73 protein-coding genes and 1 pseudogene (1 of these 74 only partly in view) are annotated in these 56,058 nt (G+C 29.6%); 14 read left to right on the top strand and 60 right to left on the bottom strand.

Going from position 1 to position 56,058, the window contains the following annotated elements; all coding sequences use genetic code 11:
* Both BR66_RS0100375 and BR66_RS0100365 read right to left on the bottom strand, forming a co-directional pair.
* A protein-coding gene (locus BR66_RS0100375; protein WP_026881132.1) for a hypothetical protein crosses the window boundary here: on the bottom strand, nucleotides 1-212 show its 5' portion. It extends 34 nt beyond the left edge of the window; 212 of the gene's 246 nt are visible here — the first part of the coding sequence; the start codon lies at nucleotides 210-212; its stop codon lies beyond the left edge, outside the window.
* A 103-nt stretch (nucleotides 213-315) separates the two neighbouring features.
* Nucleotides 316-948: a flavodoxin family protein gene (locus BR66_RS0100365; protein WP_026881131.1), complete on the bottom strand. Its 633-nt coding sequence runs from the start codon at nucleotides 946-948 to the stop codon at nucleotides 316-318.
* Nucleotides 949-1,124: 176 nt separating this feature from the next.
* Here BR66_RS0100365 and BR66_RS0100360 point away from each other — a divergent pair, with 176 nt between their 5' ends.
* Nucleotides 1,125-1,460 (top strand): winged helix-turn-helix transcriptional regulator, encoded by a 336-nt coding sequence (locus BR66_RS0100360; RefSeq protein WP_026881130.1) that lies wholly within the window; start codon nucleotides 1,125-1,127, stop codon nucleotides 1,458-1,460.
* Nucleotides 1,461-1,634: 174 nt separating this feature from the next.
* A complete protein-coding gene (locus BR66_RS25035; RefSeq protein ID WP_084156229.1) occupies nucleotides 1,635-1,796 on the top strand; it encodes a DUF1540 domain-containing protein in 162 nt (53 codons plus the stop codon).
* A gap of 73 nt (nucleotides 1,797-1,869) precedes the next feature.
* Here the strand turns inward: BR66_RS25035 and BR66_RS0100350 are convergent, their stop codons facing one another.
* The 3 genes from BR66_RS0100350 to BR66_RS0100340 are packed head-to-tail and all read right to left on the bottom strand — an operon-like array spanning nucleotide 1,870 to nucleotide 4,158.
* Nucleotides 1,870-2,667 (bottom strand): ABC transporter permease subunit, encoded by a 798-nt coding sequence (locus BR66_RS0100350; RefSeq protein ID WP_026881129.1) that lies wholly within the window; start codon nucleotides 2,665-2,667, stop codon nucleotides 1,870-1,872.
* Nucleotides 2,660-3,550, bottom strand: coding sequence for an ABC transporter ATP-binding protein (locus BR66_RS0100345; protein ID WP_026881128.1), 891 nt, complete (start codon nucleotides 3,548-3,550; stop codon nucleotides 2,660-2,662). Before BR66_RS0100345 ends, BR66_RS0100350 begins: the two co-directional genes overlap by 8 nt.
* A gap of 32 nt (nucleotides 3,551-3,582) precedes the next feature.
* On the bottom strand, nucleotides 3,583-4,158 hold the full coding sequence (locus BR66_RS0100340; protein ID WP_207641209.1) for a TetR/AcrR family transcriptional regulator: 576 nt from the start codon (nucleotides 4,156-4,158) through the stop codon (nucleotides 3,583-3,585).
* Between the two features lie 332 nt (nucleotides 4,159-4,490).
* Here BR66_RS0100340 and BR66_RS0100335 point away from each other — a divergent pair, with 332 nt between their 5' ends.
* Nucleotides 4,491-5,042, top strand: a complete 552-nt coding sequence (locus BR66_RS0100335) for a DUF2238 domain-containing protein (RefSeq protein ID WP_026881126.1) — start codon at nucleotides 4,491-4,493, stop codon at nucleotides 5,040-5,042.
* Between the two features lie 3 nt (nucleotides 5,043-5,045).
* Here BR66_RS0100335 and BR66_RS0100330 read toward each other — a convergent pair whose 3' ends face one another.
* From BR66_RS0100330 to BR66_RS0100320, 3 genes are all read right to left on the bottom strand, one after another.
* The gene (locus BR66_RS0100330) at nucleotides 5,046-6,479 is read right to left on the bottom strand and encodes a glycoside hydrolase family 1 protein (RefSeq protein WP_026881125.1); all 1,434 of its coding nucleotides are present in this window, start codon (nucleotides 6,477-6,479) and stop codon (nucleotides 5,046-5,048) included.
* 228 nt (nucleotides 6,480-6,707) lie between these two features.
* Entirely contained in the window at nucleotides 6,708-7,535 is an 828-nt protein-coding gene (locus BR66_RS0100325) for an ABC transporter permease (protein WP_026881124.1), read from the bottom strand.
* A complete protein-coding gene (locus tag BR66_RS0100320) occupies nucleotides 7,535-8,449 on the bottom strand; it encodes a daunorubicin resistance protein DrrA family ABC transporter ATP-binding protein (protein ID WP_026881123.1) in 915 nt (304 codons plus the stop codon). The genes BR66_RS0100325 and BR66_RS0100320 overlap by 1 nt, the downstream gene beginning before the upstream one ends.
* Before the next feature lie 182 nt (nucleotides 8,450-8,631).
* Here BR66_RS0100320 and BR66_RS22725 point away from each other — a divergent pair, with 182 nt between their 5' ends.
* Complete coding sequence (locus BR66_RS22725) at nucleotides 8,632-9,807, top strand: sensor histidine kinase (protein WP_035795097.1); 1,176 nt, start codon at nucleotides 8,632-8,634, stop codon at nucleotides 9,805-9,807.
* 1 nt (nucleotide 9,808) lies between these two features.
* Nucleotides 9,809-10,510, top strand: coding sequence for a response regulator transcription factor (locus BR66_RS0100310; RefSeq protein ID WP_026881122.1), 702 nt, complete (start codon nucleotides 9,809-9,811; stop codon nucleotides 10,508-10,510).
* A gap of 23 nt (nucleotides 10,511-10,533) precedes the next feature.
* On the opposite strand, the gene BR66_RS24635 is transcribed toward BR66_RS0100310, so the two are convergent.
* The 4 genes from BR66_RS24635 to BR66_RS0100290 all read right to left on the bottom strand — a co-directional run bounded on the left by BR66_RS24635 (nucleotide 10,534) and on the right by BR66_RS0100290 (nucleotide 15,686).
* Nucleotides 10,534-11,037 (bottom strand): dUTP diphosphatase, encoded by a 504-nt coding sequence (locus BR66_RS24635; protein ID WP_051624032.1) that lies wholly within the window; start codon nucleotides 11,035-11,037, stop codon nucleotides 10,534-10,536.
* A gap of 227 nt (nucleotides 11,038-11,264) precedes the next feature.
* Entirely contained in the window at nucleotides 11,265-12,320 is a 1,056-nt protein-coding gene (locus tag BR66_RS0100300; protein WP_026881121.1) for an NADH:flavin oxidoreductase, read from the bottom strand.
* A gap of 128 nt (nucleotides 12,321-12,448) precedes the next feature.
* A complete protein-coding gene (locus BR66_RS0100295) occupies nucleotides 12,449-15,019 on the bottom strand; it encodes an FtsX-like permease family protein (protein ID WP_026881120.1) in 2,571 nt (856 codons plus the stop codon).
* Nucleotides 14,991-15,686, bottom strand: a complete 696-nt coding sequence (locus BR66_RS0100290) for an ABC transporter ATP-binding protein (protein WP_026881119.1) — start codon at nucleotides 15,684-15,686, stop codon at nucleotides 14,991-14,993. Before BR66_RS0100290 ends, BR66_RS0100295 begins: the two co-directional genes overlap by 29 nt.
* A gap of 191 nt (nucleotides 15,687-15,877) precedes the next feature.
* On the opposite strand from BR66_RS0100290, the gene BR66_RS0100285 reads away from it, so the two are divergent.
* Complete coding sequence (locus tag BR66_RS0100285; RefSeq protein WP_026881118.1) at nucleotides 15,878-16,384, top strand: flavin reductase family protein; 507 nt, start codon at nucleotides 15,878-15,880, stop codon at nucleotides 16,382-16,384.
* Between the two features lie 108 nt (nucleotides 16,385-16,492).
* Here the strand turns inward: BR66_RS0100285 and BR66_RS0100280 are convergent, their stop codons facing one another.
* The 20 genes and pseudogenes from BR66_RS0100280 to BR66_RS26195 form a co-directional block, all read right to left on the bottom strand.
* On the bottom strand, nucleotides 16,493-17,026 hold the full coding sequence (locus BR66_RS0100280) for a GNAT family N-acetyltransferase (protein WP_242841082.1): 534 nt from the start codon (nucleotides 17,024-17,026) through the stop codon (nucleotides 16,493-16,495).
* Between the two features lie 27 nt (nucleotides 17,027-17,053).
* Nucleotides 17,054-17,509 (bottom strand): GNAT family N-acetyltransferase, encoded by a 456-nt coding sequence (locus BR66_RS0100275; RefSeq protein ID WP_026881116.1) that lies wholly within the window; start codon nucleotides 17,507-17,509, stop codon nucleotides 17,054-17,056.
* Nucleotides 17,510-17,625: 116 nt separating this feature from the next.
* Nucleotides 17,626-18,231 carry a DJ-1/PfpI family protein gene (locus BR66_RS0100270; protein WP_035795095.1) on the bottom strand — a complete coding sequence of 202 codons (606 nt, stop codon included), beginning with the start codon at nucleotides 18,229-18,231 and terminating at the stop codon, nucleotides 17,626-17,628.
* Between the two features lie 154 nt (nucleotides 18,232-18,385).
* Entirely contained in the window at nucleotides 18,386-18,847 is a 462-nt protein-coding gene (locus BR66_RS0100265) for a GNAT family N-acetyltransferase (protein WP_026881114.1), read from the bottom strand.
* A 72-nt stretch (nucleotides 18,848-18,919) separates the two neighbouring features.
* The gene (locus BR66_RS24630) at nucleotides 18,920-19,399 is read right to left on the bottom strand and encodes a GNAT family N-acetyltransferase (RefSeq protein ID WP_051624031.1); all 480 of its coding nucleotides are present in this window, start codon (nucleotides 19,397-19,399) and stop codon (nucleotides 18,920-18,922) included.
* A 56-nt stretch (nucleotides 19,400-19,455) separates the two neighbouring features.
* The gene (locus tag BR66_RS0100255) at nucleotides 19,456-20,028 is read right to left on the bottom strand and encodes a class I SAM-dependent methyltransferase (protein WP_026881113.1); all 573 of its coding nucleotides are present in this window, start codon (nucleotides 20,026-20,028) and stop codon (nucleotides 19,456-19,458) included.
* 626 nt (nucleotides 20,029-20,654) lie between these two features.
* Nucleotides 20,655-21,200: a dTDP-4-dehydrorhamnose 3,5-epimerase family protein gene (locus BR66_RS0100245; protein ID WP_026881112.1), complete on the bottom strand. Its 546-nt coding sequence runs from the start codon at nucleotides 21,198-21,200 to the stop codon at nucleotides 20,655-20,657.
* Nucleotides 21,201-21,331: 131 nt separating this feature from the next.
* The gene (locus BR66_RS0100240) at nucleotides 21,332-21,799 is read right to left on the bottom strand and encodes an HIT family protein (protein ID WP_035795093.1); all 468 of its coding nucleotides are present in this window, start codon (nucleotides 21,797-21,799) and stop codon (nucleotides 21,332-21,334) included.
* A gap of 6 nt (nucleotides 21,800-21,805) precedes the next feature.
* Complete coding sequence (locus BR66_RS0100235; RefSeq protein WP_026881110.1) at nucleotides 21,806-22,132, bottom strand: nitroreductase family protein; 327 nt, start codon at nucleotides 22,130-22,132, stop codon at nucleotides 21,806-21,808.
* The gene (locus tag BR66_RS0100230) at nucleotides 22,129-22,443 is read right to left on the bottom strand and encodes a nitroreductase family protein (RefSeq protein WP_026881109.1); all 315 of its coding nucleotides are present in this window, start codon (nucleotides 22,441-22,443) and stop codon (nucleotides 22,129-22,131) included. Before BR66_RS0100230 ends, BR66_RS0100235 begins: the two co-directional genes overlap by 4 nt.
* A 61-nt stretch (nucleotides 22,444-22,504) precedes the next feature.
* Nucleotides 22,505-23,443 (bottom strand): 4Fe-4S double cluster binding domain-containing protein, encoded by a 939-nt coding sequence (locus BR66_RS0100225; protein ID WP_026881108.1) that lies wholly within the window; start codon nucleotides 23,441-23,443, stop codon nucleotides 22,505-22,507.
* 19 nt (nucleotides 23,444-23,462) lie between these two features.
* Entirely contained in the window at nucleotides 23,463-23,720 is a 258-nt protein-coding gene (locus tag BR66_RS26320) for a hypothetical protein (protein ID WP_026881107.1), read from the bottom strand.
* Nucleotides 23,721-23,820: 100 nt separating this feature from the next.
* Nucleotides 23,821-24,369 (bottom strand): GNAT family N-acetyltransferase, encoded by a 549-nt coding sequence (locus BR66_RS0100215; RefSeq protein WP_026881106.1) that lies wholly within the window; start codon nucleotides 24,367-24,369, stop codon nucleotides 23,821-23,823.
* 160 nt (nucleotides 24,370-24,529) lie between these two features.
* Nucleotides 24,530-24,850, bottom strand: coding sequence for an NUDIX hydrolase (locus tag BR66_RS0100210; protein ID WP_026881105.1), 321 nt, complete (start codon nucleotides 24,848-24,850; stop codon nucleotides 24,530-24,532).
* Nucleotides 24,851-24,926: 76 nt separating this feature from the next.
* Nucleotides 24,927-25,028 (bottom strand): annotated as a pseudogene (locus tag BR66_RS26310) (DJ-1/PfpI family protein); the annotation flags it as partial.
* A 74-nt stretch (nucleotides 25,029-25,102) separates the two neighbouring features.
* The gene (locus tag BR66_RS22710) at nucleotides 25,103-25,402 is read right to left on the bottom strand and encodes a class I SAM-dependent methyltransferase (protein ID WP_242841081.1); all 300 of its coding nucleotides are present in this window, start codon (nucleotides 25,400-25,402) and stop codon (nucleotides 25,103-25,105) included.
* Between the two features lie 35 nt (nucleotides 25,403-25,437).
* On the bottom strand, nucleotides 25,438-25,836 hold the full coding sequence (locus BR66_RS0100200) for a cytidine/deoxycytidylate deaminase family protein (RefSeq protein ID WP_026881104.1): 399 nt from the start codon (nucleotides 25,834-25,836) through the stop codon (nucleotides 25,438-25,440).
* A 33-nt stretch (nucleotides 25,837-25,869) separates the two neighbouring features.
* Nucleotides 25,870-26,571 carry a tyrosine-protein phosphatase gene (locus BR66_RS0100195; RefSeq protein ID WP_035795091.1) on the bottom strand — a complete coding sequence of 234 codons (702 nt, stop codon included), beginning with the start codon at nucleotides 26,569-26,571 and terminating at the stop codon, nucleotides 25,870-25,872.
* 197 nt (nucleotides 26,572-26,768) lie between these two features.
* Nucleotides 26,769-27,335 carry a DUF5680 domain-containing protein gene (locus BR66_RS26200; protein ID WP_051624030.1) on the bottom strand — a complete coding sequence of 189 codons (567 nt, stop codon included), beginning with the start codon at nucleotides 27,333-27,335 and terminating at the stop codon, nucleotides 26,769-26,771.
* A 41-nt stretch (nucleotides 27,336-27,376) separates the two neighbouring features.
* Nucleotides 27,377-28,183, bottom strand: a complete 807-nt coding sequence (locus BR66_RS26195) for an alpha/beta fold hydrolase (protein WP_026881102.1) — start codon at nucleotides 28,181-28,183, stop codon at nucleotides 27,377-27,379.
* Between the two features lie 411 nt (nucleotides 28,184-28,594).
* Here BR66_RS26195 and BR66_RS0100180 point away from each other — a divergent pair, with 411 nt between their 5' ends.
* Both BR66_RS0100180 and BR66_RS22700 read left to right on the top strand, forming a co-directional pair.
* Nucleotides 28,595-29,122: a ferritin family protein gene (locus BR66_RS0100180; protein WP_026881101.1), complete on the top strand. Its 528-nt coding sequence runs from the start codon at nucleotides 28,595-28,597 to the stop codon at nucleotides 29,120-29,122.
* Nucleotides 29,123-29,407: 285 nt separating this feature from the next.
* The gene (locus BR66_RS22700) at nucleotides 29,408-31,567 is read left to right on the top strand and encodes an HD domain-containing phosphohydrolase (RefSeq protein ID WP_051624029.1); all 2,160 of its coding nucleotides are present in this window, start codon (nucleotides 29,408-29,410) and stop codon (nucleotides 31,565-31,567) included.
* Between the two features lie 65 nt (nucleotides 31,568-31,632).
* On the opposite strand, the gene BR66_RS22695 is transcribed toward BR66_RS22700, so the two are convergent.
* From BR66_RS22695 to BR66_RS26305, 3 genes are all read right to left on the bottom strand, one after another.
* Entirely contained in the window at nucleotides 31,633-32,448 is an 816-nt protein-coding gene (locus tag BR66_RS22695) for a methyl-accepting chemotaxis protein (RefSeq protein WP_051624028.1), read from the bottom strand.
* Nucleotides 32,449-32,706: 258 nt separating this feature from the next.
* Nucleotides 32,707-32,868, bottom strand: a complete 162-nt coding sequence (locus BR66_RS25450; protein ID WP_156946196.1) for a hypothetical protein — start codon at nucleotides 32,866-32,868, stop codon at nucleotides 32,707-32,709.
* A gap of 469 nt (nucleotides 32,869-33,337) precedes the next feature.
* The gene (locus BR66_RS26305) at nucleotides 33,338-34,111 is read right to left on the bottom strand and encodes a hypothetical protein (protein WP_026881100.1); all 774 of its coding nucleotides are present in this window, start codon (nucleotides 34,109-34,111) and stop codon (nucleotides 33,338-33,340) included.
* A 402-nt stretch (nucleotides 34,112-34,513) separates the two neighbouring features.
* Between BR66_RS26305 and BR66_RS25445 the strand changes: the two genes are divergently transcribed.
* Nucleotides 34,514-34,657 (top strand): hypothetical protein, encoded by a 144-nt coding sequence (locus BR66_RS25445; RefSeq protein ID WP_156946195.1) that lies wholly within the window; start codon nucleotides 34,514-34,516, stop codon nucleotides 34,655-34,657.
* Between the two features lie 259 nt (nucleotides 34,658-34,916).
* Here the strand turns inward: BR66_RS25445 and BR66_RS0100150 are convergent, their stop codons facing one another.
* The 6 genes from BR66_RS0100150 to BR66_RS26570 form a co-directional block, all read right to left on the bottom strand.
* Nucleotides 34,917-36,134 (bottom strand): macrolide family glycosyltransferase, encoded by a 1,218-nt coding sequence (locus BR66_RS0100150; RefSeq protein WP_026881099.1) that lies wholly within the window; start codon nucleotides 36,132-36,134, stop codon nucleotides 34,917-34,919.
* 83 nt (nucleotides 36,135-36,217) lie between these two features.
* Nucleotides 36,218-36,571, bottom strand: a complete 354-nt coding sequence (locus BR66_RS24625) for a hypothetical protein (protein WP_026881098.1) — start codon at nucleotides 36,569-36,571, stop codon at nucleotides 36,218-36,220.
* Nucleotides 36,572-36,575: 4 nt separating this feature from the next.
* Complete coding sequence (locus BR66_RS26575; RefSeq protein ID WP_278246792.1) at nucleotides 36,576-36,707, bottom strand: hypothetical protein; 132 nt, start codon at nucleotides 36,705-36,707, stop codon at nucleotides 36,576-36,578.
* 15 nt (nucleotides 36,708-36,722) lie between these two features.
* Nucleotides 36,723-37,592, bottom strand: a complete 870-nt coding sequence (locus BR66_RS0100135; protein ID WP_026881097.1) for a methionyl aminopeptidase — start codon at nucleotides 37,590-37,592, stop codon at nucleotides 36,723-36,725.
* A gap of 56 nt (nucleotides 37,593-37,648) precedes the next feature.
* On the bottom strand, nucleotides 37,649-38,329 hold the full coding sequence (locus BR66_RS0100130) for a DUF5680 domain-containing protein (protein ID WP_026881096.1): 681 nt from the start codon (nucleotides 38,327-38,329) through the stop codon (nucleotides 37,649-37,651).
* A 393-nt stretch (nucleotides 38,330-38,722) separates the two neighbouring features.
* Nucleotides 38,723-38,851, bottom strand: coding sequence for a hypothetical protein (locus tag BR66_RS26570; protein WP_278246791.1), 129 nt, complete (start codon nucleotides 38,849-38,851; stop codon nucleotides 38,723-38,725).
* Nucleotides 38,852-39,820: 969 nt separating this feature from the next.
* On the opposite strand from BR66_RS26570, the gene BR66_RS25440 reads away from it, so the two are divergent.
* Nucleotides 39,821-40,009, top strand: a complete 189-nt coding sequence (locus tag BR66_RS25440; protein WP_156946194.1) for a hypothetical protein — start codon at nucleotides 39,821-39,823, stop codon at nucleotides 40,007-40,009.
* 255 nt (nucleotides 40,010-40,264) lie between these two features.
* Here BR66_RS25440 and BR66_RS0100120 read toward each other — a convergent pair whose 3' ends face one another.
* Nucleotides 40,265-40,732, bottom strand: a complete 468-nt coding sequence (locus tag BR66_RS0100120; protein WP_242841080.1) for a hypothetical protein — start codon at nucleotides 40,730-40,732, stop codon at nucleotides 40,265-40,267.
* A gap of 149 nt (nucleotides 40,733-40,881) precedes the next feature.
* Between BR66_RS0100120 and BR66_RS0100115 the strand changes: the two genes are divergently transcribed.
* Entirely contained in the window at nucleotides 40,882-41,643 is a 762-nt protein-coding gene (locus BR66_RS0100115) for a potassium channel family protein (protein WP_026881094.1), read from the top strand.
* Between the two features lie 156 nt (nucleotides 41,644-41,799).
* Here the strand turns inward: BR66_RS0100115 and BR66_RS0100110 are convergent, their stop codons facing one another.
* The 8 genes from BR66_RS0100110 to BR66_RS0100075 form a co-directional block, all read right to left on the bottom strand.
* Complete coding sequence (locus BR66_RS0100110) at nucleotides 41,800-42,030, bottom strand: hypothetical protein (RefSeq protein WP_026881093.1); 231 nt, start codon at nucleotides 42,028-42,030, stop codon at nucleotides 41,800-41,802.
* A gap of 163 nt (nucleotides 42,031-42,193) precedes the next feature.
* Nucleotides 42,194-42,577: a VOC family protein gene (locus tag BR66_RS0100105; protein ID WP_026881092.1), complete on the bottom strand. Its 384-nt coding sequence runs from the start codon at nucleotides 42,575-42,577 to the stop codon at nucleotides 42,194-42,196.
* Between the two features lie 277 nt (nucleotides 42,578-42,854).
* Nucleotides 42,855-43,109: a hypothetical protein gene (locus BR66_RS0100100; RefSeq protein ID WP_026881091.1), complete on the bottom strand. Its 255-nt coding sequence runs from the start codon at nucleotides 43,107-43,109 to the stop codon at nucleotides 42,855-42,857.
* 14 nt (nucleotides 43,110-43,123) lie between these two features.
* Complete coding sequence (locus tag BR66_RS0100095; RefSeq protein ID WP_026881090.1) at nucleotides 43,124-44,395, bottom strand: helix-turn-helix transcriptional regulator; 1,272 nt, start codon at nucleotides 44,393-44,395, stop codon at nucleotides 43,124-43,126.
* A 266-nt stretch (nucleotides 44,396-44,661) separates the two neighbouring features.
* The gene (locus BR66_RS0100090; protein WP_026881089.1) at nucleotides 44,662-44,880 is read right to left on the bottom strand and encodes a hypothetical protein; all 219 of its coding nucleotides are present in this window, start codon (nucleotides 44,878-44,880) and stop codon (nucleotides 44,662-44,664) included.
* Between the two features lie 346 nt (nucleotides 44,881-45,226).
* On the bottom strand, nucleotides 45,227-45,355 hold the full coding sequence (locus BR66_RS26565) for a hypothetical protein (protein ID WP_278246790.1): 129 nt from the start codon (nucleotides 45,353-45,355) through the stop codon (nucleotides 45,227-45,229).
* Nucleotides 45,356-45,740: 385 nt separating this feature from the next.
* Nucleotides 45,741-46,097: an MmcQ/YjbR family DNA-binding protein gene (locus BR66_RS0100080; RefSeq protein ID WP_026881088.1), complete on the bottom strand. Its 357-nt coding sequence runs from the start codon at nucleotides 46,095-46,097 to the stop codon at nucleotides 45,741-45,743.
* 299 nt (nucleotides 46,098-46,396) lie between these two features.
* Nucleotides 46,397-46,600 carry a hypothetical protein gene (locus tag BR66_RS0100075; protein WP_026881087.1) on the bottom strand — a complete coding sequence of 68 codons (204 nt, stop codon included), beginning with the start codon at nucleotides 46,598-46,600 and terminating at the stop codon, nucleotides 46,397-46,399.
* A 613-nt stretch (nucleotides 46,601-47,213) separates the two neighbouring features.
* Here BR66_RS0100075 and BR66_RS0100070 point away from each other — a divergent pair.
* Nucleotides 47,214-47,477, top strand: a complete 264-nt coding sequence (locus tag BR66_RS0100070; protein WP_026881086.1) for an aspartyl-phosphate phosphatase Spo0E family protein — start codon at nucleotides 47,214-47,216, stop codon at nucleotides 47,475-47,477.
* Here BR66_RS0100070 and BR66_RS0100065 read toward each other — a convergent pair.
* From BR66_RS0100065 to BR66_RS0100045, 5 genes are all read right to left on the bottom strand, one after another.
* Nucleotides 47,474-47,656: a hypothetical protein gene (locus tag BR66_RS0100065; RefSeq protein WP_026881085.1), complete on the bottom strand. Its 183-nt coding sequence runs from the start codon at nucleotides 47,654-47,656 to the stop codon at nucleotides 47,474-47,476. The two genes, BR66_RS0100070 and BR66_RS0100065, sit on opposite strands and share 4 nt — an antisense overlap.
* A gap of 265 nt (nucleotides 47,657-47,921) precedes the next feature.
* Complete coding sequence (locus BR66_RS22685) at nucleotides 47,922-48,287, bottom strand: nuclear transport factor 2 family protein (RefSeq protein ID WP_051624027.1); 366 nt, start codon at nucleotides 48,285-48,287, stop codon at nucleotides 47,922-47,924.
* A 93-nt stretch (nucleotides 48,288-48,380) separates the two neighbouring features.
* The gene (locus tag BR66_RS0100055; protein ID WP_026881084.1) at nucleotides 48,381-49,286 is read right to left on the bottom strand and encodes a helix-turn-helix transcriptional regulator; all 906 of its coding nucleotides are present in this window, start codon (nucleotides 49,284-49,286) and stop codon (nucleotides 48,381-48,383) included.
* Between the two features lie 138 nt (nucleotides 49,287-49,424).
* Complete coding sequence (locus BR66_RS0100050) at nucleotides 49,425-50,237, bottom strand: nitroreductase family protein (protein ID WP_026881083.1); 813 nt, start codon at nucleotides 50,235-50,237, stop codon at nucleotides 49,425-49,427.
* A 28-nt stretch (nucleotides 50,238-50,265) separates the two neighbouring features.
* The gene (locus tag BR66_RS0100045; RefSeq protein ID WP_242841079.1) at nucleotides 50,266-51,117 is read right to left on the bottom strand and encodes an SDR family oxidoreductase; all 852 of its coding nucleotides are present in this window, start codon (nucleotides 51,115-51,117) and stop codon (nucleotides 50,266-50,268) included.
* 570 nt (nucleotides 51,118-51,687) lie between these two features.
* On the opposite strand from BR66_RS0100045, the gene BR66_RS0100035 reads away from it, so the two are divergent.
* Nucleotides 51,688-52,014: a hypothetical protein gene (locus BR66_RS0100035; protein ID WP_026881081.1), complete on the top strand. Its 327-nt coding sequence runs from the start codon at nucleotides 51,688-51,690 to the stop codon at nucleotides 52,012-52,014.
* A 104-nt stretch (nucleotides 52,015-52,118) separates the two neighbouring features.
* Here BR66_RS0100035 and BR66_RS22680 read toward each other — a convergent pair whose 3' ends face one another.
* The 3 genes from BR66_RS22680 to BR66_RS0100025 all read right to left on the bottom strand — a co-directional run bounded on the left by BR66_RS22680 (nucleotide 52,119) and on the right by BR66_RS0100025 (nucleotide 53,787).
* Complete coding sequence (locus BR66_RS22680; RefSeq protein WP_278246795.1) at nucleotides 52,119-52,835, bottom strand: DNA cytosine methyltransferase; 717 nt, start codon at nucleotides 52,833-52,835, stop codon at nucleotides 52,119-52,121.
* Nucleotides 52,836-52,871: 36 nt separating this feature from the next.
* The gene (locus BR66_RS25980) at nucleotides 52,872-53,018 is read right to left on the bottom strand and encodes a DNA cytosine methyltransferase (protein WP_162174125.1); all 147 of its coding nucleotides are present in this window, start codon (nucleotides 53,016-53,018) and stop codon (nucleotides 52,872-52,874) included.
* A gap of 382 nt (nucleotides 53,019-53,400) precedes the next feature.
* Complete coding sequence (locus BR66_RS0100025) at nucleotides 53,401-53,787, bottom strand: winged helix-turn-helix transcriptional regulator (protein WP_026881080.1); 387 nt, start codon at nucleotides 53,785-53,787, stop codon at nucleotides 53,401-53,403.
* A 154-nt stretch (nucleotides 53,788-53,941) separates the two neighbouring features.
* On the opposite strand from BR66_RS0100025, the gene BR66_RS0100020 reads away from it, so the two are divergent.
* The gene (locus BR66_RS0100020; protein WP_026881079.1) at nucleotides 53,942-54,595 is read left to right on the top strand and encodes a flavodoxin family protein; all 654 of its coding nucleotides are present in this window, start codon (nucleotides 53,942-53,944) and stop codon (nucleotides 54,593-54,595) included.
* A 324-nt stretch (nucleotides 54,596-54,919) separates the two neighbouring features.
* On the opposite strand, the gene BR66_RS0100015 is transcribed toward BR66_RS0100020, so the two are convergent.
* Both BR66_RS0100015 and BR66_RS25975 read right to left on the bottom strand, forming a co-directional pair.
* A complete protein-coding gene (locus BR66_RS0100015) occupies nucleotides 54,920-55,315 on the bottom strand; it encodes a pyridoxamine 5'-phosphate oxidase family protein (RefSeq protein WP_026881078.1) in 396 nt (131 codons plus the stop codon).
* Nucleotides 55,316-55,669: 354 nt separating this feature from the next.
* Nucleotides 55,670-56,058, bottom strand: a 389-nt coding sequence (locus BR66_RS25975; RefSeq protein WP_026881077.1) for an NADPH-dependent F420 reductase, incomplete at its 5' end; no start/stop codon positions are given.

Below are 56,058 nucleotides of genomic sequence, written 5' to 3'. Positions count from 1 at the left end.
TTTTTTTGTATATACAAGGTTCTATTTTCATTTCTTGCATCTTGAAACTTATAATAGCTTTTGTCGTCACTATTAAGCCACTCTAAAATATCATTAATTTCTTTTACGTCAATAATTAAACTATCACCTTGATTAAAATGTATTCTTATTGGTTTTGCTGAAACCTCTTTAGAATTTGCATAATTATCAGGTAATCTATTCCCATATATCATATTAGCATCCCCCAATATTGTATTTTAAATACTTTATTCTACATTATTGGGAAATAATCCTTTTTCCATTGCTCTTTCAATTTCATTTTTCTTTTTTTGTATCTTATCTAATAAAGTTATAGAATATTTTATCTTCATTTTCAGGTTCTTCAACCTTACCTTTTCCGTTTTCAACTAATTTCATAAGCCATGCCATGTTTTTACCAAGGACTCTCATAATCTGTTTACCTTCTTCATCTTGCTTAACTTCACCTGGAGCTGTTCCATTTATTACATTCCAATAGTTTGAACTTGGCATAAGCATCTCTGAATAATTAATATAATTATTCAATTGATCAAAAGTCGGAACACCTCCAGCACGTCTAACAGCAACAACTGAAGCTCCAACCTTATGTCTTAGCATGGATTTGTTTACGCTTGTAACATAAAATGCTCTGTCTAAAAATGATTTCATTGTTCCACCTATTGATGCATAATGAACAGGTGAGGCTAATATTATACCATCTGCTTGTTTCATTTTTTGAATCCATTCATTTACTTCATCCTTAATCACACATTTTTCATTTTGATTTCTTACACAACCATTACAGGCAAGACATCCCCTTATTGCCTTATTACCCACATGAACAATTTCTACTTCTATACCTTCTTTTTGTAGTTCCTCGGCAACCATTTTTATGCCATGGAATGTGTTTCCTTCTTTATTTGGACTTCCGTTAAATGCAACTACTTTCATATATTTTACCTCACTTTATATTTTATTAATGCAGCATATTTGAATTAAATGCCTTTACCTCTGGGCACTAAATATAGTATACTCAACTTAATACTTCTGAGTAAGTAGGCACTTTAAAGTTAGATAACCTACTTTAAAGTAGGAAATGGGCTTATGCTAAGGTAGGTGATAATATTTTGATAGAATATAATGGCAAATCGTATATATGCCCTTTAGATTTGGGTTTTGAAACTATACGTGGTAAATGGAAAGCAGTAATGTTATGCCACTTGTCTGAAGGTCCAAAGCGATTCTTAGAATTACAAAGGATTACTTCTGGTGTAAGTCAAAAAGTATTAAGTGAATCCTTAAAGCAACTTGAAATTGATGAAATAATAACTAAACATATATTCCCAGAAGTCCCACCAAAGGTTGAATATTCATTAACGCAAAAAGGACAGGAATTGGTTCCCGCCTTAAAAATAATCGAAGCATGGTCCAAAAAGAATTTTTCTGATATTATAAATAAATAATTTTAAGATGAATATTCCAATTATGGCTTGTCAATAATTATAATATATCCTATATCAAGATATCCACTTCGTTTAAGAACGTACCCAAAGTACGTTCTTTTTATTTGTATAATATTTATTTTTTATGACATACTAAGTGATGTGAAAAATATAAATGAAAGAAGGTAACCTATTATGAATTCACCTAAATTGGAAGTTAAATGCAGTGTTGATTGTTGCGACTATTGGAAGGATAGCTGCTGTAATGCCAGTGCTCTAGAAGTTAACCCAATGACAGGTAAAACTCCACATACTAGTGATGATACTGCCTGTACAACTTTCAAACCAAACAAATAAAATATGCATAATATATCACTGAAAGGACGTATCAAATCCTGCGTCCTTTTCTAAGTTATACTCTATATTCACTTTACAATGGTAAATCTCTTCTAGAAAATATAAGTATAGCCAAACCATACAAAACGATTGCCACTGCTACTAATATTAATATAGGAAAAACTACATTCTTTCCAGCAATAATATCATTTGCATTAAACAGAGTGAATATTGTGAAATATTTCAGATTTTTTAGATTTCCACCCATATTTGATAGCATCTGTATTAGGAAAAAAGCAACAGGTATACCCGCACCTATAGTAAATGAACGCTTAGTGTCATTACTTATACATGATGCAAAAAAGCATATCCCACTTATGGCTATATGAAGAAAATATACAACCACATTTATCAGTATTAACTTACCAATGTCAAGCAATCCTGGATGCATTATTGCACTGGCAATTATTATTGCAACTGTTACATAAATAATTAGAATACCAATACTTACCCACAAACATAAGGCCTGTGTTAATGCAATCTTTACCCTTTTATTTGGAGTAGCTAAAAGGCATGCCATTGATCCACGATCCACATACCCTGCTACTAGTTTATTTCCAAGAATAATAGAAAATGCCATTGGGAACATTAAAACTATCATGCCATATAACCCCGTTGCTATAGATCCAATAAGGGTACCTCCACCAGAAACAAAACCAGCAGCCTTCATTAAACCTGGCATTAATTTAATTATTGCATCAAAAGATTTGCTGCTATCAGGGTTAAACATGTATACAATCATCACAGTATATAGGGTTAATATATAAATAAATATTATGAGTAGCTTATTATTAGATTTCATTTCACGCTTAAATAGAGTCAAACTAAACATTTTTTTCACCTCCGTAATAATGCATAAATAACTCTTCAAGAGTCTGGGTCTTCACATCAAGATTGCTAACTTCATATTTATTCAGAGCTCGTATTAGCGGCATTATATTACCCTTAATATATACTGTTACCTGATTTTCCTTAATTTTTTTTACTTCAAATCCCTCTTTAGCAAAGCTTGAAACCATTTTTTCTGTTAAAAAAGTGATAATATAAAATTTACTTTTTGATTGGGACAGTGTTTCCATATCTTCAACAGCAACTAAATGACCTTCTTTGATAATGGCTGTGCGGTCACAGCTTCGTTCAATCTCTTCAAAATTATGAGATGACATAAATATTGTTTTACCTTTTTCTTTTTCTAATAATATAAGTTCGAGAAATTTATTTTGCATCAATGGGTCAAGCCCACTTGTAGGTTCATCAAGAATTAGAATATCCGGATTATGCATAAAGGCACATACGATTCCAATCTTTTGCTTCATGCCCTTAGACATTTTTTTAATTTTACCATTTGGGTCTAATTTAAACATATCAATTATTTCCTCAGCCCGGCTGAAATCTTTGATACCTTTCATTTGTGCAATAAATTTTATAAATTCAAGACCACCCATATCATCCATAAACGCAATTTCCCCTGGAAGGTATCCAAGACTTTTCTGAATTATATGGCTTTGCGTGCTACAGTCCAAGCCATTAATATAACATTCACCTTTTTCAGGATGAGTAAACCCCATAAGATGTCTTATTGTGGTAGTCTTTCCGGCCCCATTGGGTCCTAAAAATCCAAATACCTCACCCTTTTTTATTGAAAGATCTAAGTCAAATACCCCCCTTTTATTTCCGTAATCTTTGGTCAATTGTTTAATTTCAATAGTATTCACGACAAAGATTCCTCCTTCAAGGTAATTTAAAGTTATTTATAGAAACTTTTTTTCAACATTTCTAGATAAGTATTCATTTGTTCTAACAATTCATTAAGATTTATTTTCTCAAATGGGATATTCTTTATTTTTTCCATTTGTTTATTTGTAAAACCATCAATAGTCCATGTTATAATGTCAATTGCACTATTAATATCTATATCTTCCTTGAATTTTGAAGTGTCAATTCCTTCATTTAAAAACCCTTTACCAATTGCAATTATCTCCCTATTTCTAATCTCCAGTTCACTTTTCACCTCAGCAGAGTCTTCCATATATGCAACTGTTGTGAATTGGTATATTTCAGGATACTTATTCAATATTTCAATTTTAAGCATACTTGCCTGGAGTCTTCTGGCAAAAATATCTTTTTCATCATCATTAAATTTCATTAAGATTTCATTTTTAATAATATTTATAGCGTAATCATACAAGAATAAAAATAATTCCTTTTTATTCTTGAAATAGTAAAATAAAGCTCCTTTAGAAATAGAAGCATTATTCACAATCACATCCGTTGATGCGTTCTTAAAACCTTTTTGTGAAAATTCCTTCATAGCTGAATTCAAAATACGTAACCGTTTTTCAGGTATTAATTTAAAAAATTTAGAAAATATAAAACTTACCACCCTTCGTTAAAAATGCTAACATAAAATCATTGACTATCTTGGTCAATGATTTTATGTTAGCATTTTTGACTATATTGGTCAAGTTTTTTTATTTACCTTTAATAATTCAACAATTCTAATTATTGTTGAATTAACAGTTAACATTTTATATTAAAAAACATAGCCTAAGGGTTTTTATACCTTAGGCTATGTTTTTTAATTACTTTTAAATAGAATAGATTCCGTTTAATAAGCAAATAATAGTTATAAACAAATTTCTAGTGAGGTATTTTATGACATATAACGAACTAATAACACTTATGACTATTATATTTTCCATTATTACTTTATTTATCTGCACTGGTGTATTGCTCAAGAGAAAATACGCATTTTTTATTGAAGACATGATAATTTATATTTTTTATATAATTTTTTTAGTAATGCAAAATAAATTTAAGTTTTATGTTAATCCTCTAGTAATACTTTTAGTTATAATCACCTTTATTGGTCATAGCCTTATTGGTGAATATTTAAATGTTTATACTAGTTCTAAATACTTCGATCGCTTTTTACATGCTTTTGGTTCATTGGCTCTCTCACTTTTCTTTTATTCTATATTAGATAAACTAACTATACATTCAATGAATTCACAATTTTACGTATCCACTTTTGTGACAACCATAGGCATATCCTTAGGCTGTATATTTGAAGTATTTGAATTTATTTTAGATACGACTAGTAATTCAAAAAATCAACATGGTCTTAAAGACACAAACTTTGATATGATATCCGATATAATTGGTGCAACAATTGCGGGGCTTATATCAAACTTAATCTTATTTTGATTATCATTTTTCATCTATGCTGAGTGCCACCTCTCCATTACTCCCAATAACCTTTTTATACCACTCAAAACTATCTTTTTTAATTCGTTTTAAAGTTCCTTTTCCTTCATTGTCTTTGTCCACATAAATAAACCCATATCTTTTACGCATCTCACCAGTTCCCGCACTTACTATATCAATTGGTCCCCACCAAGTGTATCCTAGTATATTACAGCCATCATGTAAGGCTTCGTTTATTTGAACAATATGTTTATTCAAATAATCAATTCTAGCATTATCATGAATTTTACCATCTCCTGATATTTCATCTGTTCCACCATAACCGTTTTCAACTATAAATAATGGTTTTTGATATCTATCATAAAGCTCATTACATACATATCTTAATCCCTTTGCATCTATTGGCCAGCCCCATTGTGTTTTGACTAGATAAGGATTATCTTGTCCTATTATACCACCAGTATTGCCTAAAATAGGACTTCCTGCCTTATGAAGAGAACTTCTATAATAGCTAAATGCCAAATATTCAGAAGTATATTTTTTTATTAATTCTAAATCGCCTTCATGGATATTTATATTTATATTTATGTTATGTTCATCCCAGATTCTTTTAACATAAGCAGGGTATTCTCCTCTTATCATTACATCTGAGTAAAAAAGCGATCTACGTCTAAGTTCATAAGCTTCAAATACATCATCCGGGTTACAAGTTGCCGGATATACTACGCTTAAAGACAACATACATCCCATTATTGCATCCGGTATTATTTCTTTGCAAAGTTTCACTGCATGTGCATTTGCAACAAACATATTATGACTTGCAGAATAAATTTGTTGCAGTTTAGTTGCCTCACTTTTTATTTTAATTGCTCCAGCTGCATATGGAATGGTATGTAAATTATTTATTTCATTAAATGTCATCCAATATTTAACCTTATTTTTATATCTTTTTAGTATTATCTCACAATATTTACTGAAAAATTTAATTAATTTTCTATTTTCCCATCCACCATACTCATCTATTAAATAAAGTGGGGTTTCATAGTGGGATATTGTTACCATTGGCTCCATACCATTTTTTATCAACTCATCAAATAAGTTATCGTAGTATTTTAATCCTGCTTCATTTGGCTCTGATTCATCGCCCTTTGGAAAAATTCTAGCCCAAGCTATAGACGTTCTAAAAATCTTAAAACCCATCTCACCAAATAACTTAGTATCTTCTTTGTATTTATGGTAAAAATCTATTGCCTGGTGATATGGATAGTATCTTCCCTCAATTATCTTATCATCAGAAACGCCTTTAGAAAGTCCCCCTCTTGTAACATCACTTAAAGTTATTCCTTTGCCATCTTCATTAAAAGCACCTTCAGCTTGGTTAGCAGCTATTGCTCCTCCCCACAAAAAATTCTTTGGAAAATAATTTTTTGTCTCCATATTACACCTCCTGAATTTATCTATTAGCTTGGGTAAACAGTAAAATTCTCTAGAAGTTTTTTATTTGTCCAACCGAACTATTCATAAAGTTGCTTTATTGTAAACCCACTCTTAATTATTATAATATTTTGAATTTTTTATTACAATGGACAATTACATTATGATGCCATATTTAGTGAAAATAAAAAAGTCTTATTTCTAAGACTTTAGTTACTTACTACTCCAAATTTATTTATCATTAGGATTAAACACTTTTACATTTGAAAAATCTGCGGTGTTAAACCTTCTTACACAAAGGATAAAAAATAATAACCCCATTGTTAATATTATTATTAACCCCATATATGGCATTATGATGAATCCATCCACATTAAATGCTACACCAGCTTTTACTAATGCACCCGAGGACATATTTCCCATTTTTAAAGTTATATATCTGAAAATTGCTGTGGTGTATGTCAATGGATTTATATATACAAATGGAAGCAGTATTTTGGGCATTGTGGTTGTTGGAATATAGGCACCCGATAAAAAGGTAAAAGGCAAAATTACAACATTAATCATGATTTGAAATGTGGTAGAGCTTTTAGCAAGTGTGGCTACGTATAACCCAAGAGAACTGAATGTTGCTCCTACTGCCACCATTACACCTAGCATTTGTAAAAACTGAATAACATTTATACTAAGTCCCATAAATAGTCCAATAACAATCATAATAAGGCTCTGCGCTACAGCTATTATAGTTGAAGAAAGTACTTGTCCTATGGATATTTGCCACCTTGCTATTGGTGAAACAAGTACTTCCTTCATCACACCCATAGAAATATCTTCTAGAATATTTGAAGAATTACTTAAGGCTGTTTGGAACACTGTCATAATTATTATTCCTGAAATAAGATAGTTTAGAGGGTTCTCTATTCCTTTAGCTGCACCCTTCATAACAAAAGAAAATATGAACAGAAGAAAAACCGACATAAAAATTGAAAATATTAGCCTTAGTTTATCCCTTGTAAAATTAGTTAAATTTCGTTTTAATATAGCAACAATTGCTCTCATTATGATCTTATCTCCTTTCCTGTTATCGATAAAAATACATCATTCAAAGTACCATTATTAGTCTGAAAATCTTTAATTGTGTCCTTAAACTTTGATACTAAATCAAAAATCATATTAAGTTCATTAGAATAAATGGTAAACATACTTTCTGATAATTCATATTTAATGGAATTTTCTTTAAGATATTTTCCTAGCACTTCCTCGTCCTCTACCATTAATTTTGTCATCCTAGAGGTATACTTATTTTTTAAATTATAAGGTGTATCACAAGCAACTATTTTTCCATGATCCATAATAACCACTTTATCGCAGGCCTCTGCTTCATCCATATAATGTGTAGTAAGAAATATAGTAATATTCTTTTGTTTTTGAAGCTTATAAATATAATCCCATATTTTAGCCCTTGTCTGTGGATCAAGACCTGTGGTAGGCTCATCTAGAAATAAAACCTTAGGATAGTGAATAAGTCCTTTTGCTATTTCAACTCTTCTTTTCATTCCACCAGAAAGACTGTTAACTGCAGCTTTTCTCCAATCTTCTAAGTCTACCAGTTCAAGCACAAAATCCAATCTCTCCTTAATTTCATCTTTAGGTACCTTGTAAATTTCGCAGTGAAATTTTAGATTTTCCTCTATAGTTAACTTACCATCCAAAGTAGAGTCTTGAAAAACTATTCCAATATCCCGTCTTACTTTATCTTTATTGTCAGAAACATCATAACCATTAATCTTTAACTCTCCACTTGTTTTATTAATAATGGTACAAAGAGTGTTTATAGTAGTACTTTTACCTGCTCCATTGGGCCCAAGAAAAGCAAAAACGCCTCCTTGTTCTACATCAAATGAAATATTATCTACTGCAACAAAATCTCCATATTTTTGGGTGAAATTTTTAACTTCAATTATATTTGGCATTTTTGTGTCCTCCTTATTTGTTTATGTACTTAGTATAAATCAGCATTTTAAAATAACTTTAACGTAATTATAAAGATTTTATAAAGAAATTAAATAAGTTTTATAAATACTTTAAGCAAATTTTAAAATTATAATATAAAATAGATATATAATGAACATAAAGACGTGATAGGAGTTGAAATATGCAAAAAAAATTTAGATCTAAATTTACAGAGTTTTTAAAAAATAGGGAAAAGAAGCATGCTGAAAATACGAAATTTCACATAGCCTTTAACGAAAAAATGAAAGAATTTTTTGAAGAAAACAATGAGTTCAAAAGATATACCAGACATTTAAAGTATTCCCGTGTTTTTTTTATTATCTTCAATGTCCTAATCTGGTATTTAATCTTTGGATACTTTGGTGTAAAGTCTATGAGTATAATTTTTGCAGTGATAATCAGTGCTGCAGGTATTATTGAGTTACTGTACCTTGGGACTTTGGAAAAGAGGGTATTAACCCCTATCACTGAATTAATAAAAGGTGTAGATGAAATTGCAAAAGGCAACTATGAGATAAAGGTAGACTACACTGCAAGAAATGAAGTTAGCATTCTAGTAAATTCCTTCAATGATATGGCAGAAAAACTACATAAGGCAGAAATTTTAAAGATAGAGTATGAGGCGAATAGAAAAGCATTAGTAGCTAATATTTCTCATGATCTTAAGACTCCAATAACTTCCATTCAAGGATATGTAGAATTTATAATGAAAGCTGAAAATATGCCTCAAGATACATTAAATAAATATCATAAAACCATTTACAATAATGCAGCTTACGTTAATAAGCTTATTGATGATTTGTTTTTGTTTTCAAAGCTTGATATGGAAAAATTGGACTTTAATTATGAAAAACTTAATTTAAAAGCCTTTATGGATGACGTAATGCAGGAATTTGAATTAGAACTGGATAGTAGAAATGTTGTGTTCCATTATGAAAATAGCCTTAGGGATACTTACTATTTTAATATAGACAGAAAAAGGATATATCAAGTATTAAAAAATATTATAGGAAATGCTGTAAAGTATGGTGACAAAACAGACTTGAAGATAATTGTGAATTTATATGTTGAAGAAAATAATGCCTGTGTATCTATAGAAGATAATGGTCCAGGTATTCCACCAGATAAGCTTCCACACATTTTTAATAGGTTTTACAGAGTTGATTACGCAAGAACCAAAGACTTAATTAGTACAGGACTAGGATTAGCTATAGCAAAGGAGCTAATTGAAGCCCAAGGCGGAAGTATAAATGCTTCCAGTGAAGAAAATAAAGGCACATGTTTCACCATATTGATTCCCATAGAGAGGAGCTTATAAAATGGACCACATTTTAATAATAGAAGATGATATAAATATTGCAGAACTAGAAAGAGATTTTCTCCAATTAAACGGTTATAAATCAGATATTGCAGAGGATGGTGAAGAGGGACTAAAAAAGGCACTTACAGGAATTTACGATGTGATTATTGTAGACTTAATGCTACCAAAAAAAAATGGCAATGAAATTATTAAAGAGGTTAGAAAAAAATTTGAAATTCCTATTATTATAGTTTCTGCTAGAACTGAAGATATAGATAAAATTAGAGGACTTGACTTTGGTGCAGATGATTACTTAACAAAACCTTTTAGCCCAGCAGAACTTGCTGCAAGGATTAAATCCCACATTAACAGATATAAAAGACTAAAAGGCACTAGCAATAATACCCAAGAAATAATAACTCGAGGCGGCCTTGAAATAAGTACTTCCTCCCATAGAGTCCAAGTAAATGGAGAAGAAGTACAACTGACCTCCAAAGAATATTCTATACTAGTGTTCTTAGCTGAAAATCCTAATATTGTTTTTACTAAAGATCAAATATTTGAAAAAATTTGGGGTGGTGAAGCTTATTCCGATACAGCAACAGTTCCTGTTCATATTCAAAAGATAAGGAAGAAGATTGAAAAAGACCCTTCAAATCCAGAATATATAGAGACTCTTTGGGGCACAGGCTATAGATTTAAAGCGTTTACACTAAGATGATTTTTTATGATCCAGCCTTGAAATTATTCAAGGCCTTCATTTTTAATATTTTTCTTATTTCCCAGATATTTAGCTAAATAGGCTTGTTCCATTTCGTCTAAGGTAATATCTAGGCATCTTCCCAAATCTATTATACTAATCAAAATCACAGTGTGACTAAATCTATTTAATGCACTTTCAAATGCATTTTTAAAACATTTCAATACATTTTTATGGCACTCATCATCATCAATTTCTTTCATGAATTTATTTATATGTCCTACTATTGGTGGTTTTACTTGCTGCAAATAATTTTCTAAACTCAGTGCAAAATATAGGCAATCCACAAATTCATCTACTAATTTCACTCTATCTTCAACTTTATTCTTAGACCAATACTTGAAGCCTTTCCACTCTTTTGCCAGTTCTCCAAGTTCAACTAAAAGTGCAATTTTATTCTTTTCTAGAGGGTATCCATTTTCTCCAGAGCTAGCAAATATTATAGTGTCTAGTTGATGCTGTTTTTTTAACAAATTATTTAAGTCCATTTAGTCCTCCCACAACTTATCATTAAGTTTTTCATTTATTCATACATCTCTATAATATGCAAATAAAATTCTTAATGTTACTGAAAGTTAGAAATGGAATAAAAAAAACACCTGGAATTAACCAGATGCTTATATATATATATTTAAGAGGGGGTAATCTCTATAGTTATATACTAACTCTTAATTATGACAACACTATGTCATAATTAAATACTAATTGTAAATGGTTAATTATTTCTTTCAAATAAAACCTTCCCTGCACAAACTTTAGACTGACCAAACCACATACATTTGGCACAATCTAAACATTTGCCAGTGTCTTTGCCATTTTTAGCATCATTTGCCCAATTATTATTTATAAGAAATCCTTTAGCAATATCTACAATGTCAACATTTGTTTCATCTAATATTTCTTCCGCAATCTCTGCGGACTTTATACCATTAACTGCAAATACTGGAATTAAAACTTCTTTTTTAATTTTTCCAGCTGCATAAACTGCATTAGTGAATTTATAATCTTCATTTACATGCATTTCCTGTTCACTCATAAATCCATAAGAAATATCAAGAAAATCTATTCCGTTTTTTTCTAATACTTTTGCATAATGAATTCCATATTCTATTGTGGGTTCAAATCCTCCCAAACGAATTCCAACAACAAATTCTTTTGGTGTTACTTTCCTAATCCCCTCTAATATTTCTATTACAAATTTTTCAGGATTTTCCCCATATTCATCAGTTCTCTTATTTACTTTTTTATTTAAAAACTGGCTTATTAAATAGGCATGACATCCATGAAGTTCAACCCCGTCATATCCTGCACTATAAGCTCTTCTTGCCGCATCTATAAAATCATTTTGCAAAGATTTTATATCTTCAATAGTCATTTTCTTACCAACAACAACCCTTCCATCATAATTTTTATATTCATAGGCACTTGGACATATTGGCTCTTTTGAAATTCCAACAACTCCTGCATGATGGATTTGAATAAATATTGGACAGCCTTCTTGGTGAACTGCATTAACTATATTTTTTAGTCCTTCAATTTGACCATCTTCCCATATCCCGAGTTGGTTTCCCAACAATTTTCCACCACTATTAACACAGGTAGCCTCTTGAATTATAAGTCCTGGTCCACCTTGCGCTAATTTTTTATAACGTTCTATATTTTCATTTGCAACGTATCCATCATCTGTAAATCCAACAACCATTGGAGGAACACAAATACGATTCTTCATTTTTACATTTTTAATACTAAACTCTGTAAATAATTTTTTCAAAAATTCCACACTCCTATTTCACTGTTTCATAATAGCATAACATCTTAATGCCTACTTGTAATTATATTTATAAAAAAATATAATTACAAGTAGGCACCTTTGGGTTAGTATATTTTGATTTAATGGTTTCAATCATTCCTTAATAGCTCAGTATATTTTTCAATTTTTAAATTGTTTATTACAATAAGAGATGTTATTATTGTAAGCATTACAGCTACCACAGTCATAATAGCATCGATTTTTAAGTTCACTGTGTATTTTCCTGAAAATTCACCTGTGACTACAATGTATCCTAGCAATTCACATATTAAACTACCTGCAATGCCAGAAATTCCACCAATAATAATTCCTTCAATAATTGAAATCCTCCTAATGTCTCTATTTTTTGCACCTACTACGCTTAGGATTACAAACTCATTAAGCCTTTCATAATTTATTATCATTAAAACATTACCAACTAAACAAAGAGCTGAAAATATGCTTATAAATCCAATATATATAAAAACATAGGTAAGCTGATCTAAATATTTATTTAACTCATTAAAAACTTCTCTTTCATCCGTTACTAGTGAATTTTTTAATTCTTTAGTTAAACCTAAATATAATTGTTTTTCATTTCCAGAACCATTTTCAATTAAATAATTAATCTTACTATTACTTTCACCTATAGATGTGTTATTCTTAATGGCATTTATATCTATATAGATACCTGAATTATCTCTAAAATTACTTGTTGTACATATTCCAATAACCTTGAACTTATAGATTGTTCCCTGCAAATTCAGTTCAATTTCATCATTAATATTAATGCCCCAATGCTGAAACTTTTCACCTAATACAACATAATTTTTATTAACATCCTTGCTACTAAACCATCTCCCTTCTGCAGTTTTATAGCTTAACATATCTTTGCTTATATCAATGGCCTCTAATTTTATATCATTATTCAATAAATTTTTTACATAGGTTTCATTATCTGGAGTAAAATTTTGATCCTTAATAAAATCCTTCAAGTTTTTCCCCTGTATTATTTTAAATCTTCCAGGAGTATTTATAGTTTTTATATACTTTTTTACTAATTTGTTATTACCTAATACCTTCTCTGTGTTTTTTATATTTTCCTCATTAAAATTTGTATTTACAGATAATGTATATCCTAAATCTCCTCCTATTTGATCAATTATGCTGGGAAGTATACTTTGCCCAATATTAATCATAAGTCCACAAAAAATTATGGTCATAGTTAAAGCAACGATACAAACAGTAAATCTATTTTGTTGTCGCCTAATATTTCTAACTGCTAACAGAACATATTTACCTCTTTTAGTTTTTATCTTTACAACTAAATAAATAGTGCCAAGAGCAATTCCATATAAAACCATTATCAAAATAATCATTATACTAATGTACATTGCTCCAGTTTTTATGGAACCAATATAAATTGAGAACCAAACAATCATTAGTAAAATCATCTTGAATATAGGATCACCGTAATCCTTAGTGTAAAAAGTCTTTTGAACTTCCTGACGTAAAATGGAATTAGGTTTAATTTGCTTGCTTATGGTAATTGGTAATATAGTGAATATCATTGTTTGTCCAATAATAAATATTATTGTCATTATCACTGGAAGAATAGAAGCTTTTATTATTGTAAGTATATCCATTTCCATTAAAATATTTTTTTCTATGGCCCCTGTAATTATAATGCTTAAAAAAATTCCTATACTTATGCCATAAACACAAATTTTAAAGGTTTCATATAAAATCAAATCTCGAAGCATGTCTTCTTTCATCCCATATATGGATAATAACACATAATCTTTCTTTCTCTTTAATATGAGTAGCAAAGTCGTAAAACAGATTCCTATTCCAGTTATAATAATAACTAACATTTGAATAAACCCTGCAGCATTAGTTTCTTTATCTTCAATACCCCTATTTGCTTCAATAACATCCTCATAGGTAGTCATATGAACTCCTGAACCAAATATTTTTCCCAATTTATTTTTTATATCTGCTAAGTTACTGGTTTTATCAACAACCACATTAACATTTGTTGCTAAATTTTCTTTTACTATTCCATCTGATTGAAAATCAGATTTATCCAAAATAATTACACCCAATACACTTTCATCAAGTACATCTGTGCTCTCTACAACATCCGCAACAGTAAACTTACTATTACTATTAGAAAAGCCACTAAGTTCTAGAGAAATAATATCCCCTTTCTTTAGCTGAAATTTATCTGCTGCTGCCCTGTTAAGTAGAACTTTACGGTTCCCTAGCTTTTTCAAATAGCTACTGATTTTTTTATTTATATAACTGTAATTAGAGTCTATTGCTTTTACTTGTACTAGACTTGTAATTTGGTCATTTGTAAATTTATCCTCCATTTTATAGGTTGTATCATATTTAATCTTACCATCACTAGTTAGCTTATTTAAATCATTTAGCTGTTTATCGCTAATACTGAAATTTGTAGTTCCTATATTAATGTCACCATCATTGATACTTTTAGAATTAACCAGGGACCATGAATCATTTAATGAAAATATAAGTTTAAGTGAAACCAGTATTGCTACTGCAATTGCAATAGACGTTATACTTAAAAAAATCTGAAACTTTGATTGCTTCCATGTCTTCAGATTGTATTTTTTAAACAGTTCCTTTCTATTTATCATTTTCAAAATTCCTTTCATAAAGCTCCCCATCTTTTATGTATACTATTCTATCAGCTCTTTCAGCAACTTTCGTATCATGAGTTATAGTTATTATAGTCATGTTATATTTTTTTTTGAATTTATCAAAAATTTTTAAAACCATTTCCGTATTTTCACTGTCTAAAGCCCCCGTTGGTTCATCAGTGAATAATATTTTAGGCTCTCCTGCAAAGGCTCGTGCTATGGCTATCCTCTGCTGTTCTCCTCCTGATAATTGCCTTGGAAATGATTTTTTCTTATCTCTTAGGCCTACAATGTTTATTAATTCATCAACTTTACTTTCCCAGTCAATTTGTTTTTTTGAAAAGAATAAAGGTACTTCAATATTTTCCCCTGCATTTAATACTGAAATTAGGTTAAATGATTGAAATACAATGCCTATGTTGTTATTTCTAAACTCTGTTAATTCATCCTTATTTAGATTACCAACATCTACATTATTAATCATAACCTTACCTGAAGTTTGTTTGTCTATACATGACAATATTCCCAGAAGCGTACTTTTACCGCTACCGCTGGGCCCCATTATAGCAACGTACTCTCCTTCTTTCACAAAAAAATTAACGTTCTTTATAATATCAAGTTTGTTTTTATCTAATTCTACAGATTTACAAACATTCTCAGCTGTTAATGCATATTTAACCATGCCTTTTTACCTCCTAAAATATTATTATAACCAATACTTACATCATTCACTTCTAGTCCCAATTTTACTGATACCGCTACTTTACTACTTTCAAAATATTTAGTATAATTATACACACATAAATTGGTGAAAATCTTATTGGATTACATCAGAAATTTTGCATATCTATTTATGACAAGGGAGTGATTTTTGTGAGTTTTGAGGAAATAACTTTAAAACAGTTCGATTTTAACCCATTTACTAAAATTGATGATTGGGCGCTATTAACTGCCGGAACGGAAGAAAAATTTAACATGATGACTATTACTGGTGTTATGTGTGGAAAATTTTTCCTTAAGCCAATGATTCAGGTATATGTTCATCCAGACAGGTATTCCTATGAATTTTTAGAGGATAATGACTACTTTACGGTGTCTTTTTTTGACGTTCCTCACCATCCCGCCTTGCAAATCTGTGGAAGAATGCATGGCAATGAATGTGATAAAGTTGCTGAGTCTGGGCTACACCCCCTCCCGTTTGAAAACACGGTTATTTTTGAAGAGGCAAAAACAATTTTTGTATGCAAAAAAGTTTATCATACGGATGTGAAAAAGGACAATTTTGATTCACAGCAGCTGTTTAAAGAATATTATAAAGAATCGTCAACATTTCATAGGATTTATCTCGGCCAGGTTGAAAAAGTATTGAGTAACAAGTAAGTTAAGCATAAAAAAGCAAACATTTTTTTGTTAGCCTAATTCAAATAGCACCATTCTATTCTGTTGATTTTTTACCATCTTTTGCTATATGATCAGGTTCTATACTACCTAATAAATCCAATATCTTTTAAAAAATTGATTGCTACTCTTATCTAATATTTCAGAATCAAAAACCCCTCCATTTTTTTCAATTATCTTAGCTGAGGCATAGTTATCTGTTTTACAAGTAACTAATATAGGGCTTAATTTCATTAATCTGGCTTCCTTTAGCCCCAATTTTAAAATAAGTTTACCATATCCTTTTCTTCTCTCAGATGGAGTTATATCATATCCAATATGTCCTCCTATATTTTTTAGAAATTCTGAGTTTAATTCTTTCCTAACCCTAATAGTTCCCAATATTTTATGATTATTAACTAACCAATATGTACAGCATGGAACCCAGCCTTCTGGTAATTCAATCCCCTTTGAATTCTCTATAAGAACTTTAGTGTAACTCTCAAAATTCCTCAAAGCTACTTTTAAAATATCGAATTTTTCTATTTCTCCATGATTGTGGTAGTCTTGTACCATTTGTGAGAATTCATTCTTGTATTTTTTTGAAGGTTCTGTCAAAAATACTTCTTCCATTCTAAACTCCATGATATTTCCTCCTAAACAAAATATAAATTATTGTAACTCTTTCTTCATACATACACTATTGTTATTTCCCATGTATGGTTCAAAATTTTCTATTATCTCATATCCAATATTTTTGTATAAGTTAATTGCTTCATATTGTTTTATTCCCGTTTCTAATAGAGAATATTTATACTCTTTCATTATTCCTAATCCTTCCAATTCGTTGATTATTAATTTAGATAATCCTTGGCGTCTATTCTCTTTTTTCACAAATATTCGTTTCAATTCTATGGAATCAGCGTTGTGTTCCTTAAATGCGCCACAAGCAACTGGTACTCCATCTATATAAATAATTACCACCTCTTTTATATAATCGACTTTATTATGCTTAAAATATTGTTTTTGTATTTCCCCATATCGCTTATTAAGGTCATCATCTAATAGTTTTATAAGTTTCATAAAATCAATATTCATACTATCAGTGTTTAATATTTTTAGACTCATTTTATATACCTCCATTATTAAATCTTAAGGAACACATAAATCATGCCGTTTTTGATATTTTTTACTAAGCAATTTGCCACTGAGGTTTTTCCAATACCAAATGCACCATGAATTAATTATTTATACATTTTAGAAAATGGGTCATAGGTACTATTTTCATTCCAGATGTATTCAATACTTTTACTAATATCAATTGCTTTTTCTTTTCCCATTAGGTCTGCTATAAAACCTAATGTCATATCTATTCCAGCGGATACACCAGAAGAAGTATATATATTACCATCCTTTACCCATCTTGCTTCTCTTACCCACAGTACATCTTTCCCTTGCCCTATAACCCAATTAAATGCTCTTTTATTTGTTGTTGCTCTTTTTCCATCTAATATTTCTGTTTTAGCAAGTAAAGCCGAACCTGTACATACACTAATTATGTATTTTGATTGATTAGAAATATTTTTTATAAAATCCACAAAATTATTGTCATTAACTTTTTCTCTTGTTCCGTTACCGCCTGGCACAAATAAAATCTTTTCTATATCATTTTCGCTTTTATATAAATTAGTATCTACTCTTACATTTTGAGAACTTTCAACAATTCCTCCATTAAAGGATATGAAATTTAATTTAAAAACGTCTGGCAACCTCCCAAATATTTCAACTGGACCAAATACATCTAATGTTTCAAATTTATCAAATAAAAGTATATCTACCCTGTACATCATTATTTTATTCTCCTCACAATGTAATCAACGAAACCTTGTCTGATTTTTTTACCTTCATATATTCTTTCTAACCTCTGCTTTCTTTATATAATATTTTCATATTCTCAAAATATTTGTCTGGTTCATATTCTTCAAAATACTTTGATAATAACGATTATATTTCCTTCATCATTAAGCACTCGTTTACTCCCCTTTTATACAAGTTTTTAATGATTCCAATCTCTGTATAGCCAATACTTTGATACAATTGTTTAGCATCTGGATTAAACTCTGCAACTACAAGAAATAATTTTGAAGAGGTTTTACAAGTTACTTCTTCAAAGTATTTTAATAGTTTCTTCCCTATTCCTAGATTACGAAACTCTTCTTTTACAGCTATAATATGTAAATAAGGAAAGCTGTGGAAAGCACCATTAGTAATAAACCAAAGGAACCCTAAGCATATACCCCTTTTATTTATGGCAATAAAAATCTCGCCTTTAGAAATTCCTTCACTTAAAGCTTTAATTGGTTTACCTTCTTCTGCAAAATATACTCTTCCTAATTCAGATTTCTGCAAGGCTTCTTTGCAGTCATTCAGGTGTTTGTTTTCTGCTTTGATAATATTTATATCCATAAACTACAGCCCCCATAAATTCTTCTACATTAAATTTTTTATAAGAAGATTCCGAAACATTTCATAGAAATATTACGCAAATCTAAAAACACTAACCACGTAATCTTCTTCTGGAAAATCTCCACAAAAATCAAATCCTGATCTAGAATAAAAATCTTTTAATTTTACATTTCCAGCATAGCAGTCCAAATATAGTATCTTTCCTCGATTTTTTGAAATCTTAAAAACATAATTAATAATTTCAAGTCCTATATTTTTCCCTTGATATTCTGGCAATATGGCTATTCTATAAAGATACAAATTATTAGGTTCACTAATATGAAGCACTGCATTAATATCCATGTCTTTTATGGAAAATGTTCCAACTATCAGTTTGGCTATTGTTATCACATATATATTTTTATTTTCTATATCCATATTTATTTCTTTAAAATTCCAAGGATATGTCCACTGATTTATATTTTTTTGATGTAAGCTTAATGTTACTTTATTTAATAACTCAACTATTGTATTTACATCATCCCTCACAGCTAATCTAGGCTCATATAACAATCTAATATCTCCTTTATTATTAAATACTGCTATTATTAAGATAAGAAAATAGTATCTTAACTTTTTCTCTTACGAAAAATATAAGTAACAAAAAATCCTCTATCATCTAGATTTTCAGCATCATTAATTAACTCAAAGGAATTTTCAATATCTTCAAAATCAGTTGCCTGAATTAAATCTTCCTCTCTAATTTTAGAATCAACTTTATGCTTATATCCAAAACCACAGATAAATAAAATGCCTTCATCAGTTATATGGCTTTCAATATGTTTAAGTTGTTGTTTATTCAATCTATAATGATTAATTAAAACATTATCAAAAATTCCAATGGCATTTAAAGGATTTGGTGTACTTAAATCAATTTGCAGTGTATTTACTGAATACCTATACCTTTTAGCAAACATCTCCAAGCGTTCAAGTGCTCTACTGCTAAAATCCACCCCTGTGACTTTAAAACCTTTCTCGGCTAAAAACAAAGCATTTCTACCATCTCCACAGGCTATATCAAGAATAGTTCCATTCTTAAAGTATTCTATATTTTCAACTATTGATTTTTCTGGATTTAAAGGATTATCACTTCTGCTAACAAATTTTTCGTCCCAGTATTCTTTATTTCCCATGTATTCCATTTTATATCACAACCTTCTATTTATTTTGTCTTTTCTTCCCATCATGAGGCAATGAAAGAAAAAAGCTAATTATTAAATCAATTGTACATTATATACTTTTACCAATCCAACCCATTCCAGCTAAAACGGCAATTGTTTTATGTGGGAGCGGCGTAGTTTTCGTAGTTTCATTAAAAAATCCATGTGAAATTAGATTTCTTTCCGATTGAGCAAAGGCTTGGTATCCTTTTTCAAGGATACAATCAGCTGTCCATTCCGCAAGTTCATCAACACAATGTTCCTTTTCCGAAAATTCAGAGTAATCTAATATATTTTCTTTTGATAGACGGAAAATATAATTTGGGCTTAGAACTAGTCCTATTAAAATAGCAACGCTGTATCACCTATTTTCATTTTCCGAGAGCATTGATATATTAGCTACCTTGATAAAATTAGTACCACGGATATTTAACTCAGAAATCAAATCATTTATCATATGTAGCACCTCCTATTTTCTCTGAGTTATAAAATAGTATGTAGTTCGTATCTTTTCATCATTGCGACACGACATAAATCAATCTAAAATTATAGTACCTAAACTCTACAAATTGAGATTTAACAAGTGCACATTATGCTTATAATCCTATTTATAAATTTAAATCGCTATTTTCTAATGTAGGTGCATCAATGTCGTGGGGTGCCAGTATTGGACCATCAATTGGGTATATAATTCCTATTTTAGAATCATTGTATGCAATTTGCCTTGAATAGCGAGAATCAAAAGACTCATCAAAACGCATAACGTTTCTTGTATCATGTTCCAGTGAAATAAACGCATGACCGAACCCTTTAGGAATATATATTTGTTTTCGATTATCCTCACTCAATTCCACACTAATCCATTTTAAATATGTAGAAGAGTCTTTTCGTAAATCAATAGCATAATCAATTCCCCTACCCTTAATGCAAAATAATAGTTTAGCCTGTGCTTTTGGGTTATTTTGAAAATATATGCCATAAAGTGTACCTGCCTTCACCGAACAATATATACGTTCCTCTATGTAATTAAAGTAAATTTTTTCTTTTTCCAATTCACTTTTGCAATATAGCGGATAGGAAAGTCCTCTATTATCAGTATTAAACTCATATTCAAGAATTTTTACTTCTTCTAAAAATGTGCTTATAACTTTCAAAAAATCACTCCTGTTCTATCAATTATAATTATAATTACTATTTTTATATTTCATATGTTACATTATTTTGCTATTCTTCATTATCTGAAATAGAGATTAAATATAGAATATATAAAGATTGTGGACTAGCATTACTTGTAATTTTTTTTCATTAATTCTTGAAGTTTCATAATTAGTTGTATTTTTAGTTCACCATGTTTTTCATCGCTAAACTGGTATTTTCCAATACTCCAATTTTCTTTTGGATATAGCCATACTGGGTATTTTATTCGTTCTTCATCTTCCCATTCATAACGAGGGAAAATATGTGCATGTAGGAAAGCATCTGTATTACCCAATATATCATAATTTACTCTTAACGGATTACATACAGCGGTAATAGCATCTCCTATTAAACTCATGTCAATTAGGAAATCCTCTCTATTAGCAACCTTTAAGTCATTCAAACTATTTACTTTTGGATAACCAAGTAAAATGCAATATCCAGTAAGGAACTGTGGGTCTCCAATTACTGCAAATCCACTCTTCATTTTTGCTAATACTGTTGGATTATTTCCTCTTACTGCTGAGCCAATTCTGTCTTTTTTCCAATCATCCATGCAATTTTACCTCCATTTATTCATATGTAATCTTGATTTTAATTGTACTTCATTTTGAAGAATGATTTTAGAATTAGAATCCTTATATCCAAATGGTATAATTGTTGCCACTTCAAGTTCCTGTGGAATATTTAGAATTTTCTTTATTGCTGATGTGTTTTTGGGAATAAACGTAACTCCAAAAACCCCATTTTCAGATAAACTGAGCAAAATATTCTCTATACAGCACCACACCGAGGCTAAACAATTTAAGTCATACACTCTTTGACTTTCACTTACTTGTGTTTTGGGTTTATATACCACAACTAATAACTCAGGTGCAGTTAATATCATTTTTTCTGTTTTGGTATTGCGTCCAAATACATGGTTTTAGCAAGCATATCCTGATTCTCAAAATTTTGCTTTAATTCATCAGTTAATTTTTCTATCATTTCTTCTGTTTGAGTTAAATCAAGTCGTATACTTTGTTCTTTTACTAAAATAAAGTCCCATTGTCTGAGGTGATTGTAACTTGGAGCTTTAAGTCCTGCTTCTAAGGCTTTTTCAATAATTTCATCAGGAACTTTTTCTTTAGAAAAATCCCTAACTGTCCTTCTCTGTTTTATAGCTTCCATCAATTCCATTCCCCATAACTCCTCTAACATTATTATGACCACCATCTTTAAGAAGTTCTTCATTAACTAAAATAGAAATTCAATGTACAATTTAACTTATTAAAACACTTAAATTACGAGCAAGTAACTCATAATATTCTATAAAATTAATTAGTTCCAATTTTCTATATGTTATAGCTGGTAATTTGTGTAACGGTGTCTTTGATAATATCATTTTTGTTTCCTGCTCATTGAATTCAGCCAAATCTTCTAAATCCTTAATGCTATTTCTATTTACAGGACAAATAATTTGACATCTCATACATCCTATTATAGAATTATTCCATTTTTGGTTTAACCATTTAGGAAAATCTTTTTCACTTTCATTCTGCAATGTAATGCACTTACTTGCATGAATAACAAATCTATCCTTTGTTATAGATCCAGTGGGACAATTTGCCATACATAAATCACAGTCTCTGCATGCATCCATAATATTAGATTTCTGCCAAGAATCATTTTCACATGGAATATCTGATATATATACACCCATCCAATAAAAGCTACTTTCGTTATTTATATAACATATATTGTTTTTTCCATATTGACCAATACCACTTCTTGATGCTATAAGTTTACATGGAAGATTAATCTTTTTTGCTTTTAAGTTATTATATAAAAGAATACTCTCAATAATTGAAGTTACTTCACTTATTTTTTTATGTTTTTCTTCCAGTTCTATGCTAGAATTAAGCAAATACATAGGAGGCATAATTACAGCTCTCCTTTTCCCTCCAACTGTAAAATATATTCTATTCATAGGTTGGGGAACTGCTATAACAATAATTGACTTTGCTTCTGGAAAGTTTTCCATAGGATTATAATCAAATTCATTTAAATATTTGCCTATATAAGTATTAACATCGTTATATTTTTTTTGGGTAGCATCCATATCTGATTTTATTTCTTCTAGGTGCTTAATAGAAATTATTCCAACTTTAAACCCATGTGATTCAATTTGATTTATAAATTCGTCTTTAATACTAGCCATACATTAAAACACCCCATTTTTATATTGTCTTCACAATATAATCAACGAACCCCTGTCTGATTTTTTCACCGTCATATATTCTTTCTAAAACTCTAATTTCTTTATATAATATTTTCATGTTCTCAAAATATTTGTCTGTTTCACATTCTTCATTAAATCTTTCATTTGTATTGTTCCAGTTTATTACAGCATCATTATCAAAATATCTATGTATATCATTCCAATTTTGTTTATCAATATCACTCCATAACCCTATTACTTGTTCATTATAATTCATTATCTATCATACCTCCTGCTATATAAATACTCATAACTACCTAATTATCAACCGTTGTTACATAATCTAATAAAAATGTTCAATATAATATCGTTTATAATTATATTTGTTCAGATTGCTTTAATCTATAATGTTGCTTTGTCATCAAGTAAGAAGGATGATATAGCCCTGTTGGCATATAGAATTCATCATGAGTATATTTAAACCCAAGTTTTTCAATTAATTGAGCAGATGCCATATTTTTAGGATTGTGTCCTGCAAAAAGTGCATTAACTCTAAGAGTTTTAAAGGCATATTCTATGACTGCAGAACACGATTCTTGAGCAAATCCTCTTCCCCAATATTTCTTTTTTAAATGTATTCCTATTTCAAAAATATTGTTTAGAGAATCATATTGTCTCAAACCACAACATCCTACATTCTCATTAGTTTCCATAAAATAAATTGGCCAATATTGAATATCCTCGTTATTATAAGTTTCTATTTCACTCTTTAATCGTTGATGTACCTGTTCTGTTGACATTTTACCATCTTTTGCAATAAACTTTGTTACTTCTGGATTGCCCCAAAGTTCTAAAGCATCAGCTATATCTTTTTCGCTCCATACTGAAAATCCTAATCTTGGTGTATTCAAAAAAAATTCTCTCATGTTATCTTCTCCTATAGTTTACAACATATGGCATATTCATTTTACTTCCAAAGTTCTACATACTCAACAATAGTTCCATCTAAGTGTTTTATAGTCATATTTCTTCCAGTTGGAACTTCTTTTAATCTCTAATAATTGTAGAACCATTAGCTGATTTTCCTTATACAACATCTTTAAATTTACTTAAAAGTAAAGGTTGTATTTCAGGATATGTCCATGTATTAGGTAATTCATCATATCCTAATATTGAATAAGCACATAAAGGCTTTAAATTATATTCAATCGCTCCAGTTTCTTCAAAAAGCTCTCTTTTAGCTGTTGTTACGATATCTTCTCCCGCTTCTCTATGTCCTCCTGGACATTCATAACTATATCTGTTCTTATGTTTACAGAACACCCATTTTCCATTGGATTTTGACAATATTACTGCAAACTTCAATAAATTATCATTAACTTTATCATAAAATTTAACTTGTATCATATTTGCCTCCTTATATGCAAAATGAACGATTCCCCCATGGCTGTGTTGTAAGTGGTTTTACTATATCTACAGTAAATTGCTCTATAACCCAATTAAAGGCTCTTTTATTTGTTGTTGATCTTTTTCTAACTAATATTCCTGTTTTAGCAAGTAAAGCAGAACCTGTACATAACCTTATATTTTCTTCACAATATAATCGACGAACCCCTGTCTGATTTTTTTACCTTCATATATTCTTTCTAAAACTCTGCTTTATTTATATAATATTTTCATATTCTCAAAATATTTGTCAGGTTCACATTCTTCAAAATATGAATGTATTACAGGGGTTTCATCATCCATTTGTTCATATTGGTTTTCGCCAACAACTACACCTTTACCACAACGGAAATCTTTTGTTGTAAGAAAGTTTACAAACATTAGCCCATTTAGCTTTAATACACGTCTCATTTCATTTATAGATATTGCAACATCTTCTTTTGTCATATGGAATACTGAATTGTAAGAATACACAAAATTAAATGAATCACTTTCAAATTTTAATTTTCTCATATCTCCTTTCTTACTCTTTCATCAATTTAATTTTTTTAATCTGCAACGGAATAGGCAAATGGTACTAGCTCTCTCACACCAATCTTCTTTAATTGATTTTTTGTATTAATAATCACTTCACAGTCAGGCATATAGTCCAAAAGTATTTGTCTACAATTCCCGCAAGGTGGCAGTATTTCTTTACCACTTTCCCCTCTAACCGCAACTATACATTCAAAGTCCCTTTCACCGTGAGTTATGGCTGAACCAATGGCTATCACTTCAGCGCAAGCACCATGAAGGGAATGTACATTAACTCCTGTATAAATTTTTCCGTTTTTACATCTAACTGCCACCGCCACTGTATGATTGTATTTTATGCTATCATAATTCTTTTTTATTGTTTCAGATGCTCTTTCGATTAGTTCAAAGTCTTTTTCTGTAACATCTTGCATTTTATTTTACCTCCTATAAATTCAAGTTAATTACTAACATTCGTTACTGTTTATTAATTTGGTTTTTAATTGTAATATTTCACTATCACTTAAACCAATTTGAGAAAGATATTCTTCTACTGTGTTATATTTTTGCTCAAACATATACAGAAATTTATCCATATACTCTGTTTTTGGAGTTATGATATTCACATCAACGTCCCTGTTTTTTTTACAAAATTTTTGTATAATAGAACCTAAATATGCTTGTGAAATCTGATAATCATCTAAAATATCTGTTTTACAAACACCAGATAATAAGAGTAGCAATGCTGAAATTACCCCCGTCCTATCTTTCCCAGCGGTACAATGATAGAAAACACCGCCTTTAGCTTTTACAAATACTCTCATGATATTAAGTACAGTTTTTTGCTCATCTACCATCTCAAAGTACGAATCTGAAACAGCTTCAACACTTGCAGGTAAACATCCATCCCCATGCATTTTGCAATGATAGTATTCAAAATTTTTATCATTTTCTAACGCACATGGTTTGCTTTGAACTTCATCATCACTTCTGAGGTCAACTATTGTTGTTATATTGCTAGATAATAATAATTCTATATCACCATCCGATACTTGAATTGGCACATCACTACGAAGAAATACATTATATGTTGTTACTCCTGCGCAATCTATTGGATAGCCACCTAAATCGCGTGTGTTTAGAGTATTTCTTAATAAAATTCGACGCATATATTCACTTCCTACCCTATAAATAATTTAAATAAATGTTTTGATTATTATATCATTTTTTCCAAATAGTCGCCATATTTACAAATAACATTATATTTGACTGTAAATAATTCATACCACAACAGTAGGGAAATTTTGCATTTGTTAACAACAAAATAATGACTTGTAAAGTCAACTATCATATTCTTACCTTTATATTATTTAATACAACCACCATGAAAAATACATTCATAGACTTTAATATCATTATAGAATATTTCTTCATAACCATTAAACCACTCAAATTCTCCATTTACTTTACAATGATACTTATAATCACCCTTTTGGTATACTAATGGACCACGATAAGGGTACTCTTTTGGCACTAATAATAAGCACTCTTTTAGGAAATCTCCTGAAAAACCGTCCTCAATAATACGTCCCCTGTAATTCATTGACCAATACGGTGAATTATCACGCCACACTGCTTCTTCTCCAGTAAATTTTTCTCCACCTAAGTAGGTGTCAATATACAATAAATTATTTTCTGCATATTGTATATCATGTGAATTGGGTCTGGAAGAAATAGCTTCTGCACCTTTACCTGCATAAGTAGATTTTTTTGCACGACACAAAAAATCTATTTCTTTTCCATTTATATAATCCAATTGCTTTGTAACCTCATATGCGCACTTTTCATCATCATAATTTTTAATCAGTTTATCAATACTTATTCCAAATAAATTGCTTAGACTAATTATCTTATCAAAGTCAGGATATGACAACTTCCAGTTGCTTTACAATAAAAGTATGAAGCATTTATACCCTATTTTTCTTCTCTACTATTCATTAAAAATTCCAACACAATTTCATTAAATTTATCTGGTTTATCCAAATTAGGTAAATGTCCAGTGCCATTTATTTCAACTTTTCTCACCATATTTATATCAGTTTCCAATAATCTTACAATTTCTTTGATAGGCTGGCAATCATCTGAACCTATAATTAGCAATGTTCTTTTAGTTATTTCCCTAAGTCTTTCTGAAGCAGGTGGATTTAGTGTTTTCTCTATATCCTCTAATGCCCATTCTAATGATGTATCTATAAACATATTTTTTAAACATTTACGAGCCTTTGGATTACGTTGTCTCCACATAGGATTATCAAGCATAAACTCAACTGATTGATTAAACTTTTCATCTCTCTTTGCTATAGATATCCCTGCTAAATACCTTTGTTTACTTGCCTCATCATAAGTTGGATTATACCCATTTAGAGATGAACCACTTAATACTAAGCATTTAACTAGCTCAGAGTATTGAAGAGTAAAGTCAATAGCAATACCTCCCCCCATGGACACCCCAACTAAATGTGCCTTTTTTATCTCAAGATAATCAAATAATCCTTTTAAGTCCTCAAAATGTGAAAATGGTTCACTTGGTCTATCAGATTTACCAAATCCCCTTATATCATATCGAATAACTTTAAAATACTTTCCAAAAAAATTAAATTGGTCATCCCACTGTCTTAAATCAGTAAATCCACTATGAAGCAAAACTAAAACTTCTCCTTCACCTATCATTTCATAATACAGACGTGTTCCATTTACTTTAGCAAAACCATTTGTGTACATTAATTTCCCTCACTCCCTTGACACTAAGCCAACTATTACCTAAAACATAACCTTTATTTCCTGGAATTTGTAAGGATTTTATGAATTAAATTGCCATTTGGATTTAAATAAATATTTTCATCATTATATCATTTTCTCCAATTAATCACCATATTTACAAATAGCATTATATTTTACTGTATATAATTTATGAATATTTACTTGTTTTGTACTTCTTTAGGAACTTATACCACCTGTAAATCCCCTATTTATAATAGTTTTATTATAAAAGTATTATTATAAAAGTGTTAATCTTAATTAAAACAAACCAATTTGCTTTACAAAGTAAACTACTTACCTAACTGCTGTAACATCTTTTGTTATTACTTAATAAACTACATTGTAGCTAATTAAATTTTGGAGGCTGAATTAATGGAACACTATCCTGTATGTCCTTTTTGTTTTAATTCACCGTATACCCCTAATATGTATAGATTAGAAAATACAGTAAACATTGATCCTTATACCTATCCCCAAAACCTTACAAACGCAATACAACTTATTGAAGGAGCAGTAGCAGGTGAAAGAGAAGACGAACTTTTTTATGATTATTTAATAAATGTTGCCACCAGTGAAGAAGCAAAAAATATAATTGGAAGCATTAGAGATGATGAAATGAAACATAATAAAATGTTTAGAAAGATTTATACTGATATTACAAGAAAAACATTACCTGCTAATCAAAATATTAACTTTGAAAAACCCAAATCATACTGTGATGGCATTAAAAAGGCTTTAAATGGAGAACTAGGAGCTGTACAAAGATACAGAATGATTCTATTTGCTCTCCAAAATAGAGTCCATATTAATATGCTTACAGAAATTATAACTGATGAACTTAGGCATGCAAACCTATATAATTTTTTATTCACATTAGGTAAATGTGCTGAGCAAAACTAAAAATCCTATAAATATTAATAATATGTTCCCTTTTCTCCCTAATGCTGCAACAGAGTAGTTTTGTCGTTTTACTATATTAATTGTCAAAAATTTCTGATACAATTAAGTAGTTTGTGGGAAATTTGAGAATAAAAATCAATATACAAAAAAACAGAACTATTCTTTACACTTATTTTGTTTGATAGTAATTAATAAGATAAAATACAATTAACATCTTATTAAATTACTTCCTACATACAATAAATAAGCTTTAATCAATAATGTACAAGGAAGAGGGATTCATGGATGTGTAACGAAAGAGAAAAAAAACATTTTAAATTATTTATGATAGTCATTACCACTATTATAGCTTATGCAGTTAGTTATATTTGCCAATCTAATGGGGTTTATACTATATTTCAAAATATATTTTATATACCAATTTTATTGTCATGCTTTTGGTTTGGCAAGAAAGGTTTTAAATATTCTGTATTCATAACTACGACACATTTTCTGCTTTTCATTAAATATAACTCTGGACACCATTTGGAAGAGCTTGTGAGATTATTTGTATTTATTATTATCTCACTAATAACATATAAAATTATCACTAGAATAAAAGATCAGCAAGCTAAAATTAATCATATGAATAAATTACTGATAAATGATGTAGAAAGGTTTAATAAGGTTCAAAGTCTCTCTCATTTAGGAAACTATGAAATAAATTTGCAAACAGGTAAGACTATATGGTCTGATGAGCTTTTTAGAATATTTGGGTACGAGCCTAAAAGTTTTGAGCCTACAAGTGAAAAAAGAATAGAGTTAACCCATCCTGATGATAAAGAATTTTTAAGAAATAATATAAAAAAGGCTATTGATGAAAAAAGTAGTTTCAGAATTGAAAACCGTATAGTAAGACCTGATGGAAGTATACATTGGATACTATCAACGGGTTGTGTAGAATTTAGCGAAGACAAAAAAACACAAAGTTTTATAGGAGCACTTATTGATATAACTGAAAGGAAATTATTAGAGAAATCCCTGGAAGAAGAAAAAGAACAATTAAATGTAACCATATCTTCAATCGGTGATGGTGTAATCTCTTCGGGGGTAAACGGTAAAATAAAAATATTAAATAAAGTAGCTGAAAATTTAACAGGATGGACTCAAGAAGAAGCTCTAGGAAAACCTACAGAGGACGTTTTTAATATAATAAGTCATGGTAGCAGATTAAAATACGAAGATCCAATACGAAAAGTGATAGAAAACAGACGAACTATAGATCCTAAACATACGCTGTTAATATCAAAAGATGGAACAGAAAGAGCTATATCCAACAGTGCTTCACCTATTAAGGATAATGATGGTAATATTCAAGGTACGATACTGGTATTTAGAGATCTTACTGAAGAAAAAACAAGGCAAAATGAACTTTACTACATGAGTTATTACGATTTGCTCACAGGACTTTATAATAGAAAATTTTTTGAAAAAGAAATGGAAAAGCTAGATACAGAAAATAATCTTCCTATTGCCATTATTATGGGGAATGTAAATGGATTAAAACTTACTAATGATGCCTTTGGGCATAGTGAAGGTGACAAACTTTTAAAAAAAGCAGCATTAACAATTAAAAATACTTGTAGAAAAAATGATATTTCAGCCAGGTGGGGTGGAGATGAATTTACTATTTTGCTTCCTAAAACTGAAAAATGTGAAGCAGAATCAATTGTACAAAGGATTAAGAATATATGTTCTAACATACAGATTGATTCTATTGATGTTTCAATTTCTTTCGGATGTGATGCAAAGGAAAATATTAATGACGATATATTAAAAGTATTAAAGAATGCAGAAGATTATATGTATAAAAATAAAGTTATTGAAAGTGACAGCATGAGAGGGAATATAATAAATACAATTTTAAATACTCTCTATGAAAAAAATCCCAGGGAAGGACGACATTCAAAGCGAGTTAGTGAACTTTGCCAGCAGATAGGTTTAGCAATGGAATTACCTAAAATAGAAATTAATAAATTGAAAGTTGTTGGTCTCCTCCATGATATTGGTAAAATCGCTATTGAAGAAAGTATTCTTAATAAGCCAGGAAAACTTACAGATAAAGAATGGGACGAGATAAGAAGACATCCCGACATAGGTTACAGAATATTAAGTTCATCAAATGAAATGTTAGAAATAGCAGATTATGTCCTGGCACACCATGAGAGATTTGATGGATTGGGTTATCCTCAAAAATTGAAAGGAGAAAAGATCCCCCTACTGTCAAGAATTATCGCTATTGCGGATTCATATGATGCTATGACCAGCGAAAGATCATATAGGAAGCCTTTGGATAAAAATACAGTTGTTAACGAACTTATTAAAAACAAAGGCACCCAATTTGACCCACAAATCGTGAATATATTTATAAAAAAAGTGTTAAATAACCATCAACGTACATATTGAACATAGCTTGGTAAAAAATAATATGATGGCTAAATTGTGGTAATTTTACTAAACCTAGAACTACTCTATATTATTTTAGCTATACTATCCAAGTTTACTGCCGATGTTGCAAGATCTTCGATAGCTTTCGCTATATCATTTATAGCTGTTGATTGACTATTTCCAAGGCTAGCTGCCTCAAGAATAGTCTTGTCCATAATTAATGATTTTTCCTGGATGTTTTCAAGTATTCCCTTTATGCTTTTTACAGAATCAGAACTATTAGTTGACATTTTCCTTATTTCTGATGCTACTACTGAGAATCCTCTTCCTGCTTCTCCTGCCCTAGCTGCTTCAATTGCAGCATTGATACCTAATAGATTAGAATTTGAAGCTATGCTGTTTATAAATTTCAATACCTCATCTGTTTTATTAATCTCATCCATTACATCTTTAACCTTTGATTTTAGGCTTTCTAAATCTTTTGCTAACATTGTTGAAGATGCAGCAACTTCTTCTGTAGTTGCTGTAATTTCCTCAGATGTTGCCGCAATGTTTTGAATAACATTCAGTAAAGTTTCTTGAGATTTCAGACTTGTGGCATTACCAATTGCTCCTATAATTTTATTATCTTCATAAATTGGTGTGCCAATTGCTTTTACAGGAACACCATAAACCTCATTAGTAAGAGTTTTATGAATTACCTTACCAGTGGATAAACATTCGGCTACCGCACTTCCTTGTGGTAATTTAGTACCTATCTTAGCATTTAACTTAAAACTCTCTGCATCAATAAAGTTCACTATTATACCTTCATTGTCTACTATCATAACAACAGAATCCAGTGGATTTAAATCCTTAAAATTATTTAAATATGAATTCAATACTTCCAAATTATTCATACCAGTCATCTCCATTTTGTATTTTTTGTCATATTATATCTAATTTTCGTATATTTTATTATAATTATAACATTATTATTGTATTAATTACTATATTTTATAGTAAAATAATGCCTTTGGAGTTTAGGTAAATCAAATTTAATCCCAAATTATAATTTTCTTAATGTAATATATTGCATAATTGTATATCATTGTATAAATATTGTTTCTATGATGATAACCTTAATTATATTAACAATTGATTTTATTTTATCATTTTTATTTATTAAATCTACTATCCAAAAATCTTTTCTTTTGATACGTAAGGCTATCGTATTCTTTGTCATCTATTAAGCCTCTTTGCTTAAATTTATCTAATAAATAAATCATACGCTCACAAAGTTCTTTTATATCCTTCTCATATTTTTTATTATTTTCCACGATAAACATCTCCAAATATGCAATCTTTATATTACAATAATATCATATTTTTACAATTTATAAAATACTTTGTTGCATATATTGCGTTTGCTAGTTCAAAATAATTCAATAGTACTGATATTTAAGATATTCTATCTCACCTAAGAAAAGCTCGCCAAATGGGCTTTCCTTTTTATGCATAAAACTAATAATAGACGGTATACTATTAATGCAATCTATTTTTGCGATTAAAATACCTATTTGGATGGGTGAAACTACAGGATTTATTTTTTAGAGTTTCACCTTTTATTTGTATTGCTACGTAAAAACACCCCAAAATCCATTTATGAATAATGCGGTGTTTTAAATAATTGTTCAGTTTTTATAGTTGTGACGTTTTATAAGAAAAATGCGAAATAACCGAATCTAAAATTATATTTATTAAACTCCATAAATTGAAATTTATCAATTTATGATTATGCTCATAATCTTACCATTCATTAATGGCATATAAAGTTGCAAGCCTAACCTGTTTCAGTAATTCACTCGACAGAAACTCGTATTCTTTATCCATCCCTTTTTCATGTGCCATATAAGGAGGACTGTCATTCCAAGAACCCATTGCACCAAAAACATCGGCAGTACTAGCCGCTTCAAAAAGGTGTAGGTTTTCTTCTGGAATTTCTGGGCGTGGTATATAATATGCAGTATCTGTATAGTCAGAAGAACCCAACAGTATATCAAGAGCCTTTTGAAATACCATGGCAAAATTATTACAATCAATCTTTCGTGCCAATTCTTTTATTTCGGATAATACGGATTTGAAACTCTCAGTATTATTTTTAAACTGTGGTTTTACCGAAGGAGCATCTTTCCACTCCTGTTCTGTATAAAGAATATCCCACATTTTTTGAGCGGAATCAAATTCCCATTGTGCAGAGAAGTAAGCAACTTCGCCACCTTTATAAAAGCATACAACAGAACTTTGTCTTGTGCTAGAAAAGCCGAGAATATTGCGATCCTTAACTGCGGCAGGTGCAAGGAACTTTATATCTTGTATCCGTTTTTTTAAGCAATAATCATACCATGCCGGTACATTTTCCGCTTTATATTTTTTTGTACTAAACAGTTTCTTTTCCGGCAGAAACTGAAATTCAATTTTTTTCTCATATTTGAGCGGAGTATACGTTAGTGCTGATTTCTCTTTTAACGCTTTTTTTGCTGCTGCAGTAATGCAACAAATCTGATACATTTGACCGTTCAACTATTCTCATCTCCTTTACACAAATTTTGAATAATCTCTGGTTTAATCCCGCATACAACTTTACTATTTGTCTACATATAAATAATCTTTGCTTCGCCTTTTTTAATAGTATGACTTAACTAATGGTAATTATATCATATCAACATTGTAGTAAAATATCATTTTTGTATAAATTAGATATTATTTTGCTTTTTAGCCCGCATTATTCAATTTTCAAAGAACATTGCTCGTATTTTAACTTTTACAAGTTACGTCGTATTTTTTTCAAAATACATATCTAAATGTACAATCTTTTTTGCAAAAATATATTTTAAATTTATATACTCTGGCAGAGGTCTTATATAATAATTAATAAGCCACAAGTATATTATATAAAATTTTAATATTCAAGGAGTGATTGAAGTGGTTATAGAAAAAGGTGATAGAGTATACCTTAAAGGTAAATATGGTATGAGTTATGACGTCGCAGTTGAATCAGTTAATGGAGAATATGCAACTGTAAAAGGAGATATTACATTTGGTACTAAAAAAATTAAATTAAATTAAATAAGCTAGTTAAACAACCTTCTGAATAATTTCTAAAAGATTCACTTGAGATTGATACAAATATGAAAAACACTAAGTTATTAATTTAGTGTTTTTATTGTACTAATTGCTATTTTTTATAGCAGAATAAAACCTAATGAGCTTAACTCTCACTATATTTTTTTTATTATTCATATCTATTCTATCAAATGACGTGCCAAACAGTTATTTATTTATTATTACGTACACCATATTCAACTTATATATATAATTTATGTTATTAAGCAAGAATATGTTTTCCTTTTTTTAGATTAAAAATCTCTTCAACTGCCCTTTTATAACCACCCGTCTGTTTAAAAGAACTACTTATCTTTTTTATATTTTCAAGATAGCTTGGATTAGTTAAAACTTCATTAACAGAATTTTTTAAAATTTCTGGAGTCAGCTTGTCTTTATCAAGAGCAATAGTTGCTCCAAGCTCTGATGCTCTTCCCGCCATATATGGTTGATCTGCACTTATAGGTATTGCTACAAAAGGTACATTATTATATAATAAATCACTTGTACTGTTCATTCCCGCATGAGTTATTGCAACATCGGTATATTTTAGAATTTCTGATTGAGGAACATAATTCCTAACAATGAAATTCTTTGGTACATCAAATCCAGATAAATCTACATTATACGCAGCCATAACTACAATTGCCTCGGTGTTAGCAAAGCTTCTAAAGAATATATCATAAAGCTCACTATTAGTATTGTTAAAAACCGTACCTAATGAAATATATATAACTTTCTTTCCTTGTAACTTTTCAAATGGAAAATTCAAGTCTTCTTCTCTATTATATATTGGTGGACCAATAAATATAAAACTATTATCATAATATTCTGGATGTGAAACAAAATATTTAGAAGTATAAGCAATATTAATATCACCTTTATTGAAAAACAATTCAAGCATGTTACTAGGTAATTCCACATTGTAACTTTGTTTTAATTGCTTTGAAACCTCTTTGTAAATATCATTAATTGGATGATCTTTTAATAAACTTATATCCATAAATCCTTTGTTTTGAGCCATAAGTTCCTTTGGAGTAGCAAATACTGCGAATGATGAAATAGACGGTATTTCCAATATTTGAGCAATCATATTTCCATATGGGAACATTGCTCCATAAATGATATAATCAAATTCTAAATCTTTAATCTTATCCAAAATATCTTTTATAATAGCATCACTTGAATTAAGTATCTCACATCTCTGGTCTAAAAAATCACCAATCTTCATTTCAGATGTAATCTTTCGTCTTTTTGTCAATGGGTTTGTCTCTTTACTGTAGCTTATAAAATGAGCACCGGTTTTTTCAATTTCATTCTTGAATTCATCAGTGCAAAAATAAGTTACACTTTCCCCTTGTTTCACTAGTGCATCTACAAGCCCTAGCGTGGGATTAACATGACCATAAGCAGGAACATTTAAGAAAAGAACATTCGACATATCTTCACATCCTAACATTATTTTATACTAATATTTTACTACAAAGATTAATAATGTCAATATGTAAACAAACAATTCAATTCTTATATTGTTGCATCAAGCATTTCAATGTCATTTGCCCAAATTTCAATATCTTTTACTTCCTGTTTGCTAGTTAACAATACCATATGCAATATATCTTCACCAGAATTAACTACAACATTAAGTATTTCATCATCTCCAAATTCTTCACAATCTGGTTTAATTGTATATTTTTCAACTTCACTAAACACTAATTTACATAAAACAACTTCTGGTTTATCTTTCTTATATCCTTTTTGTCTCCAATTGCATAATTCAATATCGATAACTAGTTTTTTATTAATCTTATCATATTGTAAATCTTCAACAGAACTGTCGTGAAAATCATAGTTTTTTGTTAAATCATATAACTTCATAATATCATTTCCCTTTCATTGGTAGGTTTCCTATGTTATCTTGTATAGCTTTTCGTTCTGAAGTTTGAACTTGTGGTACATCTTGAGCCTCAATGTCCTGCTTAGTTTTAACATCTGTCTGATTATCTGAATTCATTTTGATGAATTGTTATTATTTCGATATTATTTCAATTCCATCTTCGGTTACAAGAATTGTATGCTCCCACTGTGCTGAAAGCGATCCATCAGCAGTAAATGCTGTCCATCCATTATCCTCATCTATAAATATTTCATGACTTCCACCATTTATCATTGGTTCAATCGTAAATACCATTCCTGGTGCTAAAATCATATCTGTTCCTTTAGTTCCAAAATGAAAAACAAATGGATCCTCATGAATATCTATTCCAACCCCATGTCCTCCAAAATCCCTAACTACCGAGTAGCCATTACTTTCTGCATAATCTTGTATAGCAGCGCCTATGTCACCTAAAAAGCTCCAAGGTTTTACTGCTTCCATTCCTTTATTTAAACATTCCTTAGTTATTTCTACTATCTTTCTAGCTTCATTACTTACTTCTCCAATCATAAACATTCTTGACGCATCTGAATAATATCCATTAAGTATGGTCGTTGCATCAACATTTATAATATCACCATTTTTAAGTACTCTATCTTGGCTTGGTATTCCATGACACACTTCATCATTAATAGATGTACAAATACTTTTGGGAAATCCATCATAATTGAGAGTGGCCGGAATTCCACCATGATATATTGTATATTCATGAGCTAGTTTATTAATTTCTTCTGTAGTCATTCCTTCTTTAATATTTTCACTAATTAAATCTAAAAGGCCATTATTAATTTTAGCACTTTTTCTGATTCCTTCAATTTGATCTTTGTTTTTAATAAGATTTCTTGTTGGAACTATGCAGCCTTGATTCTTCAAGTTTTCTAACTTTTTATCAAAGTCCAAATGGCAATTCTTATATTTTATTCCACTTCCACACCAGCATTTATCATTTCTACATAAACTCATTATACATTCTCCTATATTAAGATTAATTTAACTAAAAACAACATCCGATTAATCTATTATTTAATAATTCCACCATGAAAAAAGCACTCATACACCTTCGTATCATCAAAATAAATTTCCTCATATCCTTGAAACCACTTAAACTCTCCATTAACAATGCAATGATATTTATATTGTCCATCTTGATATACCATAGGTCCACGATATGGATTTTCTTCTGATACTAAATTTAATGCTTCTTTTAAAAATTTTGCTGAAAAGCCTTCACCAATAATTCTGCCTGTATAATTCATTGACCAAAATGGAATGTCATCTTCCCATAAAGCTTCTTCTCCTCCAAATTGCTCTCTTCCTAAATAGGTATCAATATACTTTAAATTTCCTTCTGTATACTCAAAATCATGTGAATTAGGTCTTGAAGATTCAATTTCACCGCCCTCTCCTGCATATGTAGCTCTTTTGGCATTACGTAAAAATTCTACTGTTTTTTCATGTATAGAATCAACTTTTTTCTCTTCTATACATAAACGACAATTTTCTTCATAATCATTAACTAGTTTATCTATACTTACTTTAAAGAAATCACTTAATGCTATTAGTCTTGCAATGTCGGGGTATGAATGACCAACTTCCCACTTTGCAACTGCTTGCCTTGATATACCAAGCATTTCAGCTAATTTCTCTTGCGATAATCCTTTTCCTTTTCTAAGAATCTGCAATTGTTCCGGAAAACTCATTTTTAATCACCCCTAAATAAGTTTACTAATAAAACAACTATATTGCTACCAATTGAACATAACATTTTGGCAACTATAGGTTGCTTTTGATAAGGACTCAGATGTTTTTTTATATTATTTAGAATGTTATGCTATTAGATTGATATTTTCTTCAGATAGAGTATGCAAGACCTCTTCCTACAAGACCTATGAAAAAATTGTGAAAGTCATTAATATCTATTTCCCATAACTTTTTCATAATTGTAATCAAATATATCTTTCAGTTCCTTTAAATATTCATTACTTGTGTCAGTTTCTGAGGAATACGTTACTATGTCCTGCTGCTAGATTTACAATATTCCCAAGACAATCATCAACTAATTCATTGTTTTGTATTGATAAAAAAAGAGCTTTTCAGCTCTGTTTATTTTGGGTTCCACTTAAAGGTATATCCATTTTTGTATTTGTTGTAATTTTCTCTGGATGTTTAGGATTTCTGCATTTTTTATCATCTTTTTTTTCCTTTTCTAGTTTAGATTCCATTATATTCACCTTCCTCAATAATTGTATTCCCTAAGGTTAATGAAAATATTCTTATATATTTGGGACCTTAAAAATACTGCTAATTATCAAGTAATACCAATGTAAATATCCTTATAACTAAAACTTGATTTGATTAGTATATAGCTAGCATAACTTGCTACTTTATTGTTATCAGTTTTAAGCCAATGATTCCACTTACGATTAATACAATACAAAAAACTCGCATAATACTAATATTGAAATCAATTATAATATCTCCCAGGCCTTTATCCTTCCGTGAACACAGAAACAACCAGTACCAAATATTTAATGATATTAAATATTTGAATGTCTGCGATATATGTCAATTCATCTATCCTTTATATGGATTGACTTTATATCTTTTATTCCATTTGTTTACATTTTGTTTCAATAGTTGTAATATATATTATAAAAGGGGGAATTTACAATGTTTAAATCACAAAAAAAAAATATTCATCAACTCTTCTATATTTATTTTATTCTTTTTAGCTTTTACAATTTTTCAAAGTTCAATAGCGAAAGCAGCTGCAATAGATCCACTGACTCATTCAACCAACCAAGGTAATATATAATATATTACCGCTTATTCTTATAATTAAACTCCATATTGGTATTCAAAACAAAACAATACTACATCTACCATCTATGGCACTAGTGCATGTATCCGTTTTCGAGAATCTCAAGATAATACACTTTCAAATGAGATCATTTATGTAGACCATGACCAAGTAACATCACAAAATTCAAGGGGAACAACAACAAGTGCTTCTGATAGACCTTCTGGCTATGCTAACTACCTTTTTTCGGACTATAATATTAGTGGCCTATCTGCTGGATCACATACTATAACAGTTTTAAGATATAAATATGCCGGTACATCATTAATTATTTATGCTGATTCGATTAATATTAATGTAATACCAGATTCAATTATACCAGATGAGACAAATGTTCCTATCGATAAGATCTTTGGCTTTGGCTTTGGCTTTGGCTTCGGTACCCCTATTCTTCGGTACCCCTATTACATTAGATGACTATAATCTTAGTCATATACATGTATATAATGGCTACGGAATAAATGGTACAGGCTTCAATTTAAAAACATCAGACGTAGTGCCTGGTATTACAGCTGGTTAAAAATAACCTTTATGTTTTTTCGCCATCCCAAGGATACTCTTTAGGTTATCTTTATACCTTAGTAATTGATGCCGGATTAAGAGCTGACAATGGTGGTTTGTTAACAAATAGAATTGTATGTCACTTTACGATTACAAATACTAAAGCAAATACTGTAACTAGCTCATTAGTAAAAAATTCTAACATTCCGTATACGTTTAAACCTAATATATCTTTTAAATAGGTTGCAATGATTACATTAGTCTATTAACTCCACTATATTGATTTGAAGATATTTATATATTCATTTGCTTGATCTGGTGTTAAGACTCTATCTATTCTTATTAATACATTGTTTTTTTGTTCTACATACTGTGTTAGCATAGGCATCGATTTTATTATATTTTGTATATACTTTTTCCTATTTGTTGCATCTTCTTTATTTTTAAATAATTCAACAGAACAATCTACATTTGAATCCTTTGATCTGCTATCCGCCCATGTTATTTTTTCAGTATACTCATTTGGTCTTCCTAAAAATTTATTAGGATCATTTTCAGCTGTTATTACACTAATATTTGTCATATATTGTGTATCTTTTTCTTTTAACTTATTTACAATTAGCTGTGCGGTAATTTTTATTTTTGGTTTTACCTTTGCTTTTTTTATAGCATTTCCTGTAGTACTAGATTCACATCCAGTTAATAAGGCAAATGCAACTAAACATAATATAAATATATTCAATATATTTTCTTAAATGGCGTGTCATTTACTCATTCAGCATTACAAAATTGTATAATATTATGTAATTCATCTCTAAATATGATATGATTGTTAAAAATAGCCCAATTTAATGATTTCATTTTTAGCATACATAATTAGGGGATGAATCTATGTTTAAAAACAAGAAATTAATTTATGATATAGTAATGGCTTTACTGTCTTTGGTAGTTATTATTATGTTAATAATTGATAGCTCTTATACCTTGTCTAATAAAATTACAGATATATTCGATATTATAGACAACGCAGTATTAATTGTTTTCTCTATAGATTATTTTACAAGATTAATTCTGTCAAAAAACAAAAAAGCATTTTTTAAGAGTAATATTATTGATTTAATTACAATAATACCATTTAACTCAATTTTTCAAGCAGCTAAAATACTAAGATTAGCAAGAACACTTAAATTCACTAAATTATTTAAGACTCTAAAAATACTTAGATCAGCAGTATTTCTATTGAAAATTCGGAAACATATAGATGACTTCTTAAAAACAAACAATTTTCATTATGTAATCTGGTTTACTTTAACTGCACTTTTTGTTGGAACTCTAGGAATACACTTTGCTGAAGGCATTTCATATGGGAATGCACTTTGGTGGAGTTTTGTTACTCTTACAACTGTAGGATATGGCGATATATCACCTGCCACACCTATTGGCAGAATAATCGCAAGTATACTTATGCTTGTAGGTATAGGATTTCTGGGCATGCTTACCGGTACTATATCAGTATTTTTTCTTAGAAAAAATACTAATACAAGCTATAAAAACCAAACCATAGAAGATATAAAAACCAAGCTAGATAATTTTGATGACTTAAGTAGTGAGGATATATATGATATATATAAAGTGCTTAAAGCGTTAAAATAATGCTTTATATGACTATATTACTAGTTGCTGCTAATTGAAGGTGCCTTTGTTGTAGCAAATATAGCTGTAAACCTTCAATTCACAATTGGTATGACTTATGAGCCCTTTCTCTTTAAGATAATTTTTTAAAAATATTGATTAAAGTTTAAGATTAAATCAGTTCATTAATGAAACCCAAATTAAACAAAACCCCGCAACTATTATACAAATATAAGCATTTGATTTATTCTTTTTATATCTAATGATATTTGGAATAAATTCCATGCTAAATCCAAGTATGATGGTCATAATTCCTGCACTGAACAAAAAACAAGTTATCCGTTTTGTTAGAATACTAACAAGTAATATAGGTAGTAAGTACAAAATAATTGTTATGAATTTATTCATCTCAGTTACCTCCTTAATTTTACAAAAATACTATTAATGTGATACATTAAATACAATTATTTTACCTAGATATATTTTTATCCTTGTTTCATATAGTACGAAAAGTTTGAAGTAATTTCATTACTTCGCAAAATTCTAATTTGAACCTCGGAGATTACTCTTTTTATTCCACAATTTCAATTTGATTGTTTTCTGAATCAAGGCAACAGCTTTCGTAATATCCATCACCTGTTATCCTTGGTCCACTTATCACGGTATAGCCATCTTTTTTAAGCATATATGTCAAGTCATCCACTTTTTGTTTACTGCCAACACTAAAAGCTAAATGAATGTAACCATAATGCTTCATATTCTTTTCATTTTCATGCAATTCTGGAATGGTCATGATTTCCAACCGTTCTTCGCCAGAAAAAGATAAAAAATATGTTTCCAACCCGGTTTTCGAATTGTGATATTTTTCATTTTCTATTGCACCAAAGTATTTCTTGTAAAATTCTTTTGCCCTTTCTAAATCTTTTACATATAAAGCTATATGATTAATTTTCATTCAATTACTCCTCCCCATATTTCTTATTATATAAATAATCCCTGTGTCGCAATATTTTACTATAGCAACTTAAATTCTATAAAAATTATATCATATTATTATTGGTAAATTTTATATTATTTTGATTCTTATTATAAAATTCTCCAATGTGGAGTTAATGCTGCTTGCTTAATATTACCTGTAAACAATTACATTTTTACCTGAATATAATACTGGAAATTCACCTTGTTTTAGTTCAAAATAAAAAACTAGGTGGTTGGCCTAGTTTTTTATTAAATCATCCTAATGGTGAATCCATGTCTATATTGATTCCATGGTTAGATTGAATCATTCCATATGGTGAACCCTGATCTATATGGATTATGTGTTTTGATTGAACCATTCCATATGGTGAATCCTCGTCAACGTGTATGGTATTTCCGCTTAAACCACTTGTTACATTATAATTTTTTACTACACCCGATAATAATGTAAGTGCTAACATTGAACAACCTATACCTAGAGTGACATTACGTAAAATTTTAAATTTCATAACTATTCCCCCTATTAATTTAAATCATTTGATAATATTAAATACTTTTCACAAGGTATTGATTTCCCTTGTTTAGAGTACATAAGAGCTATTTTATCATAAATTGATTTAAGATTATTTTTATCCTTTTTAATCTTTAATAGTTCAATCAATTTCATATAGACACTTTCTAAATTAACCAAATTATTTAATTTATCGTATATATCTTCCAATGTATAATAGCCTTTTATTAAATATTCTATGTCATTGTACTCTAAGGCATAATTTAAACCTAAATCTATAGTTTTAATTGCATCACTATATAAATTTTGTTTCAAAAAAACATTTGATTTTTCAATTAAGCTATGTGACAAATTTGATTTATTAAATTGACCTTTAAATTTTTCTGCCATTTCAAAGTATTTTAAACTCTCCTTAAATTCATCTTTATGACAATAATTTAATCCCAAATTATTGTATACATAACCCAAAACAGGAGTTTCGTTATCTGAAATTTTAGTAAGCAAATCCTTATAAGTATCTATAGCTCTATCATAATCTCCATTCAGTTCATGGCAAATTGCTTTAGTATTAAACCCGAAATAATAAAAGTGGTCCGTTTCATCACTTATTTCTAAATATTTTTCAATTGTCTCTAAAGCCAACTTAATTTTATTTGTTTTTTTATATGCATTCGCCAAATTGTACAAAGACGATTGTTGAACCTTCTTATCATCATAAATAAATGAATAATATTGGCTTGAATTAAAATAAACTATAGCTGTATCATGTTGTAAGTCTTTACCTTTAGAGATACCCATTCTAAGATAAACCTGTCCTAACTCTTCGATTTTACCCATAGTCCTGTATATTTTTATAGCCTTGTCATAGTTAATACAAGCATCATCAAAATTTTTCTTTTCTTCATTAATTTCTCCAATTTTAAAACATGTTTTAGCCTGTACAAATAATAAATCATATTGGTGGATTAATTCAAAAATTTCTTTTATGGTACTTTCCGTTATGTCATCATTTTTAAGCTTATTTAAACAATAAATTTCAGCATCTTCAGCTGGGGAACGCATTAAATATACTTCATCAATATTCATTATAATGTTAAGTTCTTCAGCTTTTTCGTTAAATTTTTCAGCTAGGCTCACTCCTGTAGCAAAGGTTATATCTCTTCTGCCTGTTTCAATCATACTTATGAGTCCTCTAGTTACTCTTTCTGAAATTAAATCCTCTTGTTTAATATTTAATTGCTCCCTTAGCTTCCTAACCTTTTCTCCCGTCGTTAAAAATTTCATTACATCACCTTTTCCCACAATATTCTATATATGTATATTATACAATAGCAAAATGGGAATAGCAACATTTTTTGTTATTTAATGTTTTTATACATTTTATGTTTTGTAATCGTTTTTAGAACCATATTTCTTAGGTTTTTTTAATTAATACAGCCATAAATAAGACTAACTATTAATGTCACAATATAGTACACTTGGCGAAACTGTAATGCTACCTCAGTACCAATCAGAATCTATTTTTATATTTTCTCTTTCTACATAATATTTTATATGCTATCTTCAAGTAATTTAATATATTTATCACTTACAATTTCACCTTCTTTGCATGCTTTGATTAATGGTTCTAAACATTCTTTTCTGTATTGTTCCAATTCTTCTATTGTAGTTGTCCCATTCTTCAGTAGTACTTTTTCTATTGCTTTAATTTGTGCTGCTAAAATTGATATACTCATTAAATTCTCATAATCAAATTTATATTTTTCCATACTACCACTCACCTTTCCGCTTTATACTTCTATATTTAAAACGTATTTTCCTTCTTTTAACTATTTTTTTATTATTTTGCTTTAATTTTAAGGTATTAGAAGTATTTAAAACTCCAGAATTTTTATCTTAACAAATAAGATAAATATCCTGGCCCCCCTTTAATAATAAATTAAATGCCGTTTGCCTTACACCATTTCATATAATTAATTTGTAGTAACTACCTTTATCTATAATTCTATTTATTACGTAAAAATAGCACTTGGAATTAACCAAATGCCTATATATAAGAGGGGTAATCTCTATATTTATATACTAACCTTAATTTGTGACAATGCTATGTCCACATTAAATACTAGATGTAAATAATTCACTTAGTATATTTTCTAACACATCAATCACAATACTGTCACCAGCCATCTTGTCCAGTTGACTGCCTGCTTCATCCCTACCTTTGTTTAATATTACTAATATCAACTTTTGTTATATCGCCTAGATTATAATCTTCAGATATTCCATGCATTACTGAATATGCATAACTATTTTATGACATAAAGAAAGAACACTCATTTCTGAATGTTCCCTTCTTACTTTTTCTATAATATTATCATACTACTATGATTTAATATATTTTTAAGATATTTTTAATATTTGTTTCAAATGCATTTAAGTGTTATTTTCAATCTATATTGTTAGCTCTTGATTTGCTCTATATTGCTACATATAATCTTTGAAATGCGAAGTAAAACCACCACAAAATCCATTTATGAATAATGCGGTGTTTTAAATAATTGTTCAGTTTTTAATTTGTGACGCTAAATTAGAATTTTGTGTATTATATTTTATTTTTGTTCATCAATTTCTATTTTGTTAAATCATAGCTCAGATTAATTAAATTGTAGATTTCTTCTTTATGAAAAGGGCTATCCAAAACAATTGTAATCCAGTGTTTTTTATTCATATGGTATGCAGACAAAATTCCTTGTTGGCTTCTTAAGAAACTGTTTAATTCTGGGTCACACTTCAAGTCTAATATCTCAGCACTTCCTTCTCCTGTTAAGCCTAATTTAATTCTTGGTACATTCATAATTATTCCATACCATTTTCCACCACTCTTATGTCTAAGTACCGCATAATTTGGATACTTAAACCAAGGATAGTCTGGCTCTGTATCAAATTTTTCCTTTACATAAGCAAGAATTACTCCTCTTTCTATCATAAAAATGCCTCCCGAAACCATGTATAAAATCATTTAATATCCGCCAATTAATCTATAGATTAATAAATAATCTGTACTTCGCAGTTTTTTACCAATATGACTTAATTAATGATAATTATATCATATTAGTATGGTAATAAACTCTTATTTCCGCTTTTTAACACCGTATTATTCAATTTTCAAAGTACATTGTTCGTATTTTCATTTACGATAGTTAGATTGCCTTATTTTCATATGGTGAACCAACTGTTCGTTATTCCTACATTACTAATACCAGGTTAATTAACTTATTTACTATCTTAGGCTTCACTTACCCTTTGCTCCATTAAATCCAGTCTTGTTGCTACATACTTATTGGATATATTTACAAAATACCTAAGTTCTATTATCTTATATTCTCTATCCGTTAATATCTCAAGTGCATTATCAATTTTTTCTATCTGCACCTCTAGCTTATGTTTCCTTTTTTTAAGCCACTCTGATTTATATCTTCTGGTTATCATTTCATTTTCAACTGGACTGTTAAATTTATTTGCTCAGATTCCATGGATTCATTCCTCCTTTTTTATCAGCGACTTAATAAATATTAACTTGTCCATATATCACCATTCTAGAATTTATTTTCTTTTTTTATCTTAGTTATCTCTTGAACTATTAAATCATAGTTTTCTTTCTGAAATGCATCTAATTTAATCTTTTAATTTAGATGATGATTCATGTTTACCACGAGCACCTTTCTGCTTTAAATTAGTATAGGTTCTTCAAAACCACAGTCTCACCGTGGGTGTAGACAGGCTGTTGATACTAATACCCAAATATTTAGAAAGACATGTAGGGGGATGTTTCTCACTGAATAATAAGTTACTTAAATCTGCTGTAAGATCATCACTCTTTCGTAATTGTGCTTGAAACAACAAATGCATATTATCTCTCACTCCATAGCTTACTTTGGATTTAAGTCAATAGTATAGACACTTTTTTTAAAATTGTCTATATATGAACCAAATAATTATGTATTAAAATATTTATTTGTTTTGTATTGATTTATGTCACAAACTATATTACAATTGTGTGACATAACAAATATATAAATATAAACAAAAAGGAATGATACTTATGAATTTAGTTGGAAATCTAGAAATTGTGAGAGAGCAACTAGATTATATATTATTAAACGAGCATGACATATCCCATGATAAAATAATTAGATCAGGCATAGAAAATAAAAATATAGAAACCCTGAGAAGACAAATAGATTATCTGTTATTAAACGATTGTGACATATCGGATAATAAATTGATTAAATTAAGTACAGAATTGGACGAGCTTATTAATAGGTATTACTCCAATGATGACAAATCTAATTTTAGTAACGATTAATTTTGTATTTTCATTTCTAATTTATTAGATCTACTATCCAAAAATCTTTTCTTTTGATACGTAAGACTTTCATATTCCTGCTCATCTATTAAACCTCTTTGCTTAAGTTTATCTAATAAATGAATCATATGCTCACAAAGTTCTTTTATATCATTCTCATATTTGTTATCATTCACCACATTAAACATCTCCAAAATATAAAATCTTCATATTGTGATAATGTTAGATTTTAACAATTCTTAAAATACCTTGTTACATATCATTTATCGTAACTAGTTAAAAATAATTTAGTGCTACCAATAATTCATGTATTAAAATACGATTAATATAATAATCCAAACTAAAAAAACACCTTAATGGCAAATTATCTCACATACTATTTGAAGATGAATCTATGATTAGAGATTATCAAGCTATAAAAAGCACTTGGTTTCTAAAAGAACATCAAAAGAAAATACCAACCTTCGCTAAGAATGCGGGAGTTAATAAGATTTTTAAAGCCGTGATTTTATCATTACTTATCGTAAAATGATAGTCTAAATTTACTGGACTTCCTTCGAAATCACCAGACACTGATGCAGTAAGTAACTTTTCCTCGTTTCTGTCTACTAATTTTATAGCATCTAGTTTCACTTTATATTCTTTACTTAACCATTCATTCCATTCTTTTATAGCCTTAATACCATTTATATCTTTTCCTTCATCTTGTACAACTGCATTTTCTATGAAACAAGCAATATATGCATCACTGTTATGTTCATTACTTGCCTTAATAAAATCATCAATAATCTTTGGTAATTTTGTATACATGTTATCATCTCCTTATTAGGTTATATCTAAATTTTAACTACATATCAATTATAGCAATCAAAACCTGATACCAGTATGTCATATTATAATCATCTACTTATATTTATTTATTATATCTTCTAACTTTGATTTAATTACTTCTCTCACTTTAATAGGTTCTAAGACTTCAATTGTCGTACCAAACGAAAGAATGTAATCATATATCCAAACTCCTCTTGGTAAAGAAGCATCCACATTGAAAGAACCGTCTTTATTTTTAATAATAGCTTCTTTATCAAATTCATCATATATTCTATATGCCACACTTGATGAAAACCTTAATTTAAGATTAATTAAATTATCCACTTCATTCTTTTCAGGTTCAATTAGTTCTTCATCTAAGTGCTTTTTAGTGTAAAGTTCTTCAGTTAGCTTAACATCAAACATACGAGTAATCTTAAAAGTCCTATCTTCATTTTTTGTTAAACAAAAACCTTTTAGATACCATGATTTAGCTTTAAATCTCAGTTTTATGGGTTCAATTTTTCTATTAGTTTTTTCGCCTTTTGAGTTGTAATATTCAAATGTAATTATTTTATTATTTATAATAGCATTTTTTAGTATCTCAAATTTTTCCTTTACATGTTCATTGCTACCCCAGCTTGAGAAGTCAACTTCAATCCAATTATAATTTTCTTTTTTAAAGAAGCTGCTTAATTTTGAAAGTGTTATATCAATAATTGGATACCCTGTTGCCGTCAAACTTTGAAGAGCAATCAATATCTCATTTTGTTCATCTTCAGAAAGCACTGATTTATTTAACACAAAATTATCTAAAAGTGTGATTCCCCCATTTTTCCCTTGGGTTGCATATATTGGTATTCCTGCTGAACTTAAAGTATCAACATCTCTATATATTGTTCTTGATGATACTTCAAAATGTCTTGCTAGCTCTTTAGCGGTTACTATCTGTTTATCAAGCAAGATATATACAATTTCAAATAATCTATTTATTTGCATATAATCACCTCGAGATCATTATACAATGAAATCTTCACAATAGTATGCTAAGATTTCATTTACATTGCAGTCTTATATTCTAATAACTTAAGGTATATCAGCTACATTAGCTAGCTATATTAATCATTTAAAGCAAATCTATTCCCAAGTTATTTGTAGCGGATTTCTATCTACAAGCCGTTTAAAAGTATATTTAGGAAATCCCACCATTAGTCCACCGGTAACGCTCATATTTTGTGGCAAATTTAAAATACGTTGAAGTGGTTGATAACATGATGTAGCACAATTCTCAAAAAATCCAGCCCAACAAGTTCCAAGTTCAATAGTGGGTGCATAGAGCTGAGCATAGGCAAGAGCGAAATGAGTGTCATCTCTACCAATAGACATCATGCTGCTATCGGTTATGGCTACAATAAGACATGGCGCAGATCTCAAAACAACATCTATGCCATATTTGTGGTAATTATCTACCTGTGTTTTAATACTGGATGCCAATGTTGAAGTGTCATCTTTATATTTTTCCTCGGCCCATTCGATTGTGATCTCAGTAATTTTTTTAAGTGTATTAGGGTTATCTATTACGTGATAAGACACTCCTTGTAAGTTGCATGCACTTGGAGCAAAGCGGGCAATGTCAAGAAGTTTACTTATCTTTTCACGAGGTACAGCAATCTTCTTATAAGAACGTATTGACCGCCTTGATCGTAAAAATTGAGCCGCTGAATCTGCATTTAAATTCAGGTTTTTTTTAAGTAGTACTTGATTTTTTAATGGTGAATTCAGATTATCTAGTGCTCCATTAGGACATGCGGCTACACAGTGTCCACAGCTAATGCATTGTTGTTTTATAACTTCTGGTCCATATGTACCTATACCTAAAGCTCCTCGGCATACATTTACGCAAAGACCACACTGAGTACATTTTTCTTTATCTACTTGAATGAAGTTCATATTTATATCACCTTTCTTTATTAAATCACTAGACTGAACGAAGGGTTCCACCGTCAATAACATGCTCACTGCCAGTAATATATGAAGCTCGGTCTGAAACCAAAAAGGCCACGAGTTCAGCTACTTCTTCTGGGCGAGCTGGACGTCCAAGTGGAATACCTCCCAGTGAATCCATCAATTCCTGCCTGGCACCTTGGTAATCAGTATCTGAATTCTTAGCCATTCTTTCAATAAGTCTTTCAGCGGCTTTTGTTTCTGTGAATCCATGTGCGACTGTATTTACACGTATTCCATATGATGCCATTTGATTTGCGAGACCCTTACTGTAATTTGTTAAAGCAGCCTTCGCCGCTGAGTACGGCATAGTCATACTACCAGGGAGACGTCTTTGAATTGATGTAATATGGATAATGACACCAAATCCTTGTTCCTGCATAGATGGTAATAATCCTCTATCAAGGCGGACAGCAGAAAATAAATTGGCATTGAAGGTGTTTTGCCAGTCATCATCACTCTGAAGAAGAGCACCTCCTACTGGAGCTGACGATCCACCAACAGTGTTAATCAATATATCTACACCACCGAAAGACTCAATTACTTGTTTAACAACACTATTCACACCCTCTGGTGTACTGACATCAGCTTGGATGAATAGGTCTGATACGTTGCTATCAGATGGAATTGACCTAGCAGTAGTTATTACTGTTGCTCCAGAACTCTTAAGACGCTTAGCGACAGCCTCGCCAATTCCCTTAGTCCCACCTGTGACTAAGATTCGCTTACCTACAAATTCTTTTGCGTTGAATTGGTTATAGGATGGTATATCCATTGTCCCATTAATATTTTCGTTATTATTTACAATAATATTCTTTTTGTCCATTTTGTCGGCCTCCTGCTACTATAAAAAATTTATTTAAACCATGTGTTTATTATAACCATAGTAACTTGACAGCTGTGTGTCATATTATTAAAGGCATACGATATAAAAAATATTATATTGAACCTAATGAGAGTTGGCGTCACCAGGAGGAAAGAGGAATTTTTTTTAACTTTAAAAACTTTGGAATTGATTTCATTATTTTTTTACGAAGTACAAGCGGAAGATAGTTAAGTGGTTTGAACATATCAGGAATATCTTTCATTTCCAATTCAAGCTTATCATTAAGATATTTATGCTTCATTTGAAACTCGGCCAATATTTTGCTCTAAGTTTTTACATATATTTTATATTTATCTATTTTGAATATAAGAGATTTATTTCCTTTCTTTCTTTATAGTTGTAAAGAAAGAAAGGAAACAATAAATAAGATGTAATTACTACCCATTAATAATAAATGATATTCGAGCATAAATATGTTGTAATTTTCGTATCGGCCTCCTTTTTGAAACTTATGGTTTTCTTAGTCAAAATCACAAAAAACAAATCGCAAATGAAACATTTATACATTGTTTGGATGAAGCTGATTCTTGTTTTGGAGTGAACTACGATAAAATAGATAAAGAAAGTAAAAATTCTTATTTTATAAATATATATTCTAACTTACATACAGCAATGTATATATTACCATTTACTTCTTATGCTAACGTGGAAAATAAGGATGAAAATTCAGCAAATGCAATATCAAGATTGTATTTAACCATGACAGTAACTAATAAAAGCAATAGTAGTTGGAAGGCTGTTACTCAAAAGAGACAAGCTATATTTAAATATTTACATTATATAAGCACCAATCCTAATGATAAAAAGTCACAATTGAGTTACTGTCTTTATCTATAATTCTATTTATCACATAAAAATAGCACTTGGAGTTAACCAAATGCCTATATAAGAGGGGTAATCTCTATATTTATATACTAATCTTTATTTATGACAATACTATGTCAATATTGAATACTCATTGCAAATAATTCACTTAGTATACCTTCTGACACATTAACCACAATACTGTTACCAGCCATCTTGTACAGTTGACTGTCTGCTTCATCCCTACCTTTGTAGAATTTTTCTCTTAAAATCGCTCTAACCTTTAGGTAATCATCACCAAACCCCATTAGTCTCCAGAACTCTAAAGGTGTTAATTTTCTTATCCTACATTCTACTATTTTAGGGGCATTATAACTTGACGTTGTTAATGTTGGACTTACGCTATCTTTTGAAAATACTCTATTATTCATCATAAAGCATTTAGGATTTTGAATTTCTCCAAGCTTAAATATGCCAGTTGTTTTATTAGTATCTCTTTTATTAAGGTCCATTTCAAAATGTCTCTCCAACTCCTTTGAATAATTGTCTTTTAAGTAGTATTTTTCATTAACTCCACCATCCTCTAAAATATCTTTCATAGTTGAGGTTCTGTATATTTTTCTTTTTATAAACTTAAAAGAATCTTTGCAAATGTCTTTTCTTATAGACACTACAAAAACCCTTTCTCTATGCTGAGGTACTCCATAATCTTTACTATTCAATACTTTCCAATAATTACGGTAACCTAACTCCTCTAATGTATTTAAATACTTATCGAAATTATGTTTATGCTTCTTACATGTTACTGCCTTTACATTTTCCCAGATAACATACTTTGGCATCTTATTTCTAATAATATCAACTTTTGTAATATCACCTAGATTGTACTCTTAAGATATTCCATGCATTACTGAATATGCATAACTTGCAAATTTATCAATTTCACAGTAATTCACCAATTGATAATCTACTTTTAGATTTTCTAGTGCCTTCTCAAAAGCACCAATTCCACTAAATAAACTCAACATTTTTATCATTTACACTTCTCCTTATTTTGATATTAGGTTATTTACACACCGCCCGTCACACCAAAACAAGTTTTACAATATGTTGTATTAGTTATTCACAGTATCTACAATATGCTGTGCATAACTAATTTAAGATATAAAAAAGAACACCCATTTCTGAATGTTACTCTCTTGCTTTTTCTATGATATTATCGTACTACTATATAATAAATAAAGCTGTTGTAATAACCCTTAGACTAAAACTTTGCCAATCTATTCTCATTAAGTATCCTCCAGTTCATATTTTTTTTTACTTTCATAATTCAATATTGGGAAATTACGGTTCATTCTTTCATTTAGTTTGTTGTTTCGTCTAATGAGAAGATTGCGTATGAAAGTAAATAGGGATCATTTAAAAATTTGATTTCGACTTATCAAGTTTAAGTTGTTCTTCACCCCATTTAGACAATTCATTCAATGCAGGAAGTAGTTCTTTACCTCTTTCTGTTAAAGAGTATTCAACTTTAGGAGGAATTGCTTCGTATTGGATTCTAACGATAAGATTATGCTCTGCCAATTCTTTTAAAGATTTTGTAAGCATCATATTAGTAATACCTTTAACTTTTCGTTTTAATTCATTATATCTAGTGAAGTCATTATCAAATAAGTACCACATAATAGGCAACTTCCACTTTTGTCCAATAATCTCTAATGCATATATAAGGGGACATCTTGTATTATAGTTCTCATTTATAGAGTCACTAGGTAATTCTACATTACAATCCAAATCATCATTCATAATTACAACTCCTTTAAATTCAATAGTATATTTTTTATACTAACACAGAAAAAACTGCGTACTTATGTATTTATGACTTTATGATATATAATTATAGCATAAAAGAAAAATAAAAAAATAAATGAGAAAATAAAAAAATAAGAGGAGTATTACTATGAAAGTTTATGCTATTAATGGAAGTCCAAGAAAAAATAAAAATACAGCTACATTACTTCAAAAAGCTTTAGATGGAGTAAAAGAAGCTGCAAAAGATAAAGAAGTTGAAACTGAAATAATTAATTTATATGATTTAAACTATACTGGATGTAAAAGTTGCTTTGCTTGCAAAAGACTTGGAAGTAAAAGTTATGGAAAATGTGCTATAAAGGACGATATCTACGAAGTTTTAGAAAAGGTATCGCAAGCTGATGGGCTTATTTTTGGTTCTCCAATATATTTTAGTAATATAACAGCTCAATTATTGGCATTTTTAGAAAGACTATCGTTTCCTTATTTAGTGTATGATGAGAACTATTCTACAATTGCACCAAAGAAGATGCCAACAGCATTCATTTATACAATGAATGTTCCAGAAAATCTTATGGAACAAGTTGGTTATCCAACAGCCTTTAATAAAATTGAATCTACTATTGAAGGTATATTTACAAAACCATTAGTTATGTATTCAAATGATACTTACCAATTTGATGATTACTCAAAGTATGAATCTAGTGCCTATTCTGAAGAAGCAAAAGCAGAACATAGAAAAATACAATTTCCTTTAGATTGTCAAAAATCATTTGAATTAGGTGCAAATTTAATAAAATAATATAACTAACTAAGTGAATAGTTCCCTTGAAATATTCTAATTAAATTTAATATTTCAAGGGAGTTTTATATTTAGATAAAGTAAGTATTTATACACTATCTATAAGACATAATATATTACAATTGTGACTTAATCACTAGAAAAATAATACCATTAAACACCATTTTTACAAACTAATACAGCCTATCTATATACATTTCATAATTTAAATAGAAATTATAGTTTGATGTTAAAACGATTTGCCCTGCGTAAAGGTCTAAATTGGAATAACTTAATTGTAAAGTCAATACCACTGAATTACAAGTGGTATTGACTTTATATGAATTATAGCGAGAATGTTTCAGGTTCATCAGTATAAGAATAAATAGTGGATGTTCCTTTTGTAAAGTATAAAACAGCAAAAACTCCATCATCAACGTTATACTTGGATTTTAAATTTGGTATAGTTTCAAGTGCAAATTCTTTTACTTCACGTCTATCATCATTTGCAACTTCTCCAGTAACACGAATCCATTGTCCTGTTTTGTTCATACAAGAAATTTCGACTTTAGGGTTTTCTATCATTTGTTTAAAGCATTTTTTTGTATTGTCTGTGGCAATGTATAATTTTCCTTCATATTCTAAGACAACACCAAATGGTCTGACCCTTGGTTGATCGCCTTCATTAGTTGCTAGATAAAAAGGTACACTTTCTTTTAAAAATTCTAATGTTTTGTTCATAAGTATGCTCCTCTCGTATATGTGTGTTAAAATTGACTACATATTTCACCAAATATTTAATAAATTATACTGCTAAGATAAAAAGGGGCGTTCAAGATAATTATTATTGTTATGTTGAGTGCCCCTCATAGTTTAAATTTATTTCAATACTTATTTATCAGATAGTAGTTGTCCCCCTATACTGATATTTTCTTTTTCATTTTCTTTTATAAAAACATAAACTCCTTGTTGTGCAGCTTTTGTAACTTTAACAATTGTCAATAGTCCATTAATGTTACCCCATTCCTAATTTATCACGAATTCATTATAATGTTATAAGGAATATGTTAGATACAGTTAAATTTAATAGATATACTACTCTTCAATTTGTGTAAAATGCTCTCCCGAAAGTGGTCCACCGACGTATTGCATCATTTTGCCTCCAATTGCAAGAGATCCTAGATCAACAGGATAAAATCCCATTTGTTCGAATAATCCTTTAACTATGGATTTTGCTTCTAGATCATCTCCAGCATAAAATAGAACACGTTTGCCACCGTTAACTTCTCCGTCTATAAATGGTGCATATAGTGAACTAAAAGCCTTAATTATCCTTGCACCAGGTAGAGCTTTTGATACCGTCTCACTGGATGTCAGTGTTTCTAAATCTGGTTCAGGAGAATTTGTAGCATCAATAACAATTCTATTTTTCCAATTAGGCAATCCCTTTACAGCCTCAGATATTTTTGCAAATGGCACCGCTA

The organism is Clostridium akagii DSM 12554, assembly GCF_000686725.1.
GTDB lineage: Bacteria > Bacillota > Clostridia > Clostridiales > Clostridiaceae > Clostridium_I > Clostridium_I akagii.
This window is presented reverse-complemented; position numbering and strand designations above follow the sequence as displayed.

What these genes read in the sequence shown, in the direction of transcription:
- BR66_RS0100365 (WP_026881131.1), bottom strand. Translation starts at nt 948, where the DNA reads ATGAAAGTAGTTGCATTTAACGGAAGTCCAAATAAAGAAGGAAACACA.
- BR66_RS25035 (WP_084156229.1), top strand. Translation starts at nt 1,635, where the DNA reads ATGAATTCACCTAAATTGGAAGTTAAATGCAGTGTTGATTGTTGCGAC.
- BR66_RS0100350 (WP_026881129.1), bottom strand. Translation starts at nt 2,667, where the DNA reads ATGTTTAGTTTGACTCTATTTAAGCGTGAAATGAAATCTAATAATAAG.
- BR66_RS0100335 (WP_026881126.1), top strand. Translation starts at nt 4,491, where the DNA reads ATGACATATAACGAACTAATAACACTTATGACTATTATATTTTCCATT.
- BR66_RS0100330 (WP_026881125.1), bottom strand. Translation starts at nt 6,479, where the DNA reads ATGGAGACAAAAAATTATTTTCCAAAGAATTTTTTGTGGGGAGGAGCA.
- BR66_RS0100325 (WP_026881124.1), bottom strand. Translation starts at nt 7,535, where the DNA reads ATGAGAGCAATTGTTGCTATATTAAAACGAAATTTAACTAATTTTACA.
- BR66_RS0100320 (WP_026881123.1), bottom strand. Translation starts at nt 8,449, where the DNA reads ATGCCAAATATAATTGAAGTTAAAAATTTCACCCAAAAATATGGAGAT.
- BR66_RS22725 (WP_035795097.1), top strand. Translation starts at nt 8,632, where the DNA reads ATGCAAAAAAAATTTAGATCTAAATTTACAGAGTTTTTAAAAAATAGG.
- BR66_RS0100310 (WP_026881122.1), top strand. Translation starts at nt 9,809, where the DNA reads ATGGACCACATTTTAATAATAGAAGATGATATAAATATTGCAGAACTA.
- BR66_RS24635 (WP_051624032.1), bottom strand. Translation starts at nt 11,037, where the DNA reads ATGGACTTAAATAATTTGTTAAAAAAACAGCATCAACTAGACACTATA.
- BR66_RS0100295 (WP_026881120.1), bottom strand. Translation starts at nt 15,019, where the DNA reads ATGAAAGGAATTTTGAAAATGATAAATAGAAAGGAACTGTTTAAAAAA.
- BR66_RS0100290 (WP_026881119.1), bottom strand. Translation starts at nt 15,686, where the DNA reads ATGGTTAAATATGCATTAACAGCTGAGAATGTTTGTAAATCTGTAGAA.
- BR66_RS0100280 (WP_242841082.1), bottom strand. Translation starts at nt 17,026, where the DNA reads ATGGAGTTTAGAATGGAAGAAGTATTTTTGACAGAACCTTCAAAAAAA.
- BR66_RS0100275 (WP_026881116.1), bottom strand. Translation starts at nt 17,509, where the DNA reads ATGAGTCTAAAAATATTAAACACTGATAGTATGAATATTGATTTTATG.
- BR66_RS0100270 (WP_035795095.1), bottom strand. Translation starts at nt 18,231, where the DNA reads ATGATGTACAGGGTAGATATACTTTTATTTGATAAATTTGAAACATTA.
- BR66_RS0100265 (WP_026881114.1), bottom strand. Translation starts at nt 18,847, where the DNA reads ATGGATATAAATATTATCAAAGCAGAAAACAAACACCTGAATGACTGC.
- BR66_RS0100255 (WP_026881113.1), bottom strand. Translation starts at nt 20,028, where the DNA reads ATGGAATACATGGGAAATAAAGAATACTGGGACGAAAAATTTGTTAGC.
- BR66_RS0100240 (WP_035795093.1), bottom strand. Translation starts at nt 21,799, where the DNA reads ATGGATGATTGGAAAAAAGACAGAATTGGCTCAGCAGTAAGAGGAAAT.
- BR66_RS0100235 (WP_026881110.1), bottom strand. Translation starts at nt 22,132, where the DNA reads ATGATATTAACTGCACCTGAGTTATTAGTTGTGGTATATAAACCCAAA.
- BR66_RS0100230 (WP_026881109.1), bottom strand. Translation starts at nt 22,443, where the DNA reads ATGTTAGAGGAGTTATGGGGAATGGAATTGATGGAAGCTATAAAACAG.
- BR66_RS0100225 (WP_026881108.1), bottom strand. Translation starts at nt 23,443, where the DNA reads ATGGCTAGTATTAAAGACGAATTTATAAATCAAATTGAATCACATGGG.
- BR66_RS26320 (WP_026881107.1), bottom strand. Translation starts at nt 23,720, where the DNA reads ATGAATTATAATGAACAAGTAATAGGGTTATGGAGTGATATTGATAAA.
- BR66_RS0100215 (WP_026881106.1), bottom strand. Translation starts at nt 24,369, where the DNA reads ATGAGAGAATTTTTTTTGAATACACCAAGATTAGGATTTTCAGTATGG.
- BR66_RS0100210 (WP_026881105.1), bottom strand. Translation starts at nt 24,850, where the DNA reads ATGATACAAGTTAAATTTTATGATAAAGTTAATGATAATTTATTGAAG.
- BR66_RS22710 (WP_242841081.1), bottom strand. Translation starts at nt 25,402, where the DNA reads ATGAGAAAATTAAAATTTGAAAGTGATTCATTTAATTTTGTGTATTCT.
- BR66_RS0100200 (WP_026881104.1), bottom strand. Translation starts at nt 25,836, where the DNA reads ATGCAAGATGTTACAGAAAAAGACTTTGAACTAATCGAAAGAGCATCT.
- BR66_RS0100195 (WP_035795091.1), bottom strand. Translation starts at nt 26,571, where the DNA reads ATGCGTCGAATTTTATTAAGAAATACTCTAAACACACGCGATTTAGGT.
- BR66_RS26195 (WP_026881102.1), bottom strand. Translation starts at nt 28,183, where the DNA reads ATGTACACAAATGGTTTTGCTAAAGTAAATGGAACACGTCTGTATTAT.
- BR66_RS0100180 (WP_026881101.1), top strand. Translation starts at nt 28,595, where the DNA reads ATGGAACACTATCCTGTATGTCCTTTTTGTTTTAATTCACCGTATACC.
- BR66_RS22700 (WP_051624029.1), top strand. Translation starts at nt 29,408, where the DNA reads ATGTGTAACGAAAGAGAAAAAAAACATTTTAAATTATTTATGATAGTC.
- BR66_RS22695 (WP_051624028.1), bottom strand. Translation starts at nt 32,448, where the DNA reads ATGAATAATTTGGAAGTATTGAATTCATATTTAAATAATTTTAAGGAT.
- BR66_RS0100150 (WP_026881099.1), bottom strand. Translation starts at nt 36,134, where the DNA reads ATGTCGAATGTTCTTTTCTTAAATGTTCCTGCTTATGGTCATGTTAAT.
- BR66_RS24625 (WP_026881098.1), bottom strand. Translation starts at nt 36,571, where the DNA reads ATGAAGTTATATGATTTAACAAAAAACTATGATTTTCACGACAGTTCT.
- BR66_RS26575 (WP_278246792.1), bottom strand. Translation starts at nt 36,707, where the DNA reads ATGAATTCAGATAATCAGACAGATGTTAAAACTAAGCAGGACATTGAG.
- BR66_RS0100135 (WP_026881097.1), bottom strand. Translation starts at nt 37,592, where the DNA reads ATGAGTTTATGTAGAAATGATAAATGCTGGTGTGGAAGTGGAATAAAA.
- BR66_RS0100130 (WP_026881096.1), bottom strand. Translation starts at nt 38,329, where the DNA reads ATGAGTTTTCCGGAACAATTGCAGATTCTTAGAAAAGGAAAAGGATTA.
- BR66_RS26570 (WP_278246791.1), bottom strand. Translation starts at nt 38,851, where the DNA reads ATGGAATCTAAACTAGAAAAGGAAAAAAAAGATGATAAAAAATGCAGA.
- BR66_RS25440 (WP_156946194.1), top strand. Translation starts at nt 39,821, where the DNA reads ATGTTCCTATCGATAAGATCTTTGGCTTTGGCTTTGGCTTTGGCTTCG.
- BR66_RS0100115 (WP_026881094.1), top strand. Translation starts at nt 40,882, where the DNA reads ATGTTTAAAAACAAGAAATTAATTTATGATATAGTAATGGCTTTACTG.
- BR66_RS0100110 (WP_026881093.1), bottom strand. Translation starts at nt 42,030, where the DNA reads ATGAATAAATTCATAACAATTATTTTGTACTTACTACCTATATTACTT.
- BR66_RS0100105 (WP_026881092.1), bottom strand. Translation starts at nt 42,577, where the DNA reads ATGAAAATTAATCATATAGCTTTATATGTAAAAGATTTAGAAAGGGCA.
- BR66_RS0100100 (WP_026881091.1), bottom strand. Translation starts at nt 43,109, where the DNA reads ATGAAATTTAAAATTTTACGTAATGTCACTCTAGGTATAGGTTGTTCA.
- BR66_RS0100095 (WP_026881090.1), bottom strand. Translation starts at nt 44,395, where the DNA reads ATGAAATTTTTAACGACGGGAGAAAAGGTTAGGAAGCTAAGGGAGCAA.
- BR66_RS0100090 (WP_026881089.1), bottom strand. Translation starts at nt 44,880, where the DNA reads ATGGAAAAATATAAATTTGATTATGAGAATTTAATGAGTATATCAATT.
- BR66_RS0100080 (WP_026881088.1), bottom strand. Translation starts at nt 46,097, where the DNA reads ATGATAGAAAGAGGAGTAATTCTTGCTTATGTAAAGGAAAAATTTGAT.
- BR66_RS0100075 (WP_026881087.1), bottom strand. Translation starts at nt 46,600, where the DNA reads ATGATAACCAGAAGATATAAATCAGAGTGGCTTAAAAAAAGGAAACAT.
- BR66_RS0100070 (WP_026881086.1), top strand. Translation starts at nt 47,214, where the DNA reads ATGAATTTAGTTGGAAATCTAGAAATTGTGAGAGAGCAACTAGATTAT.
- BR66_RS22685 (WP_051624027.1), bottom strand. Translation starts at nt 48,287, where the DNA reads ATGTATACAAAATTACCAAAGATTATTGATGATTTTATTAAGGCAAGT.
- BR66_RS0100055 (WP_026881084.1), bottom strand. Translation starts at nt 49,286, where the DNA reads ATGCAAATAAATAGATTATTTGAAATTGTATATATCTTGCTTGATAAA.
- BR66_RS0100050 (WP_026881083.1), bottom strand. Translation starts at nt 50,237, where the DNA reads ATGAACTTCATTCAAGTAGATAAAGAAAAATGTACTCAGTGTGGTCTT.
- BR66_RS0100045 (WP_242841079.1), bottom strand. Translation starts at nt 51,117, where the DNA reads ATGGACAAAAAGAATATTATTGTAAATAATAACGAAAATATTAATGGG.
- BR66_RS25980 (WP_162174125.1), bottom strand. Translation starts at nt 53,018, where the DNA reads ATGATAAAAATGTTGAGTTTATTTAGTGGAATTGGTGCTTTTGAGAAG.
- BR66_RS0100025 (WP_026881080.1), bottom strand. Translation starts at nt 53,787, where the DNA reads ATGAATGATGATTTGGATTGTAATGTAGAATTACCTAGTGACTCTATA.
- BR66_RS0100020 (WP_026881079.1), top strand. Translation starts at nt 53,942, where the DNA reads ATGAAAGTTTATGCTATTAATGGAAGTCCAAGAAAAAATAAAAATACA.
- BR66_RS0100015 (WP_026881078.1), bottom strand. Translation starts at nt 55,315, where the DNA reads ATGAACAAAACATTAGAATTTTTAAAAGAAAGTGTACCTTTTTATCTA.